This window comes from Arthrobacter globiformis (genome assembly GCF_030815865.1).
Classification (GTDB): domain Bacteria; phylum Actinomycetota; class Actinomycetes; order Actinomycetales; family Micrococcaceae; genus Arthrobacter; species Arthrobacter globiformis_B.
On record NZ_JAUSXI010000001.1, the window covers coordinates 1,361,541 to 1,416,993 of the forward strand.

Here is a 55,453-nt window from a genome sequence, read left to right on the forward strand (position 1 = left end):
TTTTTACCCGGACTCCCTATTACGACCAGCCCGTAGGCCTGGACATGGCCGAGGAGATCAGCGACCACGGGGAAATCCAGGACGCCGTCCGCAGCCTCGTGGCCATCCGGCCGGCAGTGGTGACATATGCCTGCACGTCCGGCAGCTTCGTGCACGGCGTCGAGGGGGCCAGGAAACTTTCGGCGGCGATGGTCCAAGCGGGAGCGCCAGCAGCAGTGACCACCTCGGAGGGTCTGTTGATGGCTTTGGACGCCCTGGGTGTCAGCAGGGTTGCGGTCGCCACACCCTATCTCGCAGAGCTTACAAACAGGCTGGCGTCATTCTTGGAGCAGGGGGGGAAGTCGGTGGTCTCGCACGAGGGGCTAGGGCTGGACCGGGACATCTGGACGGTCCCGTACGCCACCACCTGCGAGCTGATCCGCCAGGCGGACCGCCCGGAGGCCGAGGCCGTCTTCGTAAGCTGCACCAATCTGCCCACCTATGACCTCATTGCCCACATGGAACGGGAATTGGGGAAGCCGGTGATCACGGCCAACCAGGTCACGGCATGGAGTGGGTTGCGGCTGATGGGCCGCGAGGCTGTAGGTCCAGACCAACTCTTGCTCCAGGCCGGGGTCAAGTAGCCAGATCTCCGCTTCTTCCTGAGCGCGCCAGACAAGTAAAGACCTCCTGGCCGGCGGATACCGCTGGCCAGGAGGTCTTTTTAGTTCGCTGTGGTGGCCTGTATTAGGCGGCGGTCTTCTGCAGAGGGCGGAACAGCGTGCCCAGCTGGTCGGAGTGCACAGTCCGGCCGGCGAGCTGCAGTCCATACCAGGCGGTCACCTGATTCGCAGTGAGCACTGTCTTTCCGAGTACTGATTCCAGTTCGTTGATCCAGCGGACCGTGTGCAGGGCGGTGTCCGGAATCAGGACGGCCTCAGCCTCGGGAGCGTTGGCGCTGAGTGCCAGCTCAATCACGCTGTCGTGGTCAAGTTCGCCGGCGTCCTCTCCGGAGGCGATGTCATGGGAAGCCATATCAAGGACTTCGATGCCCTGGTGGCCAAGCAGTTCCACAAAGTGGCGGGAGACATCGTCGGGGTAGGTCGCGGAGATGGAAACCTTTGTGATGCCCAGGTGGCGCAGTGCTGCGGCGAAGGCCAGCGAGGTGGAAGACGTAGGAACGTTGATTGCGTCCTGGATCTCCCGCGCCTGCTGGTGTGCGCCGTCCCAGCCGAATACAAAGCTGCCTGAGGTGCACGCCCACATGACGGCGTCCGCTGCATGCTCGCGGGCAATCTCGCTGGCGCCCGAGAGCAGCCGCTCGGGCTTGCCCAGATCCAGGAGTGCCTCCACCTCGTGGGTAGTAATCTCATCAGGATCGCCGACTGAGGTATGCACCACCGGGAGACGGATGTCATCTCCCAGGACTGACTCGAGGTAGGGGTATTCGTCCTCGGCGCTGTGGCCGGGATAAAGCATTCCGACAGTTGTCATTTCGCTCCTTTGCGACGGGCCGCGTGGTACGGCATGGGGCTGTTCAGTGTCATGGAAATAGCATACAGTTGGATTGTCGACAATCGAAAGGCTCTGAGGGGCGGAATGCTGGCAGTTCTTCTGAGTCTGGTTCGAGGGTGCCCTAATGGAATCCGTGGCTCGGATGAAGAGCGTCTTTGTTGAAGAGTAAAATGCCTATTGTCAACCATGAGACATAGGCTGTCCGCAGGGCGGCCTTAAACTTGAACCAGTCGCCAGGAGTCGATTTCCTGGAAGCAAGAACGGAAACAGCATGAAAAGGGGAGCCTTAGACCCGGTTGTGCAGGAGTCCACTCCGGCCATCATCGCCAGGAAAATCCGCGATGCCATTGCCCGCGGTGACTTCGCCCCCGGCGTCCAGCTGGGTGAAGCGGAACTCGCAAAAGAGCTGGGCGTTAGCCGCGGGCCCCTGCGGGAAGCCATGCAGAGGCTCACGCAGGAGGGTTTGCTCGTGAGTTACCGGAACCGGGGCCTCTTTGTGGTGTCGATGGATCAGGACGACTTCCGTGACATCTACTTGGCCCGATCGGCGGTCGAGGTTGCAGCCATCAATCGGGTGGCCGGCACGGACCCGGAGGGCGGTGCCGCCAAGCTTATGGAGGCCGTCCGCGCGATGGAGGCTGCTGCCGCAACGCCAGACGGCCAGGCAATCACCGAGGCTGATATGCGTTTTCATGCACTCCTGGTTGAGCTGGCCGGCAGTCCGCGGCTTAAGAAGATGCATGACACGCTTCTGACGGAGACGCAGATGTGCCTTAATGCGCTCAAAAGCACCTACGACACGGCGGACAAGCGCATCTCCGAGCACAAGGGAATTGCAGAGGCGATCTCGCGGGGGGACTCAGATCTCGCGGAGAAGCTGCTGGCTGAACACATGGATGACGCGCTGATGCGGCTTATCCCGTAGCGTGCCCGTTCATCCATAGCTGGGTCCGTTGAGGGCCGTCAGACCCAATGGTCTGGCGGCCTTTTCGCATTCCCTGCCCTTTGCCTGACTTAGGCGGCGAGTGCAATGCTTTCCCCCCATTGTCAACAATGAGACAGTCCGGTAGTGTGATGAGCGATACATTTCCCACCAATCGAGGATTGACATGTCAGAAACACAACCGCTTGGAGCTGGCTCCGGCGCAGGGTTCGTGACTCCGGAGGAAAACTCACCAGCAGGCAAGAAGGTTCTGCGCCGCGCCATCGCTGCCTCAGCAATGGGCAACGCCACTGAGTGGTTCGATTACGGCGTTTACGCCGTGGCCGCCACCTACATCGCAGCGAACTTCTTCCCGGGCCAAGGAGCAATGGGAACCGTCTGGACGCTGGCCACTTTTGCGCTGTCCTTCCTCGTGCGACCTCTCGGCGGGCTGTTTTGGGGCCCTCTCGGTGACAGGGTTGGGCGCAAGAGGGTACTCGCGCTGACCATCATCCTGATGGCGGCCTCCACCTTCGCCATCGGCCTGCTGCCGACCCAGTCTGTGGCCGGCTGGATAGCCCCGGCCCTGCTGATCCTGCTGCGCATGGTCCAGGGGTTCTCAACTGGAGGCGAGTACGGCGGCGCAGCGACCTTCATGGCCGAATACGCGCCGGATAAGAGGCGCGGCTTCTGTGGAAGTTTCCTGGAGTTCGGTACCCTGGGCGGGTTTGCGCTCGGTTCGCTCGTCGTTCTGCTCTGCAGCCTGCTGCTCGGCGACGGGGCCATGACCGAGTGGGGCTGGCGGTTGCCGTTCCTTATCGCCGGGCCTCTCGGTATCGTCGGCATGTACCTGCGTAACCGGCTGGAAGACACTCCGGTCTTTCGTGAGCTTGAGGCCAGCGGAGAGCTGGAACCGGCCACCAGCACTGCCCTCCGCGACCTTCTCCGCCATTACTGGCGGCCCATGTTGGTGGTGGCCGGCCTGGTCATTCCGCTTAACGTCGTCAATTACACGCTGCTCAGTTACATGCCCACCTACTTGGAAGGGACCGTGGGCATGGGCGCCAACACGGTGCTGACGCTGATGTTTGTGGGCCAGCTTGTCATGATGCTGATGATTCCGTTGGCCGGGGCCCGCTCGGACAAGCTTGGACGAAAGCCGATGTGGTTCATCTCGCTTATTGGCCTTTTTGTCATGGCCGTCCCCATGTATATGGTCATGGCCAATGGCTTCTGGTTCGCGATGCTCGGATTCGCTGTCCTGGGCCTGCTGTACCTCCCGCAGCTGGCCACAATCTCCGCTACTTTCCCGGCCATGTTTCCCACGCAGGTGCGGTTCGCCGGCTTCGCAATCACCTACAACGTGAGCACCGCAATCTTCGGCGGGACCGCTCCCATGATGAACGAGCTTCTCGTCAGTTCCACGGGTAACGTTCTGATGCCGGCTTTCTACATGATGGGCGCCTGCCTCGTGGGTCTGGTCGCCGTGTGGAAAATGCCGGAGACCGCCGGAGCCTCACTGCGGAACATGAAGATTCCGGGCATCAAGAAGCTCCCCATCCCGCGCGGGTTGGAACGATAAATCCAGCAAGGCCGGTTTTAGCCCGCGGCGGGCGCCTGAAGCAATTGTTCAGGCGCCCGCGGCGGGCTTTTTGGCGTGCCCAGCATCGGCTCACGGGTGCTGGTGACCACTGTCGATCCGGGCATGCCCGGGATGGGAGGGCCCGACGGCGGCCGGCTACCCAGGCGGTCAGCTCCCGGCGGCGGCCGGCTACCCGGGCGGGTCAGCTCCCGATGGCGGGTCAGTCCAGGATGGTGATGGACGGCGACGGCGATGGGCCGGAGACCGGCAGAAGCGTGCCAGGTAGGACTTAAGAACCGTCAGACTAGGCCTTAAACGGAAAAAGCAGGGGCGCCATATGCAAAATGGCGCCTCTGCTTTCCTGTTTCCCCGTTCGTGAACTTCGCGGAGGGGACGTTGTGCGGCTACCTGTGGTGGGCGGCGAGGCGTGCAGGCCGTTCCGTACCCCAGGCTGCCGCCTTTTCGTACGTCTGTGCAGCCCGAAGCACCTTGCGGTCGGCGTGCCGAGGGCCGATGATCTGCAGGCCCGCCGGGAGGCCGGCCGCGGTGAAGCCGCAGGGAACGCTGATCGCCGGCTGCTGTGTCATGTTGAACGGGTAGGTGTACGGAGTCCAGCTGGTCCAGTTGGGGGAATGCCAGCCTTCAGGCGCATCCAGATCCCGGGGGAAAGCGGGGATGGGGAGGGTGGGCGTCAGGAGCAGGTCGTAGGTTTCATGGAACAGCCCCATTTTCACCCCAAGGTCCATACGCACAGCGGTGGCACCAAGGAAGTCAGAGGCGCTGATCTCGCCCTGCTCCTGGATGGAACGGCGCAGCCCGGGATCCACCTTGTTGATGGCGTCGGGGCCATAGGCCTCAAGCACCTTGGCAGCACCCGCGAACCACAGAATGTGGAATGCCTCCACAGGATCCTCGATGCCGGGATCCACTTCCTCGATGACGGCGCCGGCGTCCGTCAGCACATCCACTGCGGCCCGCACCAGCCGCTCGATCTCCGGGTCGTTGATGCCGAAACCCAGCGTGGGGGAGAAGGCGACACGCATCCCCTTGACGCCGTCGTCCAGTCCGTCCAGGAAGGACCCTGCCGGCGTCGGGAGGGCGGACCAATCGCGCGAATCGAAGCCCGTGATCACATCCAGCAGCAGGGCGGTGTCTTCCACGGTCCGGGTCATGGGCCCGGCATGGGCAAGGGTTCCGAACGGGCTGGCAGGGAACATGGGAACCAGTCCGTAAGTGGGCTTGATGGCCACCGTTCCGGTGAATGCGGCCGGGATGCGCACCGAGCCGCCGCCATCCGTACCCACAGACCAGGGGCCCATTCCGAGTCCCACGGCCGTGGCGCTGCCGCCGCTTGACCCGCCCGACGTCAGACCCTGGGCCCGGGGATTGCCGGTGGAGCCGTGGCGAAGGGAGTCGGTCACTCCCTTCCAGGCGAATTCCGGCGTGGTGGTCTTTCCAATCAGTACGGCGCCTGTTTCCCGCAGCCTCGCCACGCAAGGCGCGTCCTGATCCCAAGGCGCATCGGCATTGATCAGGTTGGTGCCGCGCAGCGTGGGCCGGCCCCGCGTGTAAAAGATGTCCTTGATGGAGGTGGGGACGCCATCACCAGGGCCCAGGGGTTCGCCCTGTCGCCACCGGGCTTCGGATTCGCTGGCCTCCTGCAAAGCACTCTCTGCCTCGACGGAGACGAACGCGTTCACGTCGCCGTTTCCCGCCTCAATGGCGTCCAGGGCAGCCTGGGTGGCCTCCACAGGGGAGACTGTGCCGTTCCGGTATCCCGCCAACAGCTCCACTGCTGTCAGATCGGTAAGATCACTCATTCTTGTTCCTCCTACTGGTTCCGCTGGGGTTCCAGGGTTGCTCGTGGTTAAGTGCGCCGGGGGCTTGCAGCATCAAGAAGGGCACACCTGCTCGTAGGATTGTTGACATCAACTATAGGGAGAAAACGACTCCGGGAACAGGCGGCGGCCTGTTCCCGGAGGAAGACGTCTTTACTGCGGCGGTGCCGCCGCCCTAGAGGCGGGGGAGGGCCATGTACTTGATCTCCAGGAACTCATCCAGGCCAACGCGGCCGCCTTCACGGCCGAGACCGGAGGCCTTGATGCCGCCGAAGGGAGCGGCGGGGTTGGAGACAATGCCGGTGTTCAGGCCCACCATGCCCACCTCCAGCTCCTCGCCCACGCGGAAGGCGCGGTCCAGGTCCTGGGTGAACAGGTAGCTGGCCAGGCCCCAGGGGGTGTCGTTGGCCAGCCGGACAACTTCCTCTTCAGTGTCGAAGGGAATCACGGGGGCCACCGGGCCGAAGATCTCCTCGCTCATCAGCGCCGCGTCCGGGCTGACGTCCGAAAGAACCGTGGGGGAGTAGAAGTAGCCGCTGCCCTCGGGGCGGGAACCGCCGCAGACCACGGTGGCACCCTTGGCAACGGCGTCGTCCACCAGTTCCTGGACCTTGTTCAGCGCCTTCGCTTCCACCAAGGGCCCGACGTCGGTACCCTCCTCCGCGCCGTCGCCCACCTTGAGTGCGCCAAGACGCTTGGCGAGCCGGGCCGAGAACTCGGCGGCGACCGAGCGCTGGACGAAAATGCGGTTGGCGGCGGTGCAGGCCTCGCCCATGTTCCGCATCTTCGCTGCGAAGGCGCCTTCGACGGCGCGGTCCAGGTCGGCATCCTCAAACACGATCAGGGGCGCGTTTCCGCCGAGTTCCATCGAGGAACGCATGACGTTCTTTGCCGCCTGTTCCAGGAGCCGGACACCCACTCCCGTGGATCCGGTAAAGCTGACCTTGCGGGCGATGCCGCTCTCCATCCAGGGGGTGACCACTTCGGATGCCTTGGTGGTGGTGACCACATTCAGCACACCCTTGGGCAGTCCGGCCTCGACCAGGATGTCCACCAGCGCCAGGGAGGACAGAGGCGTGAGGTTGGCGGGCTTGAAGACCATGGTGCAGCCGGCCGCGATGGCAGGGCCGATCTTGCGGGTGCCCATGGCCAGCGGGAAGTTCCACGGCGTCACCAGCACGCAGGGGCCCACCGGCTCCTTCGAGACGAGAATGCGGTTCTTGCCGTCACCGGTGGTGGTCAGGTCGCCGCCGATGCGCACGGCCTCCTCGGAGAACCAGCGAAAGAATTCTGCCGCATACGCCACCTCGCCCTTGGCTTCGGCGAACGGCTTGCCCATTTCGGTGGTCATGATGAGCGCCAGCTCGTCCTGCCGGGCCATGATCAGGTCGAAGGCGCGCCGCAGAATTTCGCTGCGCTCGCGGGGCGGGGTCTTGGCCCACTGCTTCTGCACGCGGCCGGCGGTTTCGATAGCCCGGCGGGCGTCCTCCGGGCCGCCGTCGGCCACGGTGGCGATGACTTCCTCGGTGGCCGGGTTGACGACGTCAAACCGGGCGCCGGAAGCGGCCTCGGACCATTCGCCGTCGATGAACAGGTTGGTGCTCACCTTGGCGACGGCGTCCAGAGCCTTCTGCGAGGTCCGGGAGTTGGTGGTTGCCTGGATGGTCATGAGTGATCCTTTTCTGCTGTGGAAGGGAGTGGCTGGCGGCTGGCAAAGTCTGCCTGTTCGCCGGGGTCGAGGAGTTGGGCCAGATGGCGGCCCGGTCTGGAACTGTCGAGTTGCTGCACCTGCATGGCACAGGAGAACCCGTCAGTGAGGACCACGGAATCCGTATCCGTCTGCCGCAGGGCGGGGGCCAGGGACTGTTCGGCCACCTGCATGCTCACGTCGAAATGCTCCTTTTCGAAGCCGAAGTTCCCCGCGACGCCGCAGCAGCCGGTGGCATCCACGACGTCGGCGACGCCCACGGCGCCGAGCGCCGAGCGCTGGGTGCCGGCGCCGAAGACGGAGTATTCATGGCAGTGCGTCTGCAGCACCACCCGGTCCGGCAGCGGCTGCGCGGGAGCCGGTGTCCATCCTGACTCGGTAAGCTCTTCGATGTGGGATGCGAAGCTGCGCACCCTGGCTGCGACCCTGCGGGCCTGGTCCGTATGGACCAGCTCGGGAAGGTCCTTGCGCAGCGCGGCGGCGCAGCTGGGTTCGACCACCACGATCGGACGGTCCGTCCCGTCGTCGAGCGCGACGGCGGCGTTGCCCAGCAGCTTCCTGGCCGTATCCAGCTGTCCGGTGGAAATCCATGTCAGGCCGCAGCAGGCGTCCGCGGAGCATTCGGTGGCGGAACCCGTGCTAGCCAGAACCCGTGCCGCTGCTCCTGCCACCTCCGGCCGGAAGCCGCGGGTGAAGGTGTCCACGAACAGGACCACGCCGTCCCCGCTTGGTGGGTTGCCGCCGTCACCGGGCTTGCGGACAGGCCCGACGCCGGCCGCGGCCACCTCTCGGCGCCACTCGCTTGCTCCCGCGAAGCGGGGCAGTGCCCGCTTGGTGGTGAGACCGCCCAATGCGGACGCTGCCTTAGCCATGGGCGTGGACATTACGGCATTGACCAGCGGCGCCATCCGCCCGGTGACCTTGAGCCAGCGTGGCAGCCAGCCCAGGGAGTAGTGCGAAAGCGGGCGCCGCTTGCCGTCGTAGTAGTGGGAAAAGAACTCGGATTTGTAGGTGGCCATGTCGACGCCGGTGGGGCAGTCGCTGGAACAGGCCTTGCAGGAAAGACAGAGGTCAAGTGCCTCGCGGACCTCCTCGGACTTCCAGCCTTCCTCCACCGTGCGGGCCCCGCGGACCATGTCCTGCAGCACGCGCGAGCGGCCGCGGGTTGAGTCCTTTTCGTCCTTGGTGGCGCGGTAGCTCGGGCACATTACACCGCCGGCATCCGTGCGGCAGCGGCCGACGCCGATGCAGCTCTGGACGGCATGGACCCAGGGGTCCGCGCCGCTGCCAGCAGAAGTATCGGGGGAGTCGGTCTCGGCCAGCGAGCCGCCGCCGGCGCCGAGCGGGCGGAGATCGAAGCTGGTCCGCCACTGCCGCTGCGGAACACCGTCGAGGGCAAGGTTGGCGTCCATCGCGTCCGCCTCGGTCAGCGATCCCGGATTCAGGATTCCTGCAGGGTCCCAGATGCGGCGGTAGTCGCCGAAAGCCGCCAGCATGCCCGGCGAGTACATCATCGGCAGGAGTTCCGAGCGGGCCCGGCCGTCGCCGTGCTCGCCGGAGAGCGAGCCGCCGTGCCGAACCACCAGTTCGGCGGCTTCGCGCGTGAACTTCCGGAAAACGTCCCGGCCTGCCTCGGTGCGCAGGTCGTACGTGATGCGGATGTGCATGCAGCCGGCACCGAAGTGGCCGTACATGACACCCTTGAGGTCGTGGCGTGCGAGGAGTTCGCGGAAGTCGAAGAGGTAGTCGGCCAACCTTTCGGGTGCCACGGCGGAGTCCTCCCAGCCGGGCCAGGATTCACCTCCGGTGGAGAGCCGTGCAGAGAGCCCGGCGCCGTCCTCCCGCACACGCCACAGGGATGCGCGCTCGATGCTGTCAGGAACTGTTCGGCCGTCCACCAGCCGACCGTTTTCCTTCAGGCGGGCAAGCAGGCGGTCCGCTTCGGCCTGAACCTCGCCGGGGTTGTCGCCGTCGAGGTCGACATAGAGCCAGGCCTTGCCCTCGGGCAAGCCAAGCACGGAGCGGTCCCCGCGGCGGAAGCGCATGGTGTCCACGATCGCCTCGTCGATGCCTTCCACGGCAGCGGGGGAGAACTCCAGGATGGTCCCGATGTCTTTGGCTGCATCCACCACATCCGCATAGCCCAGGCAGACCAGCAGGGCGCTGGCAGGTTTGGGGACCAGCTTCATCCGTGCGCCCACGATGACGGCGCAGGTCCCTTCAGACCCGGCCAGGGCGCGGGCCACGTTGAAGCCCTTTTCCGGCAACAGGTTGGCCAGATGGTAGCCGGAGACCTGGCGCTGGATGCGTTCGAGCTCGGTGCGGAACCCGGCCAGGTTGTTGTGGGCCAGTTCCTTGAGCTGCACCGTGAGGACAGCAGCGCGCTGTTCGGAGTCCGCGTCCGCGGGATCGGTTGCGCGCAGTCCGGTGGCCGTCGCGGTGAGCCGGGCTCCGTCGGAGGTGACGACGTCGATCTCTGCCACGTGATCAGAGGTCCGGCCGTAGCGGACGGAGTGATTGCCGCAGGCGTCATTCCCTAGTGACCCGCCGACGGAAGCACGGTTCTTGGAGGACGGGTCCGGGGCAAATGTGTAGCGGTGGCCCGTTGCCTTCTCGACTTCACGGGAGAGGACGGCGAGGACGACTCCCGGGTCCACGGCCACCGTGCCGGCGGCCTCATCGATGCGGTGGATGCGGTTCATGTGCCGGGAAAAGTCCAGGACGACGCCGGGACCCATGGCATTCCCGGCCATGGAGGTTCCGCCACCGCGGCCGATGAGCGGCGTTGCCGTTTCGCGGCAGGCGGCAACAATGGCGATGACGTCTTCGACGGTGTGCGGGAAGACCACGGCCAGCGGTGCCACCCGGTAGTTGGAGGCGTCGTAGGAGTACTCGGCGAGGCGGCGCGGCGAACTGTCCGCTGCCACGCCGGCCGACGCCAGGCGTGCCAGGACCGCAGGCTGCGTGGTGTCCTCACCTTGCTTGCCGGCGTCCGTTGCCGGGGTCGCTGGGGGATGTGCGGCGTCAATCATGGAGTGCTCAGGCTCCTGTGGTGGCGGGGATGGCTCCGGTGACGGCGCCGACGGCGGTTTCGAAGCGTTCCAGGCCGAGGGTGATTTCCTCGGCGGTGACGACCAGGGCGGGGATGAGGCGTACGACGTTGCCGGCCGGGCCGCAGGTCAGGGTCAGCAGGCCCTGGGTGGTGGTGGCCTGCTGGACCGCGGCGGCGGTTGTGGCGTCGGGGGTGCCGTCCTCGGTGGTGAATTCGATGCCCTGCATCAGCCCGCGCCCGCGGACGTCGCCGATGACGGGGAAGCGGGCCTGGATTTCCTTGAGGCCGGCCTGCAGCTGCTCGCCGCGGATCCGGGAGTTCTCCACCAGCCCTTCTTCCTGGACCACTTCCAGGGTCGCGACGCCGGCCGCGGCGGAGACGGCGTTCCCGCCGTAGGTGCCGCCCTGGGATCCGGGCCAGGCCTTGGACATGGTCTCGGTGGACGCCGCGATCGCCGAGATCGGGAAGCCCGAGGCGATGCCCTTGGCCGTGATGATGATGTCCGGGGTGGCGGTGGAGTACTGGTGGCCCCAGAACCTGCCCGTGCGCCCGACCCCGGCCTGGACCTCGTCGAAGATCAGCTGGATGCCGTACTTATCTGCACGTTCGCGCAGTCCTTCCATGAACGCCGGCGGGGTAGGCAGGTAGCCGCCGTCGCCCAGGGCCGGTTCGATCAGGAACGCGGCGGTGTCATTGGGGGCGGTGCGGGTCTGGAACAGGTAATCCAGTTCCTGCAGCGCGAACGCCACCGCGGCCGCCTCGTCCCAGCCGTAGCGGTAGGCGTAGGGGAACGCGGACATGTGCACCCCGGACATCAGCGGCGAGAACCCGGCCGAAAACTTCGTGCCCGCCGTGGTCAGGGACGCCGCGGCGACCGTGCGGCCGTGGAAGCCGCCCTGGAACACCACAATGTTCGGCCGGCCCGTGGCCATCCGCGCCAGGCGGATCGCAGCCTCCACAGCCTCAGACCCGGAGTTGGCATAGAACACCGAATCCAGCCCGGCCGGCAGGACCTCGCCCAGCTTCTGGGTCAGCGCCAGCAGCGGCTGGTGCATCACAGTGGTGTACTGCGCGTGGATGATCTTGCCCACCTGCTCCCGCGCCGCCTCCACCACCTTCGGATGGCAGTGACCGGTGCTGGTCACACCAATACCGGTCGTGAAATCCAGATACGCCTGACCATCGGTGCCGTAAATCCAGGAACCAAGGGCATGATCAACGACAACAGGCGTTGCTTGCTTCAGTGCAGGGCTAAGAGAAGTCATGCAGATAATTCTCCCTCAAATTGCCCGATTGTCAACAATAGTCACCACTTCCTGGTCCCTAAAGGTGCTTCCCATCACCTTGAAGAGCATGGTCGCGGTCACTCAAGGTGCTGCTATTACCGTAGGTAGGATTGTTGACAATCGTGATTCCCGCCACATAGCCTGAGAGCACGGAACAGCAAAACGCACTGTTATCAACTCCAACCAGGAAGTAACCAAACATGGCGCGGTACATCAACATCACCCTCGAGAAGCGGGGAGTCACCTGCAAGGCACTCCTTCACGACGACGTCGCCCCCCGCACCAGCAAGGCGGTCTGGGACGCCCTGCCGCTCAGCGGCCAGGTGTTCCACGGTAAGTACGCCCGCAACGAGATCTATAACCTCGTCCCGGCCTTCGCCCCGCAGGAACCGGGGGCCGAGAACACCACTGTCACTCCCATCCCCGGAGACGTCTGCTACTTCACGTTCACGTCCAACGACCTGAAGACGCCCTCTCACGGTTACGAGCAGGATTCCGACACCGACGCCGTCCAGACCATCGTGGACCTGGCTGTGTTCTACGGACGCAACAACCTGCTGCTGAACGGCGACACCGGCTGGGTTCCCGGGAATGTGTTCGCCACCATCGTTGAGGGCCTCGACGAGATGGCGGCAGCCTGCCAGGACATCTGGATGGGCGGCGCCCGCGACGAGACGCTGACGTACTCCCGTGCGGTTGACTCCACTCCCTAGGGACGCACCCACGATTACCCGCAGCCGGGCCGCTTCCAGCGGCCCGGCTGCATTGTTTTCCGGCGGAAGCGCCAACAAGCCAGCGGAAGCAGAAGTACGGCCGGCTGCACGAAAGGTGCAGCCGGCCGTTCTGGATTTGCCGTTCTTCATTGTCAGGCTAGGGCCTACGGACGCGGTTTGAAGGAAGCTGTCAGCTCCGGCCGTGCCGCAGGCACATCAGGGCGTAGGCGCGGGCTGCCGCAACGAGCTCTGCGATGCTCACGGACTCGTTCACCTGGTGCGCCTGGTCGTTGAGTCCGCCGGGGCCCATGACAACAGCCGGGACGCCGAGGTCGCGGACAATGAAGCCGCCATCGCAGGCAGCTGTCCAGCCGGTGACCGCGCTGTCCACGCCGGCGTCGGCCAGCGCGGAGACGGAGTTCGCCACCAGCGGATGGTCCGCCGGCGTACGGAAGCCGGGCATCTCCATGGTGACCTCCGCCGTCACGGAGATGCCGTCGGTATCGATGCCGGCTTCGCTGATCCGCGCCCGGAGCCTGTCCAAAATCAGGTGCGCGTCGTCGTCGGGCATGAGCCGCCGGTCCAAGGACACGGTGCATTCGGCCGCCACCATGGAGGTGCCGGTGCCGCCACTGATGAGCCCGATGTTCCAGCTGCCTGCGCCGAGCAGCGGGTCCTGCCCGGCCTGCAGCCGGGCGTGATCGTCGCGGACCAGATCCAGGATCTTCGCGGCTGCATCAATCGCGTTCCGGCCGTCCGCCGGCCGGCCGGAGTGGGCTGACTTGCCGGTCACTTTCAGTTCAATGTAGCTGTCCCCGCGGCAGCCGATCACCGTCTCGAGGTCGGTGGGCTCGGCCACCACGCACGCCGAGTAGGAAAAGAGCGGGTCGGCCAGTGCGACGGCGGTGTATGCCCGGATGCCGATACCCAGGTCCTCCTCGTCCACCGTGCATGCCAGCGCAGCGTTGAAGGGCAGGTCTGCGCCTGCCTCCTTGAGTGCCTTCAGCGCGATGACGACGGCGGCCAGGCCGCCTTTCATGTCGGTTGACCCTCGGCCGAAGAGCCGGCCGTCCCGGACATAGGGTTCGAGCGGCGGCCGCTCCCAGCCGTCCCCGGCGGGCACGACGTCGGAGTGTCCCAGGAACAGCAGGCCGGGCGCCCGGCCGCCGGGCAAGACGGCCGTGAAGTTCGGCCGTCCCGGGGCGACGGTTTCCGTGGATACGTCCAGTCCGGCGGCGCGGCAGAAGTCTTCCAGGACCGTTACTGTTGCCGCTTCCGTCCCGCCGGGGTTTTCGCCCCCGGCGGCCACGAGAACCTTGGTAAGGGCAACAAGATCAGGCTCGCTGATCAGGTTCAGGACCCTGTGTTCCAGCAGTTCCCCGTCCCGCAGGTTGTTCCCGAGCACGTGCGTGTCAGGGACGGAACTCATACCGGAGCCCCGGCCTTCAGTGCCGCCAGCTCCCGGTCCATGGCGTTGCGGAGGCGGATGATGCCCTCCTCGGCCCGTTCGGGAGTGGTGGATGCGAAACAGAGCCGCAGGGCGTCGTCGAACTTTCCGCTGGCGGAAAGGGCCGGTCCGGGGATGAAGGCGACGCCTTCTGCCAGGGCCGTCTCGAAGAGCTTCCGCGTGGAGATCCGGGCGTCCTCACCCTGGAGGGTGAGCCACAGGAAGAAGCCGCCTTCAGGATCGGTGGTGGTGACCCTGTCGCCGAGGTTCCGGCGCAGGCTCTCCTGCATCGAGTCTTTGCGGCGCTTGTACTCTGTGCGCAGCCCTGCGAGGTGGTTGTCCAGTCCACCGCGGCGAATGAACTCGGCAACGATGTGCTGCGCAGGAACGTTGGTGCACGTGTCCATCGCCTGCTTGGCGTTGATCACCAGCTGCCGCAGCGCCGGGTCCGTGTCCACCCAGCCTACGCGCAGGCCTGGGGCCAGGATTTTGGAGAACGTGCGGACGGAGAACAGCAGGGGATCGCCCGGGCTGAGGGCCTGCAGGGATGGCAGGTCCTCACCCTGGAAGCGGAGCAGACCGTAAGGATCGTCGTCGATGATGACGGAGTTCCAGTCGTGGGCGAGTTCCAGCAGCTGGTGGCGGCGCGGCAGGGAGAGGGTGACGCCGGCCGGGTTCTGGAAGTTGGGAATGGTGTAGATGGCCTTAGGTGTTCGGCCAGCAGCGGCAATCAGGTCCGGGAGGGCCTCGACGATGAGGCCGTTCTCGTCAGTGGGTGCTTCGAGCAGTTCGGCCCCGTAACTGAGGGCGGTGGCGCTGCCGTTGGTGTACGTGGGGCTTTCCACGATCACCAGGTCGCCGGGGTTGATGAAGAGCTTGCAGGCAATGTCCAGCCCCTGCATGCCGCCGGCGGTGATGGTGACGCGTTCCTCGGAAGTGGGGTCCGAGGTTTCCGCCAGGTAGTCCACCAGGGCCTTGAGGAGCACGGGTTCACCCTCGGTGGCGCCGTAGGTCATGGAGCTGTGATCCAGGACCTGGTGGGCGATGTCGCGGAATTCCTCCAGCGGCACCGCCTCATCGGCCGGGGAGCCCATGGCGAAGCGGACAATGTCGTGGGTCTGTGAGGCCAGCAGGGAAGTGCTGGAATCGATGACGGAACCGACGAGGTCGGCGGCACGGTCGGCGAGGGGAAGCACTGCGCGGGAGCGGGTGGCGATGTGGTCAACGGTCATGACCTAGCCGCCTTTCTGGATGAGTTCGCGGGGGAAGCTGGTGAAGGTTTCCACGCCGTCGGCTGTGACGCGGATTGATTCGGAGAGTTCGTAGCCGTAGTTGTCCATCCACATGCCGCCGATGACGTGGAAGGTCATGTTCTCCGCGAGGATGGACTCATCCTCGGAGCGGATGGAAATGGTGCGCTCGCCCCAGTCGGGGGGATAGCCGACGCCGATCGAGTAACCGATGCGGGACGGCTTTTCCAGGCCGTACTTGGCCAGCGTCCAGTTCCAGGCGCGGGCCAGTTCGCGGACAGGAACGCCGGGCTGCACTTCGGTGAGTACGGCGTTGAGGCCGTCCGCGACGGCGTCTGCCAACTTGGCCAGGCGCTCCGGCTTTTTGCCGAGGGTCAGCGTCCGGGCCAGGGGTGTGTGGTAGCGCTGGTGGGCGCCGGCGAGTTCGATTACCACCGCCTGTCCCGCTTCGAAGCGGTTCTCGCTCCACGTCAGGTGCGGGGTGTCCGCAGCTTCACCGGTGGGCAGCATCGGCACAATGGCCGGATAGTCACCGCCGATGCCGCCGGCACCCTTGATCTGCGCCTGGCTGATGGCTGCTGCGGCGTCGCACTGGCGCACGCCGACGTCGATGGTCTCCACGGCGGCCTGCATAGCCGCCATGCAGACCTGCGCTGCGCCGCGCATCAGCTGGATCTCGGCCGGGGACTTGATGGAACGGACCCAGTTGACCAGCTCGAAGCTGTCCACGAGCGTCCATTCGGGAATGGCGTTGACCAGGGACCGGTAGGCCTTGGGGGAGAAGAAGTGCGAGTCCATTTCCAGGCCCACGCATCCCTTGGCGGCCGGGGCAATGAGGTAGCGCTCACGAAGGGCGAAGGCCACCCAGTCGAAGGGATGCACGTGCGGGCGGTGGACGTACTGTTCGGGGTAACCCACGATGCATTCCTCGGGCAGCCAGGTGGTGCGGGACGCGCCGCCGGCGTCCATGGCCCGGGTAAAGAGGAGCATGGGTCCGTCGGCGGGCACGAAAACCAGCTGCGGGGTGTAGAAGGACCAGGCGTTGTAGCCGGTCAGGTAGTAGATGTTGGCCGGGTCGGTGACCAGCAGGGCGGAGAGACCCTGCTTGGCCATGCGCACACGAACACCGGCGAGCCTGGCGTCGTACTCCTCTTGGCTGAACAGCAAAAAGACACCTCCGATAGAAATAGTAGATTGTTCACAAAGTAGCCTTTGTGGTGTGAATCACAAAACTGCGGACGTTTGTGGTGAGCGCTGTCAGACCGTTCTGACGTAGCCGCGCTCCTTGTCCACCACGTTGGCCAGCTCCTGGCCCGAGGACCGGCGCTGAAGGTTGGCCAGGAACTGGTCGGCCAGGGCATCGCGCCAGCCGAGAACGTCGCCGCACATGTGCGCGGACATGTGCACGTTGTCCATCTTCCAAAAGGGGTGGTCTGCGGGGACCGGCTCTTCGGTGAATACGTCCAGCGAGGCCGCGGCGATCTGCCGCTCTTGGAGGGCCTTGATCAGAGCTTCTTCATCCACAAGTGCCCCGCGGCCCACATTGACCAAATGTGCTGTCGGTTTCATGGCGGCCAAGACATCGGTGTTCACCATGTTCCGCGTCTGCTCCGTAAGCGGCGCGATGAGCACCACGTGGTCTGCCCAGGCTGCATTCTCGGCCAGCTCGGAGCTGGCATGGATGGCGCCGAAGTCGGGATCGTCCCCGCGGGGCGTGCGTCCGATGCCCTGAACCTCGAGTCCCACTGCACGGAGCAGCCTGGCGGTGGCGCGGCCGATTCCTCCGGTGCCCACCACCAGGGCGTGCGAGCCCTCGGTGCGGGTGAGTTCCCGGTGCCGCCAGACGGCCTGCTGCTGCAGGGCCTTGCTGAGGTGGAGCTGTTTGTCGTGGGCGAGGATGGATGCCAGCACGAACTCGGCGATGGGCCGGTCAAAAGTTCCATGCGCATTGGTGACCACCACGTCGGAGCGGCGCAGCTCGTCAAACATCATGGCGTCCACGCCGGCGGCGGCCACATGGACCCACTGGAGGGAATCTGCGTTCGGCCAGGCCTCCTTGAGGGCTGACGAGAAAAAGTCCCAAAGGAACAGGATGTCCGCACCCCGGGAGGCTTCCGCGAGGCCGGCGGCATCGGTCAGGACGACGTCGGCGCTGGATCTTATGGCGGCGAGGTTATAGGGGCTGGGCTGGCCTTCCGCGACGAGTATGACAACACGGGGGATTCGCTTATTAGTGTTACTCACGCCACAACTATATCCGGATCGCATGATTGTTGACAATAAGCGGATCGGCTGTGCACCATGGAGCGCATGACTTCTCTTAGCCCTGCACTGAAGCAAGCAACGCCTGTTGTCGTGGATCATGCCCTTGGTTCCTGGATTTACGGCACCGATGGTCAGGCGTATCTGGATTTCACGACCGGTATTGGTGTGACCAGCACCGGTCACTGCCATCCGAAGGTGGTGGAGGCGGCGCGGGAGCAGGTGGGCAAGATCATCCACGCGCAGTACACCACTGTGATGCACCAGCCGCTGCTGGCGCTGACCCAGAAGCTGGGCGAGGTCCTGCCGGCCGGGCTGGATTCGGTGTTCTATGCCAACTCCGGGTCTGAGGCTGTGGAGGCTGCGATCCGCCTGGCGCGGATGGCCACGGGCCGGCCGAACATTGTGGTGTTCCAGGGCGGCTTCCACGGCCGCACGGTCGCCGCGGCGTCCCTGACCACGGCGGGCACGAAGTTTTCGGCCGGGTTCTCGCCGCTGATGTCCGGGGTGCACATGTCCGCGTTCCCCTACGCCTACCGCTACGGGTGGGACGAGGCGGCCGGGGTGGCGTTCGCGCTGCAGGAACTGGACTACCTGTTCCAGACCCGCACCGCCCCCAATGACACCGCCGCGTTCCTGATCGAACCGGCCCTGGGCGACGGCGGGTACCTGCCTACCCCGCCGGCGTTCATGGAAGGACTGCGCGAACGTGCAGATAAGTACGGCATCCAGCTGATCTTCGACGAGGTCCAGGCCGGGGTCGGGCGCACGGGCAGGTTCTGGGGCCACCAGTACTCCACCGCCACCCCGGACATCATCATCACGGCCAAGGGCATCGCCTCGGGCTTCCCGATCTCGGCGATCGCGGCGTCCACCGAGACCATGTCCAAGGCCTGGCCCGGATCCCAGGGCGGCACCTACGGCGGGAACGCCGTCTCCGCCGCGGCCGGCGTCGCGACCCTGGAAGTGGTCCAGGAAGAAGGGCTGGTGGAGAACTCCCGGATCCGCGGCGAGCAGCTGCAGGCCGGCCTCAAGGAAATCCAGGCCCGCTTCCCCGTCATCGGCGACGTCCGCGGGCGCGGGCTGATGCAGGGCATCGAATTCACCGCCGAGGACGGCACCCCCGACGCCACAACCGCCGCCGCGGTCCAGCAGGCCACCACCACCCAGGGCCTGCTGACCCTGACCTGCGGCCCGGCCGGCAACGTCGTACGCCTCATCCCCGCCCTGGTCGTCACCGCCGAGGAAATCACCCTCGGCCTGGAACGCTTCGAAACCGCCGTCGGCGCCGTCACCGGAGCCATCCCCGCCACCACAGGAGCCTAGGAACGCAACGGCTGTGCCCTGCGCGGGCCTCCATGACTGGAGGTGCGTGCAGGGCACAGCCGCGTCCTCAAGCCAGCATTATGAAGCTGTTTCACGGCAGCCAAGCTGTCACGAGGCCGCCCCGGGACTGGGCTGGCGCCGGCTGTTGCTCCGGTTCTGTGCGCTCCGGTCCATACTCGCCCGGACCGGTCCCGCCTGGTCCTGCCCCGGCGTCCGCGTCCAGTGACAGGACCCGGCCGTACGTCGCACACAGCTCCTCAACCGTGTGCCCGCTGCAGCGCCAGCCTGCTGGTTCGAGCAGCTCCACCGGGTCCGGCGGGTCGGCCCGCGCCAGCAGTTCGCTCATGGGCAGGCCTGTCTGCTCACTGAACTCGCGCAGTTTGGCTTCGATGTCGTCCGTGCTCGGCAGGGGCACGGCGCGCTCTATCACCGCCCGCGATCCCGGCGCCGACAACGCCGCCACTTCCTCCAGCACGGCACGCTGGGAAGCGGCATCCAGGTAGGGCAGCAGGCCTTCGAGGACCCACGTGGTGGGCTCCCCACGGTCAAAGCCTGCGGCGAGGAGTTGCTCGCGCCACGGCAGGGACAGGTCCGCGGGCACGGAAATCAGTGCACACCTAGGCTCCGTAGCAAGCCGGCTCAGCACGTGCGCCTTGAACTTCAGGACGGTGGCGCTGTCGATTTCGATGACCCTGGCACCGTCCGGCCAGTCCAGCCGGAACGCCCGGGTGTCGAGGCCCGCCCCGAGAACCACGGTCTGTACGGTGGGCGTATCGGACTGCAGGAAATCGTCGATGAACCGCGTCCGCATGCCGATGTAGATGGACGCCAGCAGAAGAGGCTGCTGCAGGGGAGGGGCCTCCGCCGGTTCCGCCGGCCACACTGTCGGCAGGTCCAGATGGGAGCGCGCGGCCACCACCAATGCAGCAGCGAATCGATCCGTCACAAGCGCGTCGGCCCGTGACGTCTCAACGGCACGGCCCGCGGCCACGGCAAGGGCCGTCCATGGCAGCCCTTGGTCCTCGAGTTCGGTACTGCCTGTAGGTTCAGTCATGCCTGGCCTCCCCGCCGTCGTGGATCCCTGTTGGCGAGCCTACCCCGTGGTGGCTACGACGGTTCGCAAACGGCTTTCCGGCGCAGACCGGGCGGGGCTCCGGTTCAACGGCCGGCGATCCCCATGCCTGTCATGCCTGCGCGGGGTTGTCCCACCAGCCTTCCCAGGCGGAGGACGTGAGCTGGCCCTGGGGAAAATCGGTGTTCGATCCGGCCTCGCCGAATGCGGAGTTCCCATCATTGGGTGAGGAATTGAAAAACAGGTTCAAGGTATTCCAAAGCATGGCTATTTCCTTTCAATTGACCTGCGGATGACACTCTCTCAGGTATGAATTAGCGTAGCCATGGCATGTTTCATGGCGTCGCCTCCACGTTTCGTTTTTGTATCCGTATGCTCACATGGCATCGCAGCACCGAATCCCGGAACTGTCAGGCCAGGAGCATGCGGACCGTGTTGCGCATCGTGGAGGCAACCAGCGAGGCGTCGTACCCCGCCGCCTTGGCAACCGCGATGTCTCGCGCGGTTGTCCCGCGGAATGCCGCCGTTGAATTCATTGAAATCTTCATATTGCCCCTCCAGAAATGTACGACGGCGTACTCCTCGGCCGCCCGTGCCCTCACCGGCCGTCGCGCTCGCCGCAAGAGAGCTAGCCTCTACTCCCGGCGAGGTTTTGTCGGTTTGTCATTACTATTGGAAATCGACGAAGGAGCAGTAAGCAGGTGGGAGGCCGGAAAAGAGCCCAGAGTTTGATCAGCGGTCCGGCCTACGCCAGAAGCTTGGCCACCAACTCCCCGCGGCTGCCCACGCCCACCTTCTCGAACAGTGCCTTCAGGTGGTCGTGCACGGTGTAAGGGGAGATGAACAGGTGGCTGGCCATCTCCGCCGTCGTCGAGCCGGAGATGACCTCCAGGCACACCTCGCGCTCGCGGGAGGTGGCGCCGTACGCCGCCAACAACAGGCTCACCAGGTCGCGGGTGGTGACCGGCTCCACCGTGACCACCATCTGCCCGGGGTCGTCCCCGGTGATGAGGCGGCTCCCCTGGAGCACCACCCAGTTGCCGCCGGCGTCGCGCATCCTCGCGCGGGCAGTGCCTGACATAGCGGCTCGGGCCCCTGCCACCACGCCATACAGGACCATGTTGAAGCGGCCGGGCGCCACGTCCTCCAGTTCGGCCAGCCAGGACGCCGCGGCTGCCGTGCCCGCGCGCAGCTCTCCGTGTGGGCCCACCAGGACGATCACCGGTCCGTCGGTACTTCGCTGTGCCCGGTGCCCGGCCCGCACCGCGACGCGGGTGGCCGCGGCCAGGGTGGCGGTGATTGCGCCAAGGAATTCCACTTCGCGGTCGCTGAAGTCCTGGCTCTCCCGGAAAAGGCTGCCTACTCCCCAGCAGACATCCTCCAGCCGGAAGGCCGCCCGGAGTTCATGCTCCAGTCCCTGCGGATGCAGGAGGTCGTTGAGGCGGACGCTGCGGACGACGTCGCGGTGCGGGGCATCGGAGATCCGGGCGACCGGGCGAGGCCGAAGCACCAGCTGGGTGAACGTGTTCGGCTCGGAACCCGCGTACTCGGATTCTGCGAAGCGCAGGCCGAACTCCTCGGGTACGGGCCACTCATGCCAGTTGGTGACCGACGTCATCGCCAACGTGCCGGGGTCGACGCCGGCCCAGCAGGCTTGCTCGAAGGGCACGGCCTGGCGCACCGCGGCCTGCGCCGAGGCATGCAGCTCCGCCACGCCCAGACCGCTGGCGGCCAGCGCCGCGATTTCGCGCCGAACACGCTCCGCGCGTTCCTCCCACATACGTCCAGTATCCGGCCGGTCCTCTCGGGCGCAATCCCCTTTGGAGGGGATATCGGGGAGTGGCCCCAAACCCCGACGCCGGGGATGGGAGCTGCCGGACCGCCGTCGTACTGTTCGATCAGGGGCACGAATTCATCTAAGGCGCTGTTCCACCAAAGGCGCCCGTCCGCACAAACCGGGAGACGGCCATCATGCTCTACCTGCACAGCAACCGCGGCGCGGTAAGGGGCCGGCGATGAACGCGGCGGCCCAGTTCTTTGCGTTGCTCGCGGCGCTGATCTACGTCCTGGTGTTCCCGCTGGAGAGCTTCCTCATGCACTATCCGGCCGTGCAGAAGTTCCTGAGCACGCCGGAGAGGAACGTTCCGGCCGTCATGATGTGGGCAATCCCCACCGGGTTCCGCAACCTGCTGATCGGTCTGGGCGTCATTGCCGGTGTGGTGGCGGTGAACACCGGATACATGGTGGTCGGCTACACGCTGGTGATCTATTGCTGCGCGAACATGGTGCTCAGCGGTGCCACCATGGGCCTGGCCGACTGGCTGGGGCACTACCCGAAGAAGGGGGACAGCGTGCCGGGAACCCTCGCCTCGACGGTGCCGGCGCTGGTTGCCCTGATTGCGCTAGCGTTCTGACCGGCGCCCCGGTGACCTCGGTCCCCAGGAGCTGAGGAGGGCAAGGCCCGCGGCTACCGCGGCGCTGAGCACCACCGCCCCCAGCCAGAGCGAGACCGGCCAGCGGATGGCGTCCGTCACCGCGAAAGCCACGAGTTGGCCCGTCCACAGCAGCGCCGCGATTCCTGCCGTGACCGCCGGCAGGCGGCTGCCCAGCCACACGTCCGGCACACGGGTCAGCAGCAGGTCGACGACGACGGCGGCCACCGTCGCCCCCGCGGCTCCGGCGATCGAGTAGGGACGCAGGCCGATCATCACCACGGGCAGCCAGGCCGCCGCCACCACCAGCAGGGTGACGATTCCGCGGGCGGGGCGCCGGGCGGCGGAGAGCGTGAAGAGGAAGGGTGCGATGATCAGCGCGGTGGTCAGCAGGTAGCTCATCAGGCTGATGATCACCGGCATCTCCGCCTGGATGCGGCCGGGCGTGCCCACCGGCAGCGGGGTGAACACGGCCGTCGGCCCCGGCCGGACGAAGATGGAAGCGTAGACGAGGAAGAACGCTCCGAGCCCGGTCATGAGTACGACGGCGAACATCGCCGCCGGGGTCCACGTCAAGTCCCCGGGGTGGCCGGCTGCCCGGGCGCTCCGCACGGCGGTGCCCAGGATGAGGAAGAGGCTGAAGCCGAGCAGCAGGTGGGTGGGGCTGACCAGGGCATCCAGCGAGACCTCGATGCCCAGCAGCTCGTGCCACAGCAGGTCCAGGCCGCCGGCCAGGCCGAAGAGGACCACGCCCACCGCGGTCCCGCGATAACCGGGCGGAGCAGCCTGCAGCAGAGGCTGCCCGGGCGTCCGGTTCCGCCAGATCACGACGGCGGTCCACACCGCCGTCGCCAGCATGCCGGAGTAGAGGGCCGCGTGCCATGGCGTGAAGAACGTCTCGAGGCTGGGCAGGTTAATGTGCGCCCAGCCATCCAGGAAGATAGCCAGCAGCAGCCATAGGCCCAGGAGTTCCGTGACCAGGTCGCGGCGGCTGTCGGTGCCTGTGTTGCGCGCAGTCTCGAGCATCGTTTCCCACCTCCACGGAGTCTCATCTGATAGGGAGCCATCAGGTGAGGGGATGGTACTGCTGCGCCGGTGGGGTCACAAGGGAAGGACCGCGGCGGGCCTGGTGGAAGAACGTCTCCAGCCGCTAGGGGGCGGTGACGGCGTCGTATGCGTCCACCCGGCCATGTGCCCAGTAGGTGCCCGTGCCAAAGACATCGTCGTCGGCGCTTGATTCCACGATTGACCGGACTGACGCATTTGTGGCGCCGGGGTGGGAGCTCCAGGCAAGTGCGGCAGTTGCAGCGACGATGGGTGAGGACATCGAGGTCCCGTTGCCCACGTCGTAACCGAAGGAGCGCTTGTTCTGCGTCCCGATGACAAATTTGTGGTTCGGGAACGTTGAGTAGACGTTGACTCCGGGTGCCGCGATGTCCACCCAGCTGGCTCCATAGGTTGAGAAGTCTGCTTTGGCGTCCTTGTTGTCCGTTGCGGCAACGGCGATGACGTTGGGGTAAGCGCCCGGGTAGATCTTGGTCTGGTTACCGCCGTTGCCTGCTGCGGCAACCAGCACCACACCCTTGCTCCAGGCGTTGTTAACGGCGGTTTCGAGGGTGCGTGACGCCCGTACTCCGATGCTCATGTTGATCACCTTCGCACCGTTGCTGACGGCCCAGTTGATGCCGTTCGCAAGGCCTGAGCTGGATCCGACCCCGCTGTCGTTGAGGACCTTGCCGGCCAAAATGGTGCATCCCGGGCAGACTCCGGCCACACCGGCGGTGTTGTGGGTGGCGGCGACAATACCGGCCACGTGGGTCCCGTGGCCATAGTTGTCTTCATTGCTCGTTGCACCGCTGAAGTTGGCCCTCAGGACGACCTTCGGGTTGATGTCGGTGTTGTCGGTTGCGACCCCCGAATCGAGGACAGCCACTTTAATGCCGTTTCCAGTGGTGACGCTCCATGCTTCGACGGCGTCCACATCGGCGTCCGGTTCGCCGGCGGGCACAGAGATGGTGCCATCGGTGTTGGTAAACGATTGGCCCGTGTTCTGCAGGGCGTACTGGCGGGGGAAATACTGGTCCGCTGTTGTGGCAGTTACCTGCTCGTCCGGCTCGGCGTACTCGACTGCCGGGTTCCGGTTCAAGGCGTCGATGAGCTGGGATTCCTTGCCCGCCGGCACCTTGATCAGGTGAGCGCCCGTGCTCCCGATGTCAGATCCCTCGCTGAGGCCCTGCTGGCGCAGCAGGCCGGCCGCCGCGCCGTTGTAGCGGAACTTAACGATGATTTGCCCCGTGATGTTGGATGGCTCGGGGGGTGCGGCGTTGCCCGTGGCTGCCACGTTGATGGCGCCAAAGCCCATAACTGCCGCTGTAATGCCGGCGATCATCATTTTTTTCATGGGGTAATTTTGCGTCAGCCTGGACCGGCTGGATAGACCTGTCCACAAATGAACACGGGGCCTCAGGTGTTTGTGAGCACTGCGATTACGCCGGTACCCCGGCCCGGACCGCCGGCTCTTCCTCTGGTACCTTTGGCCTGGCAAGCCAAAAGGCAGGGCGGCTGAGCCGCCCTGCCTGTGGTGCGTACGGGTTCATTCCTGCGCCCGGCTTTCGGGCTACCTGTTGCGATGGAGTGCAGGGCCGTTCCGTCCGCTTGCCGGATGTGAATCCGGCAATCCTGCCTGCCGGCGGTCACCGGCGGGCAGCAACCCTTGCGTGTTCCATCCGGGGTTGGGTCACATGATGCCGGTGGGTACCAGCAGGGCCCAGGCCAGTGCCGGAGCCGCCAGGACCACGCCGCCGGCGTACATCATGAGCTGCCTGTAGACGCGCTGGCGGTCATTGTCCCGTGCGTTGGCGACGACGAGGGCGCCGTCGGTGGAGAAGGGGGAGACGTCCACCACGGTGGCCGCGATGGCGAGTGCTGCGACAGTTCCGGAGGCGCTCAGCGAACTGGTGGCCAGCAGCGGACCGGCCAGGGGGATGAATGCGGTCAGCAGCGCGGTGGAGGAGGCGAAGGCGGATCCAACACCGATGACGTAGCAGAGGACGAGGGCGATCAGGAGCGGGGCGCCCAGGGCGAGGGCCTGCTCGGCGAGGGTATCGATGACGCCGACGTGCTGGAGCAGGGAGACGTAGGTGATCATGCCTGCCACCAGCAGGACGGTGGACCAGGAAATGCCGCCGATGAAGGTCTTGTGTTCCTTGATGTTCACGAAGGCCAGGAGGAGGCCGGCGGAGAGGGCGACGAAGCCGATGGGCATGTGGAAGCCCAGGGTGCAGACGAGGATCACAGCGATCAGTGCCAGCGTGAAGATCTGCTGGCCGCGCGGACGGCTGTTGCGGGGTGTGTCGAGGCCTGCGTATTCGTTGGCGTGCTTGTCGCGCAGCTTGCCGAGGAGGGTGAACAGCACGATGGTCAGGGCCGAAAGGATGAGGTTGAGTGCAAAGCTGGCCGTGAACAGTGCGCCCTGGGAGATGGGGAAGCCGTTTTTCACGGAGATGTCGTGCACCAGCACACCGGCGACGGACAGCGGGGAGAAGCCGCCGGCGTGGGCTCCGTTGATGACGAAGGCGCCCATGAGGACCGGGTGGATGCGTGACTCGTAGGCAAGTCCGAGGGCTGCCGGTGCCAGCAGTGCGACGGCGGCCGGGGAGAAGGTGCCCAGAGCGGTCAACGCGGCAGCCAGGAGGAAGAACACCCACGGCAGGAGCATCGTCTTGCCCCTGACGAGGCGGACGCAGGTCTGGACGATGATGTCGATGGTCCCGTTTCTTTGGGCCATGCTAAAGAAGTAGGTGACGCCGATGATGGTCAGGACGATGCTGGCCGGGAAGTCCTCAAGGATTTCCTTGTCGCTCATTCCGAGCATGAAGTAGCCGACGCCGAAGGAGGCAACCAGCCCCATGATGCCGATGTTCAGCGGCCATTTGGTGGCGACGACGAACATCACGACGAGGATGACGAGCGGGATGATCTGGGTGGCTGTCATGGTCGGCTCCGATTCCGAGGCGGCCGCGGGGTTGAACATGACACCCCCGAACAGGAGGGCGGCCAGACCCAGAATAGCGGTGGCGACTACCGTCATCAGCAGGATACGGCGGCGACGGTTGGGACGCTGGGAGCGGTCCTCGCTGGTGTCGGTGTCCAGGAGTGCTGTTTGTTCTTCAGTCTTAGTCATGATGCTGTCTCCTCGTTGAGTGGCGCTGGTCAGTTGGTGGCGCTGGCGAAGGAGGCGTCGACGGCGCTGCCGAGGGCCTCGGGGAGGTGGATGGTGGTGGTCGCGATGGTGCGGGCGGTCCGGTCGACGCCGACGAGCAGCGATCCGTCCCGTTCCTCGCTCCAGGTTTCGATCACGCCGGCCGGTGTCCGCAGCCGGAGGGTCGGGCGAACGGTGCTGCCGGTGATGTCGTTGAGTACGGTGCCCGGGGTGCGGGCAGCGAGGGTCAGCGCAATGCTGCCGGTAATGGCGAGCGCCGGGTGGGGCCTACCCATCGAGAGCATCATGACGCTGACGTCGCTTTCCGCATCTGCCTGGGCCGGTGAAGCTGCGATCGCCACCTTGGGGACGGCGCGGGGCGGCTTCGGCGGTGGTGGCTGCGAGCCCCATCCGCACTGCCGCCTGGCGACGGATGTGCTCCAGCGTCTCCAGCTGCAGCTCTACCCCGGCGGACCAGGTGTCATAGCGCTCCGGGTCAAGGCCCAGGTCCTCAGCCCGGAGAATCACTACAGGCGCTCCGGCGTCGACCATGGAGACGGTCCAGCGGGTTCCGCCGGCCGTGATGGTGTCCGAGGCTGAACCCGTGGGAAGCAGCTGGCCGGTGGTTTTGCCGGCAGGATCCTGGAAGCCGAGCCCCACCCGGTACCCGGGGAACGGGACGCCGGGCATCTGGGCCTGCGGGACGATCGGCAGGGCACCGGACGGTGTGGACACGCGCTGGATGATGATCTGGCCGGTGTTGGTGTTGCGGGTAACAATCCGTGTTACGTCGCCGGTGGGCACCACCCAGCCCTTTTCGATGGCGTAGAGCCCAACCACTGCCGAGCAGTTGCCGCAGTTGCTGCCCCAGTCAACAGAGGCCTCTTCGATGCCCACCTGGGCAAAGGTGAACTCGACATCAACGTCATCGTCTGCGGGGCGGTGAAGGATCATCGCTTTGCTGGTGGTGGAGGTGGCCCCGCCAACGCCGTCGATCTGCCGGTGGTCCGGGCTGCCGAACAGCCGGGGAAGCAGCACATCCGGGCTGGTTCCCGTCTCGTCCAGCTGTCCGGTTTCGAAGACCCAGCACTTGCTGGTGCCTCCGCGCATCCACTCCGCTTCGATCTTCATGATCCCGTTCCTTGCTTCTCTACCGGCCCGAGATGTTCGGAGCCTTAGTTCGAGATTGAGTCAGATCACAAATGAAGACAATGTTGGAGTTCTGTTGGTCTATGTAGCGTTACTTCATTCATGGAGTTTCAAAGGCTCAAGGCCTAGTGAAAACGCCCTTGGGTGTCCGGACTAAGCCGCCACTTCCCGTGGATGAAGTGCCGACTGCATAGAATGAACCATCGGAGGAGAAGGGTGAAGAAGTGGTTAACGGTGAAGCCCAAGATTTATTCGATATCCGGCGGCTGGCGCTGCTGGTGGAGGTCGTCGAACAGGGATCGATCACTGCCGCGGCCGAGCTGATGCTGTACACGCCCTCGGCGGTCTCCCAGCAACTGCGGAAGCTGGAGCAGGAAGTCGGGCAGCCTCTCCTCAACCGCCGTTCCCGCGGGGTCGTCCCCACGGAGGCTGGCCAGGTGCTCGCCGGCCACGCCCGCAAGATCGTCGGGCAGATGCGGGCTGCGCAGTCCGACCTGGACCAAATCGCCGGACTCAAACGCGGTTCCCTGACCGTGGGGACGTTTCCGACTCTCGCCGGGTCATTCATGCCGGTTGTCATCCGGGCCTTCAAAAAGAGGTACCCGGCAATTGGCCTTTCCCTGCGAAGTGCGCGCTTCGAGGAGCTTGTTGCTGACCTGCAGTCGGGAGTCACCGGGCTGTGCCTGCTCTGGGACTACCCCTGGAACCGCTTTCATGACGATTCCATCCGGATCACCGAGGTCTTCCAGGAAAGCACCGTCCTTCTGGTGTCCCGTGGGCACCCGCTTGCGGACCGCGACGAGATCCGAATGGAAGAGCTCCGGAAGGAATCGTGGATCGTGCGGGCCGAGGCCCACCCCGTGGTGGAAGTGCTGCAGCGCTCCGCCCATACGGCCGGGTTCGAGCCCACCATTGGCTTCCTGGCCAACGACTACCAGGAAGCCCAGGCGATGGTGAGCGTCGGGATGGGCGTGGCCATGGTGCCGAAGACTGCTGTGGCCCTGCAACACCCTGACGTCCGGGTCATTAGCCTCGGCTCCGCAGCACCCTTGCGGCGGGTGCTGCTGGCCCAGCGCCAGGACAAGGTCTACGCCCCGGCCGAGGTGGCTTTCCATTCCACTCTGCTCGAGATCGCGCGCGAACATGCCGGAGACTATCTGTAGCGGCGGCGGGGGTCAGCTCAGCTGCCGTTTGAGTTGCTCAAGCTCATCCCTAAGCTGGTCCACCGTGGCGGTGTATCTCTCGAACTCAGCCTTCCGGCGCCTGGCCGTGGCGCAACTGATGCCGGCGGCGAGAACGGCGAGCGGGAACGCCACCAGCAGCGCCCACCCGGATGTGGCAAGGAAGTCCAGCGCTACGGGAAGTGCCTGCTTGAAGGCGAGGAAGTCGTTGACCCCGCCGACCACTCCGTTTAGGGCGGAATCCAGCGGGCCCAGAAACTGGCCCACGATGGGTGTCCCGGAGAAGGACGGAGCGGTGAGCGGCGGCTGGCCCCCGGTGGACCAGCGCGGATCAGAGAAGTGATTGAGGACGTAGCTCCCGAAACCCGCATTGATGGTTGCGAAGAGCAGGACGGAACCAAGCGCAGTCCAGTGAAGACGGCGCGGACGCCAGAGGCCGGCTACAAGCGCGAAGATGCCGGCGGCAACCCAGGAAAAGATGCGGAGGTCGTCGCGGCTCTTGCTGCCCAGTAGATCCAAGGGAATCGCCGCCTCTTATAGTTGGGCCATGCTCGTTCAGGTCGCAAGCGAGCCTATCTCAACCTCCGGCATGCCGCGGTGCCGCCGTTGATGCCCACACAGAAAAAGAGGAGACCGCCCCCAAGGGCAGATTTCCTGCCTAAGGGGACGGCCGCCGTCGTTGGTTTTATGAACCCTGAGTGGCGCTACGGAGTGGCGCTTCGCCTCGTAGTCCTATCCATCACATCCCGGCCGAGCCACAGGCCCAGGCCGATCATGGCGACGCCGAGGATCAGGTGCAGCCAGTTATCGGCGGTGTTGAACGGGACAAAGTTTGCTGCCCCTTCCATGTCGATGACCAGGCCGTAGATCCACAGCAGCACGTACACGATGCCCCCGCCAAGCAGGAAGTTCCGGGCCATCCGGTCCGACCGGGCCATTGCAATACCGGCCACACCGAACAGCAGATGGACGATGTTGTGCAACACCGACACCTGGAACACGCCAAGCAGCATGGCACCGGAGTCATGCCCGGCAAAACTCATGGCGCCGTAGTTGGTGGTGATGCCCGGGATGAACCCGAGGACACCAACAAGCAGAAATACCGCACCCAGAGCCATGGCGGTGTTGTGAAGGGACAACCCCATAGCGTGGTGGTGGGTGGGGTGTGAAGCGGTAGTCATTAGTCTCCCTTTCACGCTGGGTACCGGCTTCTTCAGGTGGAGAACCGGCCTCGCGGCAGGAGTCGCAGGAAACCTGCCGACGTCCACAGCCTACTCCCGAAAACCGCGCAAAGGCAGGTTTCCCTCACCCTCATCCTTGGGGTGCGCCACGCACGTACTTCAAGGTTTTTCCAAGGGCGCATTGGAAGAATCCCTTATCTCCCGGTGGCCCCGCGGTCATCGCACTACTTGAACTGTGGCGGTGCCTTGTTCTCCGCCAGGTGCATTCGCATCCGTCTGCACCTCATGCGACTCTCGCGCCATCCTCGCCGCCACCCTGGTTTGTTGACCGCGCGGCACGGTTCCACACCACACCGTCGTCGCCGCCGGAATGCGGCAACAAGAAAATTGGGGCCAGACATGACACTCAAATCGAGGTTTGCTGCCGTGCTGACGGCGGCCGGACTGCTTGCCGGGCTACTTGTGGGGCTCGCCGCTCCGGTGGCGAATGCGGCGGTAGTGCCGGTGAGCGCAACGGTCGAGACTGCTCCGGTGCACGGGTCAGGGGATGCCGCGGATGACCCCGCCATCTGGATCCACCCCACTGACCCGTCGAGGAGCACCATCATCGGTACGGACAAGAGCACGGACGGGCGCGGTCTTGTTGTCTACGACCTGTCGGGACGGGAGTTGTTCTACTATCCGGATGGCCGGATGAACAACGTTGATGTCCGGTACAACTTCCCCCTCGGCAGCAGCCGCGTCGGACTGGTGGGCGTCACAAATCGAGTCCGGAGCCTGGACTTTTACAGGGTCAACGAGGCGGACCGCTCGCTGACGAAGGTCGGCAGCTTCGCGCCTACTGCCAACATCGCCACGCCCCGCGGGTTCTCGTTCTACCACTCCCCGGACACCGGCAAGTACTTCGCATACGTCACCGACATCGGCAAGGTCGAACAGTGGGAACTTGACGGCTCCACCGGATCAGTGACCGGCCGGCTCGTACGCAGTTGGACGGTGAGCGGCCCGGCCCACACCGAGGGCCTGGTGGCCGACGACGAGATGAAGCGGATCTACATTGCGCAGGAGGATATCGGCGGAATCTGGCGCTACGGCGCCGAGCCTGGGGACTCGACCGTCGGGACGAAAGTCGTCAGCACAACCGAGGTTGGCGGCGACATCGTCCAGGACATCAAGGGCATCAGCATCTACTACGGCAGCGGGGGCGCCGGTTACTTGCTGGCCGCAAGCCAGGGCTCCAACCGCTTCCACGTCTATACGCGCGACGACAACCGGCCGCTGGGAGCTTTCAACATCCCGGCCGGGAACGGGATCGATGCTGTCACCGGCATGGACGGGATAGATGTGACCAACTTCGGCGTCGGCGGGCCCTTCCCCCAAGGCTTCTTCGTCACCCAGGACACCGCCAACGACACCGGGAGGCAAAATTTCAAGGCGGTGCCGTGGCAGTCCATCGCTGCCGCCTACGCACCGGCTTTGCTCGTCGATGCGGCCTATGACCCGCGCAAGATCGGGGCCGGGCCCGGCACCCCCGCTCCGCCTGACACCACGATCACGAGCCAGCCGGCCAACCCGACGACCTCCACATCGGCGCAGTTCAGCTTTACCTCGACATCCGCCAGCGCCACCTTCGCGTGCTCGCTCGACTCGGCAGCATTCGTCAGCTGTACCAGTCCGGCGTCGTACACGGGACTGTCCACCGGCGCGCACACCTTCCAGGTTCGTGCCTCCGACCAGAACGGCGTTGACCCGACCCCCGCCAGCTTCACATGGACCGTGGACACGACGCCCCCGGGCGGGGACACCACGCCTCCGGACACGACCATCACGTCGGGACCGGCTGCGACGACGACGTCGACCACAGCCTCGTTCGCATTCACCTCAAACGAAGCCAATTCGACGTTCCAGTGCAGCCTGGACGGTGCGGCGCGCGCCGCCTGCACCTCGCCCCAGACCTACAGCGGGCTGGCGGCCGGATCCCACACATTTTCCGTCTGGGCCACCGACGCGGCCGGCAACACGGATGCGACAGCGGCGACGCGGACCTGGAGTATCAGCACCGGCGGCACGGGCAGCACCATCGTCCGGGAGTCGGTGAGCCAAGCCACGAACACGACGGCGGGCACCACGCTCACGATCCCCAAGCCGGCCAATGTGGTCCAAGGCGACCTGCTGGTCAGCTGCGTTGCCCTGAACGGCGGCACCGTCGGCACGACAGGTGCCCCGGCCGGTTGGACGCGGCTGGCGGCAGTGACTACCACCGCAAACCCGAAAGTCTACGGCTACTACAAGGTGGCCACCGCGTCCGAACCGGCGAGCTATGCCTGGACGACAACCTCGACGACGAGCGGAGGCGGCATCGGCAGGTACTCCGGAGCTTCGGGGCTGGACACCGCCGCCACATCCGCGACGGGCGCGGCAGCCTCCGCGGGTACCGTACCCGCGGTGACCACCACCACCGCGAACGCGATGCTCGTCGGCTGCATGAGCGTCAACTCCAGCTCGGTCACCCTCACTTCGCCGGCCGGGATGGCGCAGGCAGTCGAGACCGGCGCACGCCGCTTCGAGCTTGCCGACGGCATCCAGGCGGCCGCGGGACCAAGCGGGACGAAGAGGTGGACCTTCAGCTCCGCCCGGGAGTGGGCCGGCTGGCTGGTTGCGCTTCGGCCGAAGACCCCGTAAGCCGGCAGGATCAGCCGGCGGCAGCGCCGCTGTCGGCCAGGCCCATGAACATGGTCCGGTGCAGGATGTCCACATGCTTGCGTGAGATCTCGACGGCGGCCGCAACGTCCCCGGCGCGCAGCGCCGCCACCAGATCGATGTGGTCGCAGTTGGATTTGTGCAGCAGCTCGATGGGGTAGGGGATGAAGTAGGCGTACAGCTCGGCCAGCGTCTCGTGATAAACGTCGACGGCGGTGCCCAGCCCTGACGCGGAGCCCACCAGCTGGTGGAACTGCTCGTCAGCTTGGTGGTAGCCGGACCAGTCCGTGGAGTCAGCCATGTCCCGGGTCAGCCGCTCGAGTTCGTCCAGCTGTTCGGCCGTTGCGTTGACGGCCGCGTAGTGCGTCACCGCGCATTCGAAGAGCAGCCGCCGGTCCACTAGCCGGTTCACTGCGTGGGACTCGGCCGGCGAAGCCGTCAGTTCGGCCAGCACCTGACGCGGAGGCTCGTCCGCCACGAATGTCCCGCCTGCCCGGCCGCGGCGGCGCACCACCACGCCCTGGTCCGCGAGGCTCGCCAGTGCACGGCGAGCCGTGATGGGACTGACGGACAGACCCAGCGCCACGTCCTCCTGGTCGGGCAGGCGCTCGCCGGGTTTCAGCAGCCCCAGCGAAATCGCCATGCCGATGCGCAGCCGCACGGCGTCGATGGCGCTCCGGCGGTCGATGCCGGCCAGCGCCCCGGCGCCGATGCGGGAAGCATCGGTGCGCGAGGCGCCACTGGGAGACGCGGGGGAGGCGCTGGCAGCGTCCTCCAACTGACGGGTCATATCCGCTACTTTACGGCCCATCCGCAGCCCCTTCCCATTATTGGATCATTCTGATCTAATATAGTGCAGATCACACCCCAACGCGGAGACAAACCCATGCAACGAATCCTTCCTCTCATTGCTGCCCAGGCCCGGCCACGGCTTATCGGCGAGGCCGTCTCGGCCTTCGCGGACGAGGTCACTGCAGCCTTGAAAACCAAGCCGGACAGCAAACTCGTGGTCTTCCCGGAGCTTCACCTCTTCGGCGACGGCAGTCCGGACCGGCAGCGCACCGAAGCCCTGCAGGATTCCGCCGAGCCGCTCGACGGACCCCGCGTCAAGGAACTGCAGCAGCTCGCCGAGGACCTGGGCATCTGGCTGGTCCCCGGCAGCGTCTGCGAGCGCGGCCCGGAGGGCCAGCTGTTCAACACCCAGCTGGTGCTGTCCCCGGAGGGGGAGCTGGCCGGCTACTACCGGAAGATCTTCCCGTGGCGCCCGTTCGAGCCCTATGATCCCGGCGACCGGTTCACCACCGTGGACCTGGCCGGCATCGGCAGGGTGGGTCTGAACATCTGCTACGACGCCTGGTATCCGGAGGTGTCCCGCCAGCTCGCGTGGATGGGCGCCGAGGTGATCCTCAACGTCGTCAAGACCACCACCCCGGACCGCCGGCAGGAGCTGGTGCTGGCCAAGGCGAACGCCATCGTGAACCAGGTGTTCGTGGTCAGCGTCAACTGCGCGGGCCCCACCGGCCAGGGCAAGAGCATCATCGTCGACCCCGAGGGCAACACCATCGCGGAAGCCGGGGACGACGCGCCGGTGCTGCTGACAGCGGACCTGGACCTGGCCGCCGTCGGGCACGTCCGCACGCACGGGACGGAGAACCTCAACCGGCCGTGGTCCCAGTTCCGGGACGGCGAGGCCGCCGTCGAACTGCCCGTCTACCAGGGCCGGATCAATCCGCTGACCTGGACGCCCCCGTCCTTCAATGCCTAAGGAAAACCACGTGACAACACCAACCCTGACCCGCACGCTGAAGCTGCCCTCGCTGGTGCTGTTCGGCCTGGCGTACCTGACCCCGCTGATTGTCCTGGCCATCTTCGGCCTCATCGCCGAGACCACGGGCGGGGCGGCGCCGTCGGCCTACCTCGTGGCGATGGTGGCCATGCTGTTCACGGCGCACAGCTACGGCCGGATGGCGGTCGCGTACCCGGTGGCCGGTTCCGCCTACACGTACGTGCGCCGGTCCATCGATCCGCGGGTGGGCTTCCTGGTGGGCTGGGCCATCCTGCTGGACTACCTCTTCCTGCCCATGGTGATCTGGCTGATCGGCGCCTCCTACCTGAGCGCGCAGTTCCCGGGCGTGCCCATGTGGCTCTGGATTGTCGGCTTCATCCTCATCACCACGGTCCTGAACATCCTGGGCATCAAGGTGGCGGACAAGGCGAACTATGTGCTGATGGCGTTCCAGCTGCTGGTGATCGTGTTCTTCGTGGTGCTGGCCGTCGGCAACGTTGTGTCCGCCTCCGGCGCCGGCGGCCTGGCCGGCACGGAGCCGTTCTTCAACAGCACGTCCAGCTTCGCCACCATCTCCGCCGGCGCGGCCATCGCGGCGTACTCGTTCCTGGGGTTCGACGCCGTCACCACGCTCACGGAGGAAACCGTGGACCCGCGCCGAAACGTGCCGCGCGCCATCATGCTCATCGCGCTGATCGGTGGCGGCATCTTTGTGGCCGTCTCCTATGTCACGCAGCTGGTGCACCCGGGCGGTGTGTTCGAGGACTCGGCCTCCGCGGCCAGCGCCATCGCGCTGCAGATCGGCGGGCAGGTCTTCGGGGCGGTGTTTCTTGCCGGGCTGGTGGTGGCGCAGTTCGCCTCCGGCCTGGCCGCGCAGGCCAGCGCCTCCCGCCTGATCTACGCGATGGGCCGCGACTCGGTCCTGCCCAGGGCGGTCTTCGGCCGGCTCAGCGCGAAGTTCCACACCCCGGTGGTGAACCTCGTGGTCACCGGCATCGTCGGCCTGATCGCGATCTTCCTGGACGTGGCGACGTCGACGTCGTTCATCAACTTCGGTGCCTTCACCGCCTTCACGCTGGTCAACGCCTCCGTGGTGTTCCACTACGTGCGCCGCCGGCGTGCGGGGGAGCAGCTGAACGCCGTCTCCTACGTGGCGGTCCCCGCCGTGGGCGCCATCGTCTGCGCCTACCTGCTCTCCCAGCTGGACAGCAACGCCATTACGCTGGGACTGTCGTGGCTAGCGCTCGGCATCGTGGTCCTGGCGCTGATCACCCGGGGCTTCCGGGCAGCACCGCCGGAGATGACGACGACGGAGAAGGCCACCGTGGAGGCCGCCGCCTAGCGTCGGGGGTGCTTTGGGGACTCGTATCTAACTGGCCGCTCATAGGAGGGAACTGGCGTGAGGATAGCCCTTGGGCAGCTGGAGTCCGGCACTGACATCGCCGCGAACCTGGCCGCGATCGACCGCCTCGCGGCGTCGGCCGCCGGTGACGGCGCCACGCTGGTCGCCTTCCCGGAGTACGCCACGTACGAGAAGAAGACCGTGGACGCCTCGTTCCCGGCGGTGGCCGAGCCGCTGGACGGGCCGGTCTGCCGGGAGCTCGCCGCCACTGCGGCCCGCCACAGCATCACGCTTGTGGCGGGTGTGGTGGAGGAATCCGATGAGGAGGACCGGGCCTACAACACCCTGGTGGCCTTCGGACCGGACGGTGCCCGGCTGGCCGTGTACCGGAAGATCCACCTGTTCGACGCGCAGGGCTTCGGGGAGTCGCGGTTCATCAAGCCGGGCCTGTCCACCGACCCCGTGGTGTTCGAGGCCGGGGGAGCGAGGTTCGGCCTCATGACCTGCTACGACCTGCGGTTCCCGGAGCTGGCCCGCTCCCTGGCCGACGCCGGCGCGCAGGTGCTGCTGGTCTGCTCGTCCTGGGTGCCGGGCACGCACAAGACGGAGCAGTGGCTAGCGCTCAACGCCGCCCGCGCCATCGAGAACAGCGTGTACGTCGCCGGCGTCTGCCAGGCCCCGCCGGTGTCGGTGGGCCGCAGCCTGCTGGTGGATCCGATGGGGTACGTTGAGGCCGACCTTGGGATCGAGCCTGGGGTGCGGGTGGTTGAGGTTTCGCTGGGGACGGTCGCGCGGGTGAAGGAGCAGTTCCCTATGTTCAGGCAGCGGCGGCTGGAGTAGGACGATCGAGGCTGCTGAACGGGTGGCGCCCTCACAGCCTCTTCAAAGGCCTTTTTATCGCTGCCTTCATGTTCGTGAGCAATGATCAATCAATGAGGCTTTGGAGCAGGGCCTTTGTGCCCGGAATAGCAGCTTTGGCAGTCATTTTCCTGAGCGGGGCCAGCGCGGCCGGCATTGACCAGATGGCAAACGCCAAAATTCACGGTCCGACATCGGCAACTATGTCCGCTGTCATGGTTGACGGTCAAACCTCGCTGCATCACTTGGTCCTGCGCGGTCTTGCCAAGGGGGCGCTTCCCGGTGGCTTTCCTTACGATGAACCCCGGGATGAAAGGTTCGACGAGAGCTATCAGGAGACCCTGCACTGGCACCGGTCATCGGTGAGCCCTGCACGGTAAGAAAGTGTTTGGTTGAAGCCGACTTCCATACCGCTGCGCATCCTCACTAATGCAAAATGGCGCTAATCTCGGCTTTGACCAGCCGCTCGGCCAGCTGGCCAAGGTCCAGGTTCAGGACGGCTTTGAGGGCGCGCGCCATGTTCGGGGCCGCGGCAAGGAATTCAGCCAGGTCTGGGTCGGATTCCAACTCCCGCCCGAGCTTCTCTTTAACCTCATCAGCAGTCCAATGGCTGTCGGTATGCTGACTGGTGAGTACCGTCCTAGCATTCATGGCCCTGTCCTTTCCTGCGCGCCCTGAGCCTTGGCTTTGATATGAGCGACTATGCCGGGCAGGGCTCAAGAACCGGTCAAGCAACGGGCCAGATTTGTGCAGGATTTGTTGAGGTTTTCGCGGGGGTCGGCAGTTCGGAGGCCGAAGTGTCCTGAGCTGGCTCCAGACGCACCGTGTGTGCGGAAGCTACCGCCGCGGAGAACTGGGGCCGCGTGGTGTGGGTGATGCTGGCGCTGAGCGCGGTGACGTTCGTGGTTTCGCTGCTGTGGCGGGAGCGGTAAGCGAAGTAGGCAATGTCGGGTGGTCTCACATACTGCCGTTCGTCGGTTTCCTGCTGGTGGCCTAGCGAGTCCCATGAAGCCAAGCCAAAACCCCTCGCATTTGCGTGCCGGTTGGGTCAGGTTCGTTGGGAGGTTTCTGGTTGGGAGAGGTGGGCGGCGAGGCCCGAGAGGAGGATGCTGATGCCCTGGTCGAGTTCGGCTGCGCCGTCGTAGTCGGCGAGGACGGGGGCAAGGGCGCGCAGCCGCGGAAACTCTTTCGCCGGCAGCCGGTGCAGGCCGAGCCGCAGCAGGGCTTCGTTTTCGTCCGCATCCACGACGTACTCCTGCAGTTCATTCAGGATGTGCCCGTAGAGGAATCCGTAGTAGGCCCGATAGACGTGGAGCGCGTCTTCGGGCCTGAACCCGGCGTCGATGAGCAGGGACAGGATCTGCTCGAGCGGCCGCAGGGTGCCTAATGGCCGCAGGCCAAGGGGCGTGGACAGCGGGCGGGTGACCAGCAACGGCACGACATTGGGGTGACGGAGTGCCAGGAGGCGCAGGTCGTGGGCGATGCGGCGCAGCTGTGTCTGCCAGTCCTTGTCGTCAGGGGAGATCGCCAGTTCGTTCAGGACAAGCTCAGTCACCCCGTCCAGCAGCGCCGCACGATTGGCCGCGTAGCGGTAGAGGCTCATCGGGTCCCGGCCCAGTTGCTGCCCGAGCCGCCGCATGGTCAGGGCTTCTAGTCCTTCGGAATCCACGAGCTCCAACGCGGCGGACAGCACCAGTTCACGGCTTAACGGCTGTTTGCCGCCGGGTGATCGGCCGTTCCGGGGAGTCTTAAAAGGGGACATGGATTCCATCCTGGTGGGAGAACAAGCAGCGCCGTTCCGGAAGAAGGTAAGCCAGCTTGCTTATTCCGTAGTCTACGCCTAAAGTCTACAGTGTAGAGAAGTTGTTATCACCGGTTTCAGCAGCGAAGACCCTGGTTGCACGGCCACACCGGCCCCTCACGCCATCCCAGGAGTAAACAATGACTGCACACAACACCCAGCCCACCCATAACGACGCCGCACGGAACACGAACGACATGAAGGTCTCGACAAGGACCCTCGAATTCGCCGTGTACGTGGCCGCGGTGCTCGCCACGATCATCACCTCCGCAGTCGTCGGAGACAATGCGAGCGAGAACGGCGTCGATGTCTTCAACGCCAGTACCGCCATGCAGTACATCACGTGGCTGACCGTGGGCTTCATGGTGGCCCGCGGCCTGGCCAAGGCCGGTAACCGGAACCACAACCGGGCATAAGCTCGCGCACGCTGCGCAGGCTCTATCGCCTGCAGCGCGCTAGTGATCCTGGTGAAGCCTCCGAAGAGCAGGGCCTCACCAGGATTTGCCCGTTCATCCTTCCCATTGCCCCTGACGCGGGACCGCGTTGGGGGAGTGCGTCGCCTCGGCGCCCGGTGCACAACGCTGAGGTGATAGCTGCTGCTGCCGAATGGCGGCACTTTGTGCACCGAGCCGGAAAGAGCCCTCATGGCGACTCCGCATGTCGCTACGAGCGAGTTCCCGACGGGATCGGGCCGAGCGTGGCGCCCATCAGACTTGGAGTGGACAGTTGAATCCTGTACGAACTTTCGAATCGATAGTCATCATCTTCAACCCCAACAGCACCGGAGACGCGCCAAAACTTGCGGAAAAGCTCCGGGATCGCCTGGCTGAACTCCTCACCTACTCGCCCGAGATCAGGCTTCAGCCGACCAGTCACGCCGGGCACGCCGTGGAGATGGCCCGTGAGGCCTGCATCAGCAGGAGGAACGTGCTGGTTGTCTCTGTCAGCGGGGACGGGGGCTACAACGAAGTAGTCAACGGTGTGATGCAAGCCGGTAATCCCGAGGCCGTGTGTGCTGTCATGGCCGCAGGCAACGCCAACGACCACCGGCGGACCATAGGCACCAAACCGCTCGAAGAAGCCATCGCCGAGGGCCACGTACGGCACATCGACCTGCTGCGCATCCATAACCGCCAGGGACCCGGCACGGCGGCTGAATACGCCCACTCCTACATCGGCTTCGGGCTGACACCGGTGGTGGCGATCGACCTTGAAAAAGGAAGCAAGGGCGCCCTGAAGGAAATGTTCTCCGTGGTGCGCACATTTTCGAAGTTCAAGCCCTTCGAAATACGCCAGACGGATGGAAAGCGCCGAAAGTTCGACAGCCTCGTCTTCGCCAACATCGCCGAAATGGCCAAATACGCCACACTCAGCGAAGCAGATGACAAAGCTTCAGACGGAAAATTCGAAGTGATCATTTTCCCGCACATGTCCAAGTGGAGGGTGCTGCTGACAGCGCTGCGGGCCACTACCCAGGGTCTGGGGGACCAGCCCAGTGTCAGCAGCTACGAATTCACCACGCTCAAACCGCTTCCGTACCAGATCGACGGGGAAGTGAAGTCCGTGGCGGCAAGGACCGCCGTTAAGTTAGAGAGCGCTCCGTCCGCCCTGCCAATACTCGGGTAGCCGGTCACGTCTTGAACCCTGACGGTCCGTGGGACGTCATAACCCGGGCCGCGCCGGGCCGGATGAATGACGCCCAGCCGCTGACTGGCCGTTGCCGTAAGGTGAAACCACGGATCGCAAGGGTGCCCGCCTTCTACTAGCGGAAAGCCCGGAATGAAAGGAAGCCTTGGGATGAGTGTTCCGACGGAGATGAGGGCCAAGGTGATCACCGCCGGCTCGCTTTCCTCCCACGTGTATTCACTGGCCGGACCCCACACTAGATCCGCAGGCCCGGTCTTCGTACTGCTTCACGGCATCGGGATGTCCCACCGCTACTACCGCAGGCTTCAGACTCTGCTGGCCGGGCACGGAGACACCCACTCCATTGATCTGCCTGGGTTCGGCGCAGCAGCAAAGCCCGACCGGCAGATATCGGTCGCGGAATACGCGGCGGTCATCGCCGGCACGCTCGAGACCCTCGGAACCGGGCCGGTCGTCGTGGTTGGGCACTCGATGGGTACCCAGTTCGCCACGGAATTAGCCGTCCTGCACCCGGACCTGGTCTCACACGTCGTGCTGATTGGGCCTGTCGTGGACTCAGCACGCCGCAGCGTCCTGCGACAATCCCTGCGGCTGGGCCTGGATTCACTCATGGAAAGCCCCTCAGGCAATGCGATCGTCTTCACCGACTACGTTCGCTCCGGCCTGCGCTGGTACCTGACTGAACTCCCGGTGATGATGTCCTATGACCTCGAGGAACGTCTCAGCCAGGTCCTCCAGCCTGTCCTGGTGGCCCGCGGTTCACGCGACCCGGTCGCGCCGAGGTCCTGGTGCCGAAAACTTTCCGCTATTGCCCGGCACGGGCGGTTTGTCGAGATACCGGGCGAACCGCACATCGTTCAGCACGGGGCAGCGGCCCGGATGGCCGCAGACATACTCGCCCTCATCCACACCTAGGACCACGCGCTGACGGGATGGAGTATTGGCCCGCTCGGCGATCTTCCTGGCGTGGCCACGTCGACGTCGTTCATCAACTTCGGTGCCTTCACCGCCTTCACGCTGGTCAACGCCTCCGTGGTGTTCCGCTACGTGCGCCGGCGCCGTGCGGGGGAGCAGCTGAATGCCGTTTTCTACATAGCGGTCCCGGCGGTGGGCGCCATCGTCTGCGCCTACCTGCTCTCCCAGCTGGACAGCAACGCCATTACGCTGGGACTGTCGTGGCTGGCGCTTGGCATCGTGGTGCTGGCGCTGATCACGCGGGGCTTCCGTGCCGCGCCGCCGGAGATGACGACGACGGAGAAGGCCACCGTCGAGCGCGCCGCCTACGGCGGAGGTGCTTTAGGTTCTGTACTGGATGCTCAAGGGATGGAAAGAACGGGCGTGAGGATAGCCCTCGGGCAGCTGGAGTCCGGCACGGACGCCGGGGCCAACCTGGCCGCCATCGACCGGTTCGCGGCGACGGCGCCGCGCTGGTGGCCTTCCCGGAGTACGCCACGTACGGGAAGAAGACCGTGGACGCCTCGTTCCCTGCGGTGGCCGAGCCGCTGGACGGCACCGGTCTGCCGGCAACTCTCCGCCACCGCCGCCCGCCACGGCATCACGCTGGTGGCGGGCGTGGTGGAAACGGCCGAGGAGGAGGCCCGGGCCTACAACACGCTGGTGGCCTTCGGACCTGACGGCTCCCGGCTGGCCGTGTACCGGAAGATCCACCTGTTCGACGCCCAGGGTTTCGGGGAGTCGCGGTTCATCAAGCCAGGTCTGTCCACCGAGCCTGTGGTGTTCGAGGCCGGGGGAGCGCGGTTCGGCCTGATGACCTGTTACGACCTGCGGTTCCCGGAACTGGCCCGCTCCCTGGCCGACGCCGGCGCGCAGGTGCTGCTGGTCTGTTCGTCGTGGGTGCCGGGCACGCACAAGACGGAGCAGTGGCTGGCTTTGAATGCCGCCCGGGCGATTGATAACAGCGTGTATGTGGCGGGCGTTTGCCAGGCCCCGCCGGTGTCGGTTGGACGAAGCCTGCTGGTGGACCCGATGGGGTACGTTGAAGCCGACCTCGGGCTGGAGCCCGGAGTGTGGTCGGTGGAGGTTTCGCTGGGGACGGTGGCGCGGGTGAAGGAGCAGTTCCCGATGTTCCGGCAGCGGCGGCTGCTGTAGGGCGGAGCATGATTCCTCAGGGGAACCGGCACGTAGAAACCGGCCTTGAGTTTCGCTACAAAACCCAGGGTGCAACAAAATGTGCGACTTTAGCTCCCATTGGCGGGTTTTCCCGCGCCGCCGACTGACGGGTGGGGGTCTATCTGCTGGGAGGTCATGCCGCTTTGATGGGCGTCTTGTCGCTGGAGGCTGCCGCGGCCAGGTTTTCGCGGGCAAGGAACGCCGAGAGTTCACCGATGGTGCTCATCAGCGGGGCGGGGAAGACGACTGTGGTGTTCTTGTCGACGCCGATTTCGACCAGGGACTGCAGGTTCCTTAGCTGCAGGGCCAGCGGGTGGGCCATCATGGTGTCGGAGGCGTCTCCGAGGGCCGCTGCGGCGATGGCTTCGCCTTCGGCAGCGATGATCTTCGCCCTTTTTTCGCGTTCGGCTTCAGCCTGGCGGGCCATGGCGCGCTTCATGCTTTCGGGCAGCTGGATGTCCTTGAGCTCCACCAAGGTGACTTCTACGCCCCATTCGACGGTGAGCACGTCGAGGATTTCACGGATGTCGACGTTGATCCGTCCGGTCTCGGACAAGGTCTGGTCAAGGGTGTGTTGGCCGACGACTTTCCGCAGGGTTGTCTGGGCAATCTGGTCGATGGCAGCGGCCACGTTTTCGATTGCGACGACGGACTTCACAGCGTCGACCACCCGGTAGTATGCAACCGCTGAGACGTCGACGCTCACGTTGTCCTGGGTGATGATGCCCTGGGACTGGATGGGCATGGTCACGATCCGCAGGCTCACCAGCGGCAGCCGGTCGATGACAGGGATGATCAGCCGCAGGCCTGGATCCCTGACTCCGGCGACCCTGCCGAGGCGGAAGAGCACGCCCTTCTCATATTGGCGCACGATCCGGATCGACATTTTCGCAACGATGAGCAGCAGTACGACGAGGACGATGACAACGACAATGGTGGTGGGGTCCATCAGGATCCCCTCCTGGTCTTTTAAGCGGGACGTGCCGGTGCCGGGTCCGGCGCCGTGACAATTGTCCTTGCTCTATTTTCCCATGCAAAGGGTGTAAACGAGGCTCTTGGAGTGCTCTCACAGCCTCTTCTAGGGGCTTTCTGTCGCTGCCCTCATGTTCGTGAACAATGATCAATCAATGGGGCTTTGGAGAAGGGTTTTTGTGCCTGGAATAGCGGCTTTGGCAGTCATTTTTCTGGGCGGGACCAGCGCGGCCAGCATTGACCAGATGGCAAACGCCAAAATTCGCAGTCCGACATCGGGCACGGTGTCCGTCGTCGTGGCTGACGGTCATACCTCGCTGCCTCACTTGGTCCTGCGCAGTCTTGCCAAAGGGTCGCTTCCGGGTGGCTATCCTTACGATGAACCCCGGGATGAAAGGTCCGACGAGGACTATCAGGAAACCCTGCACCAGCAACGATCATCGGTGAGCCCTACGGATTAGGAAATGTCCGGTGGAAGCAGGCATCTCCGCCGCTCCACATCCGCACTAATGCAAGATGGCGCTGATCTCTGCCCTGACCAGCCGCTCGGCCAGTTGGCCGAGGTCTAGGTTCAGGACGGCTTTGAGGGCGCGCGCCACGTCGGGGGCTGCGGCAAGGAATTCGGCCAGGCCCGGATCGGATTCCAACTCCCGCCCGAGCTTCTCTTTAACCTCATCAGCAGTCCAATGGCTGTCGGTATGCTGACTGGCGTCCTAGCATTCATGGCCCTGTCCTTTCCTGCGCGCCCTGAGCCTTGGCTTTGATGTGAGCGACTATGCCGGGCAGGGCTCAAGAACCGGTCAAGCAACGAGATTTGTGCAGGATTTGTTCAGGTTGTCGCCGGGATCGCCGTACGGTGAAGCGACTTTGAATAAGGCGCCTGAAGCAGGCGCCCGATGAGGACAAAGGGGTGGTTTGGTAAGCGCACCAAACCCCCCCTTTGCGCACTTCGACCGACACGTTTTTTAGTGTGATGTCGTTTGAATCTCCCACAACTTCACCGCAGGCAGGACAGGCAATTTATGTGATGAGTTTCGCATAGACAACATAGTTGTCGTCGAATAGACCCGTCGCGGGATCGTAACCGTCACATGTGATGAGCCGAAGCTCCGGACCTTCAGTGTTCCCGTAAACGGTCTGTGTCGGGAACGCGTCCTTGGAGTACTGGTTAGCGTGATCAAACGCGAAAACACTTGTGATTCCATCCTGACGGGCAACCCTGATGAGGTCGCCCTCTCTAAGGTCGCGCAGGTTTGCGAAGACACCGGGACCTCCGCCAGTCGCATTGACGTGTCCAAGAAGGACGGCCGGACCGCGTTCACCAGGTGTGGGAGACCCGTTGTACCAGCCAGCCGGGGCGCCGGGACCGTCCGGGGGCACTTCCAGCGAACCGTCATCCTTGAGGCCGAGACTTAGCAGTTCCGACTCGATGCCAGCGGAATCAACGCTGACGGAAACTGGGTCCGATGCTGGCAAGGCCTCCTGTGACGCAGGGGTAGGCCGTGCAGATGACACCGCGGCCCCGGTGGCAGCCGCAGCCTCGACGGGAGATGCGGACTCCACAGGAGACGCAGGCGTAACAGTGGCTGCCGCCGGCATTGCGGCCGTCTGTGCAGAAGTGCTCGTTGCGCAGCCAGTTAGTAGTAGCAAAGCGACCGTCGCAGACGCCAGGTGGCATCTGCGACGGGCGCTGGTCGAGCTAGTCATACGACGCTTCGTTTCCGATTCCGAAGCGTTATGCCTGGACGGACGCGCGGCGGCGCAGGATCATCGATCCGGCCACGGCGGCGACGGCAAGGCCACCCAGCGCGAGGAAGTCCGTGCCATTGTGCGGTTCCTGAGCAACGCCGGTGGCGGCGCCGCCGACCGGCATCTGTGCCACCTGAGCGGGAACCTGGTTACCGACAGCTGGGGCCGGAGCGACATTCGTGGTTCCGCTGCCGGCGCCGGGAGTTTCACACGCGATGCCGTCTTTGTCCCGGTCGAGGCGCGGCGCATACCCCGGTGCCCCCACCGGGATGTTGAAGGCGCCAGCGGCTGCTGCCGCGTCGCAGTTCGGGAAGCCACCGGTTGTTGCGTTGGCCGGGGTAGCTGTCATCGCTGACAGTCCGACCACTGCGGCTACTGCCAGGACAGATACGCTCTTTTTCATCTTGATCCCCATTCTTTGGTGCGCGCCAAGCAGAGCGAGTGCAGGACCATTCAGTGAAGGGGGAAGTCTGCAGCTAGCCCTGCGGGCGAGTGATATTGGCATTTGCCCTGCAAGTTATATCAGCCAAAATGGTTGAACAGTCAATGTGACGCGCACCGCATAATGGGGTCGGCGTTACGGTGCTACGCTGGGTCGTTTACCGCCGAAGTTGGGGACTTGGGCCGGCTGTACGGAAGACTGTTGCCGTGAGCAACACTCCCCGCACTGGCAACCAAACCGGCCACCGCACCGGACTCGCCGTGGCAGGCCTTAGCCTTGGCACGTCGCTGAACCCGCTGAACTCGTCGATGATCGCCGTCGCCCTGGTGGTGCTGCGCGAGGATTTCAGGCTCGACGTCGCCACGGTCACCTGGGTGATCACCGCCTTCTACATCACCTCCGCCGCGGGCCAGCCGCTGATGGGAAGGCTGGCTGATCGGTTCGGGCCCCGGAAGCTGTTCATGCTCGGCATGGCGCTGGTGGCTCTGACCTGCGCGCTGGCGCCGTTCTCGCCCAACTTCGTTTGGGTCTGCGTCGCCCGCGCGCTCATGGCGCTTGGAACGGCGACGGCGTACCCGAGCGCCGTCGTCATGGTCGGCACGCTGGCCAGGCTGGCCGACACGACTTCAACAAGGCCGCTGGGTCGCATACAGATGGCCAACACCTCTGGTGCTGCGGTGGGTCCGGTGGTCGGCGGCCTGTTGGTTAGCCTGGTCGGCTGGGAGGCGCTGTTCCTGATCAACGTGCCGTTGGCTCTGGCCGCCCTGCTTATCGTGCGGAAGGCCGCGCCGCCGGACAAAGCACGGGAACAGGGCAGCATCGCCAGCCTCCTGCGCGACTCGGACATCCCGGGCATCCTCGCGTTCGTCGGCGGCATGGTGTTGCTGCTCATGGGCCTGCTGAACGCGCTTCCTGGATACCGCTGGTGGCTGCTCGTCGGGGGCGATGGTGCTCGCCGTGCTGTTCGCCTGGCGCGAGCTGAGCTTCAACCGCCCGTTCCTGGACCTGCGGCTGCTCGGCAGGAACCGGCCTCTGCTGTTGGTGTACCTAGGCTTCACGGTGTTCAGCGGCGTCTACTACTTCGCGTTTTTCGGCCTGCCGCAGCTGCTGCAGGAGGCCGCCGGCTACAACCCCGGCCTGGTGGGCGTTCTGATGCTGCCGCTGGCGGCCATGTCCGTCGTCGTCACCCCGCTCGCCGTCCGCGCGATCGACCGGTTCGGCGTCCGGCGGGTGCTGATTGCCGGCGTCGTACTCCTGACAGTGGCGGCAGCGGCGCTGTGGCTGCTGACGGCATCGTTCGCCGTCCTGCTGGTGCTGGTGCTGACCGCCCTGATGGGCGTGCCGTACGGGTCGGTCAGCATCGCCTCCAACCAGGGGCTGTACCTCTCCGCCGCGCCGGAGGACAGGGGAGTGGCCGCCGGGATCTTCCAGACCTGCCGGTACGTCGGCGCCATCAGCGCCACCGTGATGATCGGCATCTTCTACAGCACCGGGGTCAATCAGGAGAACTGGGGCCGCGTGGTGCTGGTCATGCTGGCACTGAGCGCGGTGACGTTGGTGGTCTCGCTGCTGTGGCGCGAGCGGAAGGCGGCGTAGACGAACGACGGCGGCAGTTGCCGTGAGTGCGGAACTGGGCTGAGGGCGTGTTCGGCTATGGGCCCAGTGCCAGTTCCGTCCAGGCGGCCATGCATCCAGTTCGACGCCGTGCTGGCCTGCTCTGGCCGACCGCCCGCCCGCCAACTGGCGGACGGCCACAATGACCAGGCGTGCATCGCGTTTGAACTTCAGGTCAACAAGTCCACATCTACACACCACTTCCAGGTCCTGTGCGAGGGGGCCTTCAGCAGCATCACCGGGGGGACGTCGATACTGAAACACCCTGCGCGTCCACGACCTCAACCAGCGGTTGCTGGGGCTGCTCCGTGAAGCCATCGATGGCGGCGGAGCCCTACCGGCTCGACTGCAGCGCGGTGAAGTCATGAAGGCGTAACGCGTTCGCCGTGGTGGTGCTTCCCGCTCACAGGCTATCCGCTCCCCTGTTCAAACTGTGAAGCACTGCAATCCGATTGCGACGAGAACTCTCAAGATTGGCTCAAGACTGAGTCAACGTTGTCTCAAGATCAACGCAGTTTTTAATTTTCCCGGGCGCGGGTGAAATAAGCTTCGTACGAGAAACAAAATCGGCTTAGAAAAGGGCCCGGCTACTTGCCGGGCCTTTTTAGCGGGGAAAACGACGTCGAGCAATGCAAAGGCGTGGCGTCGTTCCGCCGCCTTCCCCAACTCTCCGCCCTCACTGGATCAGCAGAAACAACCATCCGGTAACAACAATGACGCATCGTCGTGAGTCGATGCACGCACTAATACTTGCATCTGAAAGGCAATACACACCATGAAGTGGACGAAGTCCCTCCCATCCCTCGCCCTTATCGGCGCTGCACTCTCCCTGTCCGCTTGTGGCTCCAGCGCACCGGCGACATCCGGACCCGCGTCGGCCGATCCCGTAGAGAAGCAGGTCGAGACGAAGAAAGCAGATCCGGCCAAGTCGTCGCGTGGCAACTTCATCTCCAAAGTAGGCGCAACGGCATCATTCAGCGATTCGCTCTCCGACAAGGAGACGGCGAAGGTGACGGTCACCAAGATCGCCAAGGGCGCCTGCACCGAGCCCTACGCGCAGCCTGCCGAGAACGGCAACTTCGTGTTCGTTACTGTGGCCATCCAGACCACGCCGGCACTGGCCGATGCCAGCTACCCGAAGTTCGATTTGAATGCCGGCAACTTCAAGTTCATCGCAAAGAATGGCACCACCTTCAACGGAATGCTCAGCACCGGGCCGTCGTTCGGTTGCCTGGCGCAGGACAAGACGCTCCCGATGGCGGGTATGGGTCCGGACGAGAAGGTGACTGGCGTCATCGTCCTGGACGTGCCGCAGCCCACCGGAACGCTCATCATGAACAATGCACTCAGCGGCGGCAACAGCGGCTTTGAGTTCGCCTTCTAATTTCTCAAGGGGAACATAATTAGCATCGTAAATGACGCACCAGGCACCTACCAGATGGGTCCAGTAGCGCCACAGCCGGCACCGGAGCAGCCCAAACGGAAGCGAAAGTCGAAGTGGTTCCTGCCGGCTGGCCTGGCTGTCGCCGGCCTGGTCCTTGGATTTGGAGCTGGCGTTGGCGCCAAGCCCGAGCCTGTGACCGTCGAGAAGGTTGTCGAGAAGGAGGTTCCGGTGGTCAAGGAGGTCACGCCGCCGTCCTGCATCGAAGCGCTGGACAAGGCCGCGGATCTCATCTCCACTATCTCGCAGCTGGGACCGATTGGCGGTGAGGCAATCGGGGCAGCGGGTGACCGGGATCCCGTGGCGCTCAATGCGGCCACTCAGAAGATGAAGGATCTGAAGGATGAGCTGGACGCGCAGAAGCAGCCGCTGGGCACCGTCGTCTCGGAGTGCCGAGCGCTGGCTGAGTAGGTAACGAGCTTGGGCGGGATATTCCCGCCCAAGCCGAAAAGGCGATGGGGCCAGCCGGTGACGCTGCTGATTGTTGGCCTACTGGTGGGTGCCGTCGCCGTATCGGTGGGGACGATGGAGCAGAAGGTCTGCTCGGCGGCGGCTGCGAACCAGCCGAAAGATTGTCGAAACCGTGCCGGCCACCTGTATCAAAGCACTTACCTGACTGATGATGGGCTCACCGCGACGGGGGAAGTGGTGGGAACCACCACGGATGTCCTGAAGTGGGCAGTGAGCACATGACGTTGGATGAGGCGGCTGAGAAGACTACGGACCTGATACCCGACTACAAGGCCGCACGCGACTCCTGGCGAGAGTCGGCAGGAGTAACTAGACCGCAAGGACGTGGCCGTTTCGTTGAGGAGTAGCCGCGCTTCTGCGACAGGCGCAACCGGAGGCGGCGGCCCCCGTTCCGGCCGCCGGACACGTACATCCAGTAAGACGGGGAAGCCAGTGATGTGCACCTCCGGTTTGGATGGAAGGATGCGCTGGTAGGGCGCATAGAACCAATAAGCCCAAGCTCATCCAGTAAGAGTTGGACAGTAAGCCGCTGTGGCGTCGAAGGGCGGCCCAGCCCCCCACAGCAGAGGATCAAACATGCCTTATCGAAAATCATTGGCGGCGACAGCACTGCTGCTAAGCGCCGCAGTCCTCACAGGGTGCGGGGCAGGGCCTTCTTCGGCCCCCTCTGAAACACCCACGCCGACGAAGACGGTGCCCCCGAACGGAGAGCACTACAGTTCCGTGGAGGCACTGAAGGATGCGTTCCTTGAAGTAGGCGGCCAGTGCTCAACATATAACGAAGGTAACGCCGTTACTCTCGCCGCAGAGTCGGCAACATGCGGGGAGGACGCCGTCCTTTCCATCTATTCCTCGTCGTCTGACAAGGACCAGGTGGTTGCTAACATGAAGCAATTCTCCGATGTGATCGGAATGAAAATCCTGGTCGGAGAAAACTGGATAGTAAACAACGAGGACGTTGCCACCCTTCAGCCTAAGCTGGGTGGCACGCTCGTGACGCGCGAAGCAAAGACGTAGCAAGGGGGTCTTCCAGACCTGCCACTACGTCGGCGCCATCATCGCCACCGTGTTGATCGGCATCTTCTACCGCACGGGCGTTAACCAGGAGAACTGGGGCCGCGTCGTGCTGGTCATGCTCGGGCTGAGTGCCGTCACGTTCGTGGTCTCGCTGCTCTGGCCGGAGCGGAAGACGGCGTAATCGCTACGGCCGGCGACATGAAGAGCGCGGTGGGGTCCGGTGTTCACGTCCTCGTAATGGTTTCGTCAGCGGCCTGCGCGGCCGCTTCGTCGTGGACTTCCTGTCGGCGCGGTGCGGACGGCAATGACCAAGGTGAAGGCTGTTGCGATGCCGAGCACCGTCCAGGCGTAAATTTCCCGGCCGGGGAGGGCCGTTGTTGCAAGCCAGCGGATGGAATAGTTCGCGGTGGCACCGACAGGAAAGGTGAATACCCAGAACATCTGGGTAAAGGGAAGCTTGCGGTACTCGGGGAGGAGCATGACCTGCATCAGCGCCATGATCACCAGCACGCCTGTGAGACCGAGCTGCACTGCCCCCACGGGTCCTGGATGTGACACCATCCAGGCGATGTTGGCCGTTGCAGGCGCAGCCAAATACGCGGACAGTCCGGTCCTAGCGGCTGGCGGCACCTCGCCGCCGGTCATCAGCCGGACGGTGACGACGGTTCCTATGACCAGCCAGAAGAACGCGCCAATCCCAAACGCTGCCATGGCCGCATCAGGGGCATGGATGCTTGTGAATCCAATGCTGGCCACGAAAAATCCCGGCACGACGGGCAGCAAGTAGCCGGGATGGATGGATTGCATGGACACCCCGCCGGTGACCCAGTGGGCGAGGAGCTGGGCAGCGACAATGGCAAGGGCGGCAATGAAAGCCACGCACAGCCAGGCGCCCCAGCGCGGCAGATACTGGCTGTAGTGCGCCGAAAGCAGGATCCCCACCAACGGGATGAAGGACGCAAACGGTCCCGCCAGTTCATGTCTCAGGTCGGCCCTGAATGCTCCTTTTCGGCGAAGGCCCCGGAACACGTAGAGGGCGGTCAGGACCAGCCACAGAGAGCTGGCTGCTCCGTACAGGATTTCCTCCGGCCACACGGGGGATCCGAGAGAGCTCCTCGCAGCGGACCAGCCGCCGCCGAGACCGGCAAGCCCCAAGGGAATCCCGAAGCGGCTCAAGGCCGGCATTCCCGAAGGGGTGGCCCTGGGCAAGGCGGGCTCCTGAACGGCCGGCGTCAGCGCCGCGATGGTGCCGGTATCGGTCATTTCGTCAGTCCGCCCGGTTGGTGGTTGAAGATGAGCAGCGTGCTCGTGGCGGTGGCGAGGAGTTCACCTCTGGCGGTGCTGAGGCGGCCTTCGGTGAATATCACCCGTGAGCCGGATTTCACCACTGACCCCTCTGCGCGAAGAGCACCTTTGTGAAGCGTGATGGGTCGCAGGTACTTGACCGCCAGGTCGATGGAGGTGTACCCGATCCCTGCTTCCAGGGTGCTGTGTGCTGCGCAGCCGAGTACCGTGTCGAGGAGCGTGCATGCCAGGCCGCCGTGCACCATTCCGAGGGGGTTGTAGTGCGCTTCTCCCGGCTCGCACTGGAACTCGACGTGTCCGTACTTCGCCTCGACGAGATCGAAATTCATGAGGGAAGCGATCGGCGGCGGCGCAATGCTGCCGTCGCGGAGGCCGGAAAAGTAGTCCAGGCCCGACAGCCGTGGCAGCTGTTCGAGCGCGATTGCCGGATCCATCCAGGTGAAGGTTTCCGAGCGTTCCGCCGAGGTGTTGGTTGACATGGGGATTTCCTCTTCAGGTTCTCTGCAGGTCTTCAGGTTGGGTCGCCGTCATACCGGGGCATTGGCAGCCAGGGCAGGGTACAGATCCGAGATCGGACCAGACAGGCCGAGCTTCACTCCGGCGCTGATTTCGTCCACGATGACCTCGTAATCACCCTGCTCGAGCCCGTCGAACGACTTCCGCGCGACTTCCCCGGGGGAGGTCTTCGGGCCCTCCACGCCCTTGGCCATGGCAGTGTCGATGTAGCCGACGTGCACACCCGTGACCTGCGTGCCTTGGGGCGCCAGCTCCACCCGGAAGGAGTTGGTCGCCGACCACAGCGCCGCCTTTGACGCGCTGTAGGCGCCGGCGAGCGCGATCCAGCTGAGCACCGAGTGGATGTTGAGGACCGCTGATGTCCCGCTGGCGGCGAGCACCGGAGCGAACGCCCTGGTCAGGGCGACCGGTCCGAAGAAGTTGGTTTCCATGACTTCACGGATCTGCTCGTCGGGGAGTGCCAACAGGGCGTCCGACTCGACGCTCATGCCGGCGTTGTTGATCAGGACCGTCACGTCCTGCGCCTGGGCAACGGCGGCCCGGATTGAGTCGGGATCGGTGATGTCCAGAGCGAGGGCGACGACCCGGGAATCGTTCCACTCTTGCGGACGGCGGGCGGTTGCGTACACCTTTGCAGCACCCCGGGTGAGGGCCTGTTCCACGAGCTCGCGGCCCAAGCCCCCGTTCGCGCCGGTGACAAGGACGACGGCGCCAGATAGCAGTGGCATGAATTCTCCTGATGTCGGATTTGGCGGCGACGCAGGTTGTCGCGGCCTCGGAGTTTCAGGCTACCGGAGTCAGTTGGATTTTCCAACTGACCTGTATACTTGTGGGAGAGCACTGAAAGCAGGTGAACGGTGAATCAGCCGACCGATACGTCAGTTAGCGCGCCGAGGGCGTGTTTCATCGCGGCAGGCCTCGACGTGTTGGGGGAGCGATGGGCGCTGCTGGCGCTTCGTGAGATGTCGCTGGGCGTTCATCGCTTCGATCAGATCGCACGCAATACCGGCGCGTCCCGCGACATCCTGACGGGCCGGCTCCGCACACTTGAAAGCCGTGGCGTGATCGAACGCGTCCAGTACTCCGAGCGCCCCGCGCGCTACGAATACCACCTCACAACTTCCGGGGTCGAAGTCGCGCCCATTCTCATTTCACTCGCGGCCTGGAGCAGTACGTGGATGCGCGACGAGACGCCCCGTGCCTCCTACCGGCACAGTTGCGGGGCCGACCTGAAACCGTTGGTGTTGTGTGCGGAATGCGGCGAGGAGTTTACGCCAGGAAGTTTGATGTTCGGACCGCTGGTGTCAACGGCAGGTACGAACTCCGACCAGTAACCACAAAACCAGACAGGGGACGGCGGCAGTACTTCCCGCCGTCGTCCTCGCGCGGCTACTCGGCCGAGCGCCGGTTGCGTGCCTGGCGTGCCAGCCGGCTGAAGGCAAAGATGAAGACTGCCTCAATCAGCACCATCAGTCCGAGCAGCAGCCACCGCCCCTGGCTCATGAACGCAACCGCGCCGGTGAGGACCAGCACCGTTCCTAGGCACAGGGCGTACACGGCAAATCCCAGGGCCACCCGTGCACTGCGAACGCCGGTGCGGAAGCCAAAGCCCTGCGGCTGTCCTCCGGGCAGCCCGTGGACGCGGTCGGGCCCTGCGGCTGGGAGCCGGTCGAACTCCTGCCACAGATCCTCGTCGTGATCCCGATCGGTCATGCTTCCATTATCCCGCGCACCGGGGCGCCTGCTCCCTGGGCCAGCCCCTATTGAGGCCCTTCGCCACCTACATCAACCCCTGTGCGCCAGTCTGGGGCACATCGGTGACCTCGTCCCCCGGAGGGAGTGCCGTGCCGACGGAATTCCCTGTCGAAATCTGCCGCTTGACCTCCTCAAGCTCATCTTTGAGCAGGTCAACGGTGGCACGGTACTTTTCGAAGTCCGCCATTCGGCGCCTATCCATGACGTAACTGATGACGGTGGCGAGAATGCCAAGCGGGAACGACAGCAGCAGTGCCCAGCCGGACGCGGCAAGGAAGTTCAGCGCTACGGGAAGTGCCTGCTTGAATGCCAGGAACTGGTTCACCCCGCCGACCACTTCGTTTAGGGCGGAGTCCAAGGCTCCCAGAAACTGCCCCACCATGGGCGTCCCGGAAAGCGACGGAGCACTCAGCGGTTCCCCTGGCGACCAGCGCGGGTCACCGACATGGTTCAGGATGTAGATCCCGGCACCGGCGTTGAGTGCCGCGAAGAGCAGGACGGCACCAAGCACGGTCCAATGAAGCCTGCGAGGACGCCAAACACCGACCGCAAGCGCGAAGACGGTGGCCACAACCCAAGAAAGGGTGCTGAGTTCATCTCGGCTCATGCCGCCCAGTAGATCCAAGGAATTCCCGCCCGTTACCGTTGGTGTCGATGCCTGTTCGGGCCGCAAGCGAGCCTATCCCAGTCGCCGCTGTACGCACGACCGCGGAGGCCAGGGTCCTGTGAGTAAGCTGCGGTTTTTCATTGTTGTGCCAGTAGGGCAGTGGGAAGATGGTCGGAGAGTTGGGCCTCCACCGAACGGGGATGCCGGCAAACTGACGGCACGCGCCCAGCCTGAAAACAGGCGGTGACCGATCCATGAGAGAGCACAATCTGCAGCCGCGGCGGCTGCGCGTCTCCGACATCAACGTCGTCGAGCACCGGACCCTGCGGAAGGCGCTCGGCGGCACCATCGTAGGCAACACGATGGAATGGTACGACGTCGGCGTGTTCGGCTATCTGATTACCACCATGGGCCCCGTGTTCCTGCCCGAGGCGGACAGGGCCGTGCAGAACCTGTTCCTGCTGGGAACCTTCGGTGCCACGTTCATCGCCCGGCCGCTGGGTGGTGTCTTCTTCGGGTGGCTGGGCGACAAGATCGGCCGGCAAAAGGTCCTGGCCATGACCCTGATGCTGATGGCCGGGGCGACGTTCGTCGTCGGCCTGCTTCCCGGGTACGCGGTGCTGGGCATCTGGGCCGCCGTGCTGCTGGTGGTCACCAAGCTGATCCAAGGCTTTTCCACCGGCGGTGAGTACTCCGGGGCCACCACGTTTGTGTGCGAGCATTCGCCGGACCACCGCCGGGGATTCTTCGTCAGCTTCCTGGACATGGGCAGCTATCTCGGCTTCGCCCTGGGGGCGGGACTGGTATCGGTGCTCCAACTCGTTCTGGGGCAGCCCCAGATGGAGGCCTGGGGCTGGCGCATCCCATTCCTGATCGCCGGCCCGCTGGGCATCGTGGCCATCTACTTCCGCCTGAAGATCGAGGAGTCGCCCGCCTTCAAGGCCACGCAGGAGGCGGAAGCCGTGGCCGCCGCACATCACGAGACCGACGACGAGCTCCGCCCCGTCGGCCCGGTGGCGATCTTTAAGGACCACTGGCGCCGCATCGTGCTGGCCATGATCCTCGTGGCCGCCGGCAACACCGTGGGCTATGCCCTCACGTCCTACATGCCCACGTACCTGACCACCAACAAGGGCTACGACGAGATCCACGGGACGCTGCTGACCGTTCCGGTGCTGGTGGTCATGTCCCTGTGCATCCCGCT

At 64.9% G+C, this 55,453-nt stretch carries 54 protein-coding genes and 2 pseudogenes (2 of these 56 only partly in view); 25 read left to right on the forward strand and 31 right to left on the reverse strand.

Annotated features, from left to right (window positions below; all coding sequences use genetic code 11):
* Window positions 1–623, forward strand: the 3' portion of a protein-coding gene (locus QFZ33_RS06345) for a maleate cis-trans isomerase family protein (RefSeq protein WP_307025838.1). Its footprint begins 145 nt before the window's first position; the window shows 623 of its 768 coding nt (coding positions 146–768); its start codon lies beyond the left edge, outside the window; the stop codon is at window positions 621–623.
* 103 nt (window positions 624–726) lie between these two features.
* On the opposite strand, the gene QFZ33_RS06350 is transcribed toward QFZ33_RS06345, so the two are convergent.
* Window positions 727–1,473, reverse strand: a complete 747-nt coding sequence (locus QFZ33_RS06350; RefSeq protein WP_307025840.1) for a maleate cis-trans isomerase family protein — start codon at window positions 1,471–1,473, stop codon at window positions 727–729.
* Between the two features lie 292 nt (window positions 1,474–1,765).
* On the opposite strand from QFZ33_RS06350, the gene QFZ33_RS06355 reads away from it, so the two are divergent.
* Both QFZ33_RS06355 and QFZ33_RS06360 read left to right on the forward strand, forming a co-directional pair.
* Window positions 1,766–2,419, forward strand: coding sequence for a GntR family transcriptional regulator (locus QFZ33_RS06355; protein WP_190607915.1), 654 nt, complete (start codon window positions 1,766–1,768; stop codon window positions 2,417–2,419).
* A 184-nt stretch (window positions 2,420–2,603) separates the two neighbouring features.
* Window positions 2,604–3,998 (forward strand): MFS transporter, encoded by a 1,395-nt coding sequence (locus QFZ33_RS06360; RefSeq protein ID WP_307025843.1) that lies wholly within the window; start codon window positions 2,604–2,606, stop codon window positions 3,996–3,998.
* A gap of 404 nt (window positions 3,999–4,402) precedes the next feature.
* On the opposite strand, the gene QFZ33_RS06365 is transcribed toward QFZ33_RS06360, so the two are convergent.
* From QFZ33_RS06365 to QFZ33_RS06380, 4 genes are all read right to left on the reverse strand, one after another.
* Window positions 4,403–5,818 carry an amidase gene (locus tag QFZ33_RS06365; protein ID WP_307025845.1) on the reverse strand — a complete coding sequence of 472 codons (1,416 nt, stop codon included), beginning with the start codon at window positions 5,816–5,818 and terminating at the stop codon, window positions 4,403–4,405.
* Window positions 5,819–6,011: 193 nt separating this feature from the next.
* Entirely contained in the window at window positions 6,012–7,505 is a 1,494-nt protein-coding gene (locus QFZ33_RS06370; RefSeq protein WP_307025847.1) for an NAD-dependent succinate-semialdehyde dehydrogenase, read from the reverse strand.
* On the reverse strand, window positions 7,502–10,576 hold the full coding sequence (locus QFZ33_RS06375) for an FAD-binding and (Fe-S)-binding domain-containing protein (protein WP_307025849.1): 3,075 nt from the start codon (window positions 10,574–10,576) through the stop codon (window positions 7,502–7,504). Before QFZ33_RS06375 ends, QFZ33_RS06370 begins: the two co-directional genes overlap by 4 nt.
* Before the next feature lie 7 nt (window positions 10,577–10,583).
* Complete coding sequence (locus QFZ33_RS06380; RefSeq protein WP_307025851.1) at window positions 10,584–11,861, reverse strand: aspartate aminotransferase family protein; 1,278 nt, start codon at window positions 11,859–11,861, stop codon at window positions 10,584–10,586.
* Window positions 11,862–12,082: 221 nt separating this feature from the next.
* Between QFZ33_RS06380 and QFZ33_RS06385 the strand changes: the two genes are divergently transcribed.
* Window positions 12,083–12,595, forward strand: coding sequence for a DUF3830 family protein (locus QFZ33_RS06385; protein WP_190607779.1), 513 nt, complete (start codon window positions 12,083–12,085; stop codon window positions 12,593–12,595).
* A gap of 190 nt (window positions 12,596–12,785) precedes the next feature.
* Here the strand turns inward: QFZ33_RS06385 and QFZ33_RS06390 are convergent, their stop codons facing one another.
* From QFZ33_RS06390 to QFZ33_RS06405, 4 genes are all read right to left on the reverse strand, one after another.
* Window positions 12,786–14,024: a M20 family metallopeptidase gene (locus QFZ33_RS06390; RefSeq protein WP_307025853.1), complete on the reverse strand. Its 1,239-nt coding sequence runs from the start codon at window positions 14,022–14,024 to the stop codon at window positions 12,786–12,788.
* Window positions 14,021–15,274 (reverse strand): aminotransferase-like domain-containing protein, encoded by a 1,254-nt coding sequence (locus tag QFZ33_RS06395; RefSeq protein ID WP_307025855.1) that lies wholly within the window; start codon window positions 15,272–15,274, stop codon window positions 14,021–14,023. The genes QFZ33_RS06390 and QFZ33_RS06395 overlap by 4 nt, the downstream gene beginning before the upstream one ends.
* A 3-nt stretch (window positions 15,275–15,277) precedes the next feature.
* Complete coding sequence (locus QFZ33_RS06400) at window positions 15,278–16,459, reverse strand: M24 family metallopeptidase (RefSeq protein ID WP_307025857.1); 1,182 nt, start codon at window positions 16,457–16,459, stop codon at window positions 15,278–15,280.
* A 90-nt stretch (window positions 16,460–16,549) separates the two neighbouring features.
* Window positions 16,550–17,536 (reverse strand): D-2-hydroxyacid dehydrogenase, encoded by a 987-nt coding sequence (locus QFZ33_RS06405; protein ID WP_307025860.1) that lies wholly within the window; start codon window positions 17,534–17,536, stop codon window positions 16,550–16,552.
* A 66-nt stretch (window positions 17,537–17,602) separates the two neighbouring features.
* Between QFZ33_RS06405 and QFZ33_RS06410 the strand changes: the two genes are divergently transcribed.
* Complete coding sequence (locus QFZ33_RS06410) at window positions 17,603–18,880, forward strand: aspartate aminotransferase family protein (protein ID WP_307025863.1); 1,278 nt, start codon at window positions 17,603–17,605, stop codon at window positions 18,878–18,880.
* Window positions 18,881–18,971: 91 nt separating this feature from the next.
* On the opposite strand, the gene QFZ33_RS06415 is transcribed toward QFZ33_RS06410, so the two are convergent.
* The 4 genes from QFZ33_RS06415 to QFZ33_RS06430 all read right to left on the reverse strand — a co-directional run bounded on the left by QFZ33_RS06415 (window position 18,972) and on the right by QFZ33_RS06430 (window position 21,732).
* Window positions 18,972–19,934 (reverse strand): SAM-dependent methyltransferase, encoded by a 963-nt coding sequence (locus QFZ33_RS06415; protein ID WP_307025865.1) that lies wholly within the window; start codon window positions 19,932–19,934, stop codon window positions 18,972–18,974.
* Between the two features lie 130 nt (window positions 19,935–20,064).
* Window positions 20,065–20,217, reverse strand: coding sequence for a hypothetical protein (locus QFZ33_RS06420; protein WP_214847748.1), 153 nt, complete (start codon window positions 20,215–20,217; stop codon window positions 20,065–20,067).
* Between the two features lie 145 nt (window positions 20,218–20,362).
* A complete protein-coding gene (locus QFZ33_RS06425) occupies window positions 20,363–20,500 on the reverse strand; it encodes a hypothetical protein (RefSeq protein ID WP_307025868.1) in 138 nt (45 codons plus the stop codon).
* A gap of 197 nt (window positions 20,501–20,697) precedes the next feature.
* Window positions 20,698–21,732: a helix-turn-helix transcriptional regulator gene (locus QFZ33_RS06430; protein WP_307025870.1), complete on the reverse strand. Its 1,035-nt coding sequence runs from the start codon at window positions 21,730–21,732 to the stop codon at window positions 20,698–20,700.
* 235 nt (window positions 21,733–21,967) lie between these two features.
* On the opposite strand from QFZ33_RS06430, the gene QFZ33_RS06435 reads away from it, so the two are divergent.
* Window positions 21,968–22,366 carry a DUF1304 domain-containing protein gene (locus tag QFZ33_RS06435; RefSeq protein WP_307025872.1) on the forward strand — a complete coding sequence of 133 codons (399 nt, stop codon included), beginning with the start codon at window positions 21,968–21,970 and terminating at the stop codon, window positions 22,364–22,366.
* Here the strand turns inward: QFZ33_RS06435 and QFZ33_RS06440 are convergent.
* From QFZ33_RS06440 to QFZ33_RS06455, 4 genes and pseudogenes are all read right to left on the reverse strand, one after another.
* Window positions 22,355–23,410, reverse strand: coding sequence for a hypothetical protein (locus tag QFZ33_RS06440; protein ID WP_307025874.1), 1,056 nt, complete (start codon window positions 23,408–23,410; stop codon window positions 22,355–22,357). The genes QFZ33_RS06435 and QFZ33_RS06440 overlap by 12 nt on opposite strands.
* 124 nt (window positions 23,411–23,534) lie before the next feature.
* A complete protein-coding gene (locus QFZ33_RS06445) occupies window positions 23,535–24,785 on the reverse strand; it encodes a S8 family serine peptidase (RefSeq protein ID WP_307025876.1) in 1,251 nt (416 codons plus the stop codon).
* A 336-nt stretch (window positions 24,786–25,121) separates the two neighbouring features.
* Window positions 25,122–26,567 (reverse strand): SLC13 family permease, encoded by a 1,446-nt coding sequence (locus QFZ33_RS06450; protein ID WP_307025877.1) that lies wholly within the window; start codon window positions 26,565–26,567, stop codon window positions 25,122–25,124.
* 29 nt (window positions 26,568–26,596) lie between these two features.
* Window positions 26,597–27,716, reverse strand: a pseudogene (locus QFZ33_RS06455) (PrpF domain-containing protein).
* Between the two features lie 242 nt (window positions 27,717–27,958).
* On the opposite strand from QFZ33_RS06455, the gene QFZ33_RS06460 reads away from it, so the two are divergent.
* Window positions 27,959–28,897: a LysR family transcriptional regulator gene (locus tag QFZ33_RS06460; protein WP_307025879.1), complete on the forward strand. Its 939-nt coding sequence runs from the start codon at window positions 27,959–27,961 to the stop codon at window positions 28,895–28,897.
* Between the two features lie 12 nt (window positions 28,898–28,909).
* On the opposite strand, the gene QFZ33_RS06465 is transcribed toward QFZ33_RS06460, so the two are convergent.
* Together QFZ33_RS06465 and QFZ33_RS06470 are read right to left on the reverse strand one after the other, a co-directional pair.
* Entirely contained in the window at window positions 28,910–29,434 is a 525-nt protein-coding gene (locus tag QFZ33_RS06465; protein WP_307025881.1) for a hypothetical protein, read from the reverse strand.
* A 185-nt stretch (window positions 29,435–29,619) separates the two neighbouring features.
* Entirely contained in the window at window positions 29,620–30,096 is a 477-nt protein-coding gene (locus QFZ33_RS06470; RefSeq protein WP_307025883.1) for a DUF4383 domain-containing protein, read from the reverse strand.
* 399 nt (window positions 30,097–30,495) lie between these two features.
* Between QFZ33_RS06470 and QFZ33_RS06475 the strand changes: the two genes are divergently transcribed.
* Window positions 30,496–32,778 carry a phytase gene (locus tag QFZ33_RS06475; protein WP_307025885.1) on the forward strand — a complete coding sequence of 761 codons (2,283 nt, stop codon included), beginning with the start codon at window positions 30,496–30,498 and terminating at the stop codon, window positions 32,776–32,778.
* 10 nt (window positions 32,779–32,788) lie between these two features.
* Here the strand turns inward: QFZ33_RS06475 and QFZ33_RS06480 are convergent, their stop codons facing one another.
* Window positions 32,789–33,586 carry a FadR/GntR family transcriptional regulator gene (locus QFZ33_RS06480; protein WP_307025887.1) on the reverse strand — a complete coding sequence of 266 codons (798 nt, stop codon included), beginning with the start codon at window positions 33,584–33,586 and terminating at the stop codon, window positions 32,789–32,791.
* A gap of 96 nt (window positions 33,587–33,682) precedes the next feature.
* Between QFZ33_RS06480 and QFZ33_RS06485 the strand changes: the two genes are divergently transcribed.
* The 4 genes from QFZ33_RS06485 (at window position 33,683) to QFZ33_RS06500 (ending at window position 37,162) form a co-directional block, all read left to right on the forward strand.
* Window positions 33,683–34,561 carry a carbon-nitrogen hydrolase family protein gene (locus QFZ33_RS06485; protein WP_307025889.1) on the forward strand — a complete coding sequence of 293 codons (879 nt, stop codon included), beginning with the start codon at window positions 33,683–33,685 and terminating at the stop codon, window positions 34,559–34,561.
* A gap of 10 nt (window positions 34,562–34,571) precedes the next feature.
* Complete coding sequence (locus tag QFZ33_RS06490) at window positions 34,572–35,924, forward strand: APC family permease (RefSeq protein ID WP_307025891.1); 1,353 nt, start codon at window positions 34,572–34,574, stop codon at window positions 35,922–35,924.
* A 57-nt stretch (window positions 35,925–35,981) separates the two neighbouring features.
* Window positions 35,982–36,764: a carbon-nitrogen hydrolase family protein gene (locus QFZ33_RS06495; RefSeq protein WP_307025893.1), complete on the forward strand. Its 783-nt coding sequence runs from the start codon at window positions 35,982–35,984 to the stop codon at window positions 36,762–36,764.
* Between the two features lie 74 nt (window positions 36,765–36,838).
* A complete protein-coding gene (locus QFZ33_RS06500) occupies window positions 36,839–37,162 on the forward strand; it encodes a hypothetical protein (protein WP_307025896.1) in 324 nt (107 codons plus the stop codon).
* Between the two features lie 46 nt (window positions 37,163–37,208).
* On the opposite strand, the gene QFZ33_RS06505 is transcribed toward QFZ33_RS06500, so the two are convergent.
* Both QFZ33_RS06505 and QFZ33_RS06510 read right to left on the reverse strand, forming a co-directional pair.
* On the reverse strand, window positions 37,209–37,433 hold the full coding sequence (locus tag QFZ33_RS06505; protein ID WP_307025898.1) for a hypothetical protein: 225 nt from the start codon (window positions 37,431–37,433) through the stop codon (window positions 37,209–37,211).
* Between the two features lie 397 nt (window positions 37,434–37,830).
* On the reverse strand, window positions 37,831–38,544 hold the full coding sequence (locus QFZ33_RS06510) for a TetR/AcrR family transcriptional regulator C-terminal domain-containing protein (protein WP_307025900.1): 714 nt from the start codon (window positions 38,542–38,544) through the stop codon (window positions 37,831–37,833).
* Window positions 38,545–38,723: 179 nt separating this feature from the next.
* On the opposite strand from QFZ33_RS06510, the gene QFZ33_RS06515 reads away from it, so the two are divergent.
* The 4 genes from QFZ33_RS06515 to QFZ33_RS06530 all read left to right on the forward strand — a co-directional run bounded on the left by QFZ33_RS06515 (window position 38,724) and on the right by QFZ33_RS06530 (window position 42,339).
* Window positions 38,724–38,999, forward strand: a complete 276-nt coding sequence (locus QFZ33_RS06515; RefSeq protein WP_307025902.1) for a hypothetical protein — start codon at window positions 38,724–38,726, stop codon at window positions 38,997–38,999.
* Between the two features lie 310 nt (window positions 39,000–39,309).
* Window positions 39,310–40,209 (forward strand): diacylglycerol/lipid kinase family protein, encoded by a 900-nt coding sequence (locus QFZ33_RS06520; protein WP_307025904.1) that lies wholly within the window; start codon window positions 39,310–39,312, stop codon window positions 40,207–40,209.
* A gap of 171 nt (window positions 40,210–40,380) precedes the next feature.
* On the forward strand, window positions 40,381–41,145 hold the full coding sequence (locus QFZ33_RS06525) for an alpha/beta fold hydrolase (protein WP_307025906.1): 765 nt from the start codon (window positions 40,381–40,383) through the stop codon (window positions 41,143–41,145).
* Between the two features lie 51 nt (window positions 41,146–41,196).
* Window positions 41,197–42,339: a nitrilase-related carbon-nitrogen hydrolase gene (locus QFZ33_RS06530; RefSeq protein WP_307025908.1), complete on the forward strand. Its 1,143-nt coding sequence runs from the start codon at window positions 41,197–41,199 to the stop codon at window positions 42,337–42,339.
* Window positions 42,340–42,493: 154 nt separating this feature from the next.
* Here QFZ33_RS06530 and QFZ33_RS06535 read toward each other — a convergent pair whose 3' ends face one another.
* Window positions 42,494–43,309 (reverse strand): slipin family protein, encoded by an 816-nt coding sequence (locus QFZ33_RS06535; protein WP_307025911.1) that lies wholly within the window; start codon window positions 43,307–43,309, stop codon window positions 42,494–42,496.
* 160 nt (window positions 43,310–43,469) lie between these two features.
* Between QFZ33_RS06535 and QFZ33_RS06540 the strand changes: the two genes are divergently transcribed.
* Window positions 43,470–43,793 (forward strand): hypothetical protein, encoded by a 324-nt coding sequence (locus QFZ33_RS06540; protein ID WP_307025913.1) that lies wholly within the window; start codon window positions 43,470–43,472, stop codon window positions 43,791–43,793.
* Window positions 43,794–43,838: 45 nt separating this feature from the next.
* On the opposite strand, the gene QFZ33_RS06545 is transcribed toward QFZ33_RS06540, so the two are convergent.
* The 3 genes from QFZ33_RS06545 to QFZ33_RS06555 all read right to left on the reverse strand — a co-directional run bounded on the left by QFZ33_RS06545 (window position 43,839) and on the right by QFZ33_RS06555 (window position 45,484).
* The gene (locus tag QFZ33_RS06545) at window positions 43,839–43,979 is read right to left on the reverse strand and encodes a hypothetical protein (protein ID WP_307025915.1); all 141 of its coding nucleotides are present in this window, start codon (window positions 43,977–43,979) and stop codon (window positions 43,839–43,841) included.
* 373 nt (window positions 43,980–44,352) lie between these two features.
* Window positions 44,353–44,808, reverse strand: a complete 456-nt coding sequence (locus QFZ33_RS06550; protein ID WP_307025917.1) for a class F sortase — start codon at window positions 44,806–44,808, stop codon at window positions 44,353–44,355.
* Window positions 44,809–45,067: 259 nt separating this feature from the next.
* Window positions 45,068–45,484, reverse strand: a complete 417-nt coding sequence (locus tag QFZ33_RS06555) for an excalibur calcium-binding domain-containing protein (protein ID WP_307025919.1) — start codon at window positions 45,482–45,484, stop codon at window positions 45,068–45,070.
* Window positions 45,485–45,831: 347 nt separating this feature from the next.
* Between QFZ33_RS06555 and QFZ33_RS06560 the strand changes: the two are divergent.
* The 6 genes and pseudogenes from QFZ33_RS06560 to QFZ33_RS06585 all read left to right on the forward strand — a co-directional run bounded on the left by QFZ33_RS06560 (window position 45,832) and on the right by QFZ33_RS06585 (window position 50,247).
* Window positions 45,832–47,119 (forward strand): annotated as a pseudogene (locus tag QFZ33_RS06560) (MFS transporter).
* Between the two features lie 793 nt (window positions 47,120–47,912).
* Window positions 47,913–48,521 (forward strand): hypothetical protein, encoded by a 609-nt coding sequence (locus QFZ33_RS06565; RefSeq protein ID WP_307025921.1) that lies wholly within the window; start codon window positions 47,913–47,915, stop codon window positions 48,519–48,521.
* Between the two features lie 54 nt (window positions 48,522–48,575).
* Complete coding sequence (locus tag QFZ33_RS06570) at window positions 48,576–48,989, forward strand: hypothetical protein (protein ID WP_307025923.1); 414 nt, start codon at window positions 48,576–48,578, stop codon at window positions 48,987–48,989.
* Between the two features lie 57 nt (window positions 48,990–49,046).
* Window positions 49,047–49,271, forward strand: a complete 225-nt coding sequence (locus QFZ33_RS06575; RefSeq protein ID WP_307025925.1) for a hypothetical protein — start codon at window positions 49,047–49,049, stop codon at window positions 49,269–49,271.
* 354 nt (window positions 49,272–49,625) lie between these two features.
* Window positions 49,626–50,066, forward strand: a complete 441-nt coding sequence (locus QFZ33_RS06580; RefSeq protein ID WP_307025927.1) for a hypothetical protein — start codon at window positions 49,626–49,628, stop codon at window positions 50,064–50,066.
* A 49-nt stretch (window positions 50,067–50,115) separates the two neighbouring features.
* Window positions 50,116–50,247 carry a hypothetical protein gene (locus tag QFZ33_RS06585; RefSeq protein WP_307025929.1) on the forward strand — a complete coding sequence of 44 codons (132 nt, stop codon included), beginning with the start codon at window positions 50,116–50,118 and terminating at the stop codon, window positions 50,245–50,247.
* Between the two features lie 65 nt (window positions 50,248–50,312).
* Here the strand turns inward: QFZ33_RS06585 and QFZ33_RS06590 are convergent, their stop codons facing one another.
* Genes QFZ33_RS06590 through QFZ33_RS06600 form a run of 3 tightly spaced genes read right to left on the reverse strand, consistent with a single transcriptional unit; the run spans window position 50,313 to window position 52,615 of the window.
* Window positions 50,313–51,329, reverse strand: coding sequence for a TDT family transporter (locus QFZ33_RS06590; protein ID WP_307025931.1), 1,017 nt, complete (start codon window positions 51,327–51,329; stop codon window positions 50,313–50,315).
* Window positions 51,326–51,850 (reverse strand): PaaI family thioesterase, encoded by a 525-nt coding sequence (locus tag QFZ33_RS06595; RefSeq protein WP_307025937.1) that lies wholly within the window; start codon window positions 51,848–51,850, stop codon window positions 51,326–51,328. Before QFZ33_RS06595 ends, QFZ33_RS06590 begins: the two co-directional genes overlap by 4 nt.
* 48 nt (window positions 51,851–51,898) lie before the next feature.
* Window positions 51,899–52,615 (reverse strand): SDR family oxidoreductase, encoded by a 717-nt coding sequence (locus tag QFZ33_RS06600; RefSeq protein WP_307025939.1) that lies wholly within the window; start codon window positions 52,613–52,615, stop codon window positions 51,899–51,901.
* Between the two features lie 129 nt (window positions 52,616–52,744).
* On the opposite strand from QFZ33_RS06600, the gene QFZ33_RS06605 reads away from it, so the two are divergent.
* Window positions 52,745–53,221 carry a winged helix-turn-helix transcriptional regulator gene (locus QFZ33_RS06605; RefSeq protein ID WP_307025941.1) on the forward strand — a complete coding sequence of 159 codons (477 nt, stop codon included), beginning with the start codon at window positions 52,745–52,747 and terminating at the stop codon, window positions 53,219–53,221.
* Window positions 53,222–53,276: 55 nt separating this feature from the next.
* Here the strand turns inward: QFZ33_RS06605 and QFZ33_RS06610 are convergent, their stop codons facing one another.
* Entirely contained in the window at window positions 53,277–53,600 is a 324-nt protein-coding gene (locus QFZ33_RS06610) for a hypothetical protein (RefSeq protein WP_307025942.1), read from the reverse strand.
* A 67-nt stretch (window positions 53,601–53,667) separates the two neighbouring features.
* Window positions 53,668–54,249, reverse strand: coding sequence for a hypothetical protein (locus tag QFZ33_RS06615; RefSeq protein WP_307025944.1), 582 nt, complete (start codon window positions 54,247–54,249; stop codon window positions 53,668–53,670).
* Window positions 54,250–54,503: 254 nt separating this feature from the next.
* Here QFZ33_RS06615 and QFZ33_RS06620 point away from each other — a divergent pair, with 254 nt between their 5' ends.
* Window positions 54,504–55,453, forward strand: the 5' portion of a protein-coding gene (locus QFZ33_RS06620) for an MFS transporter (RefSeq protein ID WP_307025945.1). Its footprint extends 565 nt past the window's final position; only the first 950 of its 1,515 coding nucleotides appear in the window; it begins with the start codon at window positions 54,504–54,506; its stop codon lies off the right edge, out of view.

Bases quoted from the DNA above. Each gene is read 5' to 3' on its own strand.
- QFZ33_RS06350 (WP_307025840.1), bottom strand. From the start codon at position 1,473: ATGACAACTGTCGGAATGCTTTATCCCGGCCACAGCGCCGAGGACGAA.
- QFZ33_RS06355 (WP_190607915.1), top strand. From the start codon at position 1,766: ATGAAAAGGGGAGCCTTAGACCCGGTTGTGCAGGAGTCCACTCCGGCC.
- QFZ33_RS06360 (WP_307025843.1), top strand. From the start codon at position 2,604: ATGTCAGAAACACAACCGCTTGGAGCTGGCTCCGGCGCAGGGTTCGTG.
- QFZ33_RS06365 (WP_307025845.1), bottom strand. From the start codon at position 5,818: ATGAGTGATCTTACCGATCTGACAGCAGTGGAGCTGTTGGCGGGATAC.
- QFZ33_RS06370 (WP_307025847.1), bottom strand. From the start codon at position 7,505: ATGACCATCCAGGCAACCACCAACTCCCGGACCTCGCAGAAGGCTCTG.
- QFZ33_RS06375 (WP_307025849.1), bottom strand. From the start codon at position 10,576: ATGATTGACGCCGCACATCCCCCAGCGACCCCGGCAACGGACGCCGGC.
- QFZ33_RS06380 (WP_307025851.1), bottom strand. From the start codon at position 11,861: ATGACTTCTCTTAGCCCTGCACTGAAGCAAGCAACGCCTGTTGTCGTT.
- QFZ33_RS06385 (WP_190607779.1), top strand. From the start codon at position 12,083: ATGGCGCGGTACATCAACATCACCCTCGAGAAGCGGGGAGTCACCTGC.
- QFZ33_RS06390 (WP_307025853.1), bottom strand. From the start codon at position 14,024: ATGAGTTCCGTCCCTGACACGCACGTGCTCGGGAACAACCTGCGGGAC.
- QFZ33_RS06395 (WP_307025855.1), bottom strand. From the start codon at position 15,274: ATGACCGTTGACCACATCGCCACCCGCTCCCGCGCAGTGCTTCCCCTC.
- QFZ33_RS06410 (WP_307025863.1), top strand. From the start codon at position 17,603: ATGACTTCTCTTAGCCCTGCACTGAAGCAAGCAACGCCTGTTGTCGTG.
- QFZ33_RS06415 (WP_307025865.1), bottom strand. From the start codon at position 19,934: ATGACTGAACCTACAGGCAGTACCGAACTCGAGGACCAAGGGCTGCCA.
- QFZ33_RS06420 (WP_214847748.1), bottom strand. From the start codon at position 20,217: ATGCTTTGGAATACCTTGAACCTGTTTTTCAATTCCTCACCCAATGAT.
- QFZ33_RS06425 (WP_307025868.1), bottom strand. From the start codon at position 20,500: ATGAAGATTTCAATGAATTCAACGGCGGCATTCCGCGGGACAACCGCG.
- QFZ33_RS06430 (WP_307025870.1), bottom strand. From the start codon at position 21,732: ATGTGGGAGGAACGCGCGGAGCGTGTTCGGCGCGAAATCGCGGCGCTG.
- QFZ33_RS06435 (WP_307025872.1), top strand. From the start codon at position 21,968: ATGAACGCGGCGGCCCAGTTCTTTGCGTTGCTCGCGGCGCTGATCTAC.
- QFZ33_RS06440 (WP_307025874.1), bottom strand. From the start codon at position 23,410: ATGCTCGAGACTGCGCGCAACACAGGCACCGACAGCCGCCGCGACCTG.
- QFZ33_RS06445 (WP_307025876.1), bottom strand. From the start codon at position 24,785: ATGAAAAAAATGATGATCGCCGGCATTACAGCGGCAGTTATGGGCTTT.
- QFZ33_RS06450 (WP_307025877.1), bottom strand. From the start codon at position 26,567: ATGACTAAGACTGAAGAACAAACAGCACTCCTGGACACCGACACCAGC.
- QFZ33_RS06470 (WP_307025883.1), bottom strand. From the start codon at position 30,096: ATGACTACCGCTTCACACCCCACCCACCACCACGCTATGGGGTTGTCC.
- QFZ33_RS06475 (WP_307025885.1), top strand. From the start codon at position 30,496: ATGACACTCAAATCGAGGTTTGCTGCCGTGCTGACGGCGGCCGGACTG.
- QFZ33_RS06480 (WP_307025887.1), bottom strand. From the start codon at position 33,586: ATGACCCGTCAGTTGGAGGACGCTGCCAGCGCCTCCCCCGCGTCTCCC.
- QFZ33_RS06485 (WP_307025889.1), top strand. From the start codon at position 33,683: ATGCAACGAATCCTTCCTCTCATTGCTGCCCAGGCCCGGCCACGGCTT.
- QFZ33_RS06505 (WP_307025898.1), bottom strand. From the start codon at position 37,433: ATGAATGCTAGGACGGTACTCACCAGTCAGCATACCGACAGCCATTGG.
- QFZ33_RS06510 (WP_307025900.1), bottom strand. From the start codon at position 38,544: ATGTCCCCTTTTAAGACTCCCCGGAACGGCCGATCACCCGGCGGCAAA.
- QFZ33_RS06515 (WP_307025902.1), top strand. From the start codon at position 38,724: ATGACTGCACACAACACCCAGCCCACCCATAACGACGCCGCACGGAAC.
- QFZ33_RS06525 (WP_307025906.1), top strand. From the start codon at position 40,381: ATGAGTGTTCCGACGGAGATGAGGGCCAAGGTGATCACCGCCGGCTCG.
- QFZ33_RS06535 (WP_307025911.1), bottom strand. From the start codon at position 43,309: ATGGACCCCACCACCATTGTCGTTGTCATCGTCCTCGTCGTACTGCTG.
- QFZ33_RS06555 (WP_307025919.1), bottom strand. From the start codon at position 45,484: ATGAAAAAGAGCGTATCTGTCCTGGCAGTAGCCGCAGTGGTCGGACTG.
- QFZ33_RS06565 (WP_307025921.1), top strand. From the start codon at position 47,913: ATGAAGTGGACGAAGTCCCTCCCATCCCTCGCCCTTATCGGCGCTGCA.
- QFZ33_RS06570 (WP_307025923.1), top strand. From the start codon at position 48,576: ATGGGTCCAGTAGCGCCACAGCCGGCACCGGAGCAGCCCAAACGGAAG.
- QFZ33_RS06580 (WP_307025927.1), top strand. From the start codon at position 49,626: ATGCCTTATCGAAAATCATTGGCGGCGACAGCACTGCTGCTAAGCGCC.
- QFZ33_RS06590 (WP_307025931.1), bottom strand. From the start codon at position 51,329: ATGACCGATACCGGCACCATCGCGGCGCTGACGCCGGCCGTTCAGGAG.
- QFZ33_RS06595 (WP_307025937.1), bottom strand. From the start codon at position 51,850: ATGTCAACCAACACCTCGGCGGAACGCTCGGAAACCTTCACCTGGATG.
- QFZ33_RS06600 (WP_307025939.1), bottom strand. From the start codon at position 52,615: ATGCCACTGCTATCTGGCGCCGTCGTCCTTGTCACCGGCGCGAACGGG.
- QFZ33_RS06610 (WP_307025942.1), bottom strand. From the start codon at position 53,600: ATGACCGATCGGGATCACGACGAGGATCTGTGGCAGGAGTTCGACCGG.
- QFZ33_RS06615 (WP_307025944.1), bottom strand. From the start codon at position 54,249: ATGAGCCGAGATGAACTCAGCACCCTTTCTTGGGTTGTGGCCACCGTC.